This is a genomic window from Ruegeria faecimaris, from assembly GCF_900182615.1.
Lineage (GTDB): Bacteria > Pseudomonadota > Alphaproteobacteria > Rhodobacterales > Rhodobacteraceae > Ruegeria > Ruegeria faecimaris.
In genome coordinates this window covers 339,283-395,691 of sequence record NZ_FXTE01000002.1, presented here as the reverse complement: position 1 = coordinate 395,691, position 56,409 = coordinate 339,283, and the positions used below count along the sequence as shown (strand labels likewise).

56 protein-coding genes, 2 tRNA genes and 2 pseudogenes (2 of these 60 cut by a window edge) are annotated in these 56,409 nt (G+C 55.8%); 32 read left to right on the top strand and 28 right to left on the bottom strand.

The window, feature by feature from the left end; translation table 11 throughout:
* Together FN806_RS08205 and hemF are read left to right on the top strand one after the other, a co-directional pair.
* Positions 1–616, top strand: the 3' portion of a protein-coding gene (locus tag FN806_RS08205) for an SDR family NAD(P)-dependent oxidoreductase (protein WP_142635913.1). It extends 188 nt beyond the left edge of the window; 616 of the gene's 804 nt are visible here — the last part of the coding sequence; its start codon lies off the left edge, out of view; it ends in the stop codon at positions 614–616.
* A gap of 4 nt (positions 617–620) precedes the next feature.
* Positions 621–1,505: an oxygen-dependent coproporphyrinogen oxidase gene (gene hemF, locus FN806_RS08200; protein ID WP_142635911.1), complete on the top strand. Its 885-nt coding sequence runs from the start codon at positions 621–623 to the stop codon at positions 1,503–1,505.
* A gap of 40 nt (positions 1,506–1,545) precedes the next feature.
* Here hemF and FN806_RS08195 read toward each other — a convergent pair whose 3' ends face one another.
* The 4 genes from FN806_RS08195 to modA all read right to left on the bottom strand — a co-directional run bounded on the left by FN806_RS08195 (position 1,546) and on the right by modA (position 4,599).
* Positions 1,546–1,917 carry a hypothetical protein gene (locus tag FN806_RS08195; protein ID WP_246097195.1) on the bottom strand — a complete coding sequence of 124 codons (372 nt, stop codon included), beginning with the start codon at positions 1,915–1,917 and terminating at the stop codon, positions 1,546–1,548.
* 109 nt (positions 1,918–2,026) lie between these two features.
* The gene (gene modC, locus FN806_RS08190; protein WP_142635907.1) at positions 2,027–3,127 is read right to left on the bottom strand and encodes a molybdenum ABC transporter ATP-binding protein; all 1,101 of its coding nucleotides are present in this window, start codon (positions 3,125–3,127) and stop codon (positions 2,027–2,029) included.
* Positions 3,124–3,816 carry a molybdate ABC transporter permease subunit gene (gene modB, locus FN806_RS08185; RefSeq protein ID WP_142635905.1) on the bottom strand — a complete coding sequence of 231 codons (693 nt, stop codon included), beginning with the start codon at positions 3,814–3,816 and terminating at the stop codon, positions 3,124–3,126. Before modB ends, modC begins: the two co-directional genes overlap by 4 nt.
* Before the next feature lie 3 nt (positions 3,817–3,819).
* Positions 3,820–4,599: a molybdate ABC transporter substrate-binding protein gene (gene modA / locus FN806_RS08180; RefSeq protein WP_142635903.1), complete on the bottom strand. Its 780-nt coding sequence runs from the start codon at positions 4,597–4,599 to the stop codon at positions 3,820–3,822.
* Between the two features lie 318 nt (positions 4,600–4,917).
* On the opposite strand from modA, the gene FN806_RS08175 reads away from it, so the two are divergent.
* The 3 genes from FN806_RS08175 to FN806_RS08165 all read left to right on the top strand — a co-directional run bounded on the left by FN806_RS08175 (position 4,918) and on the right by FN806_RS08165 (position 6,342).
* Positions 4,918–4,993 (top strand) — tRNA-Val (locus tag FN806_RS08175).
* A gap of 66 nt (positions 4,994–5,059) precedes the next feature.
* Positions 5,060–5,782 (top strand): hypothetical protein, encoded by a 723-nt coding sequence (locus FN806_RS08170; RefSeq protein WP_142635902.1) that lies wholly within the window; start codon positions 5,060–5,062, stop codon positions 5,780–5,782.
* Between the two features lie 224 nt (positions 5,783–6,006).
* The gene (locus FN806_RS08165; RefSeq protein WP_142635900.1) at positions 6,007–6,342 is read left to right on the top strand and encodes a hypothetical protein; all 336 of its coding nucleotides are present in this window, start codon (positions 6,007–6,009) and stop codon (positions 6,340–6,342) included.
* A gap of 175 nt (positions 6,343–6,517) precedes the next feature.
* On the opposite strand, the gene FN806_RS08160 is transcribed toward FN806_RS08165, so the two are convergent.
* A complete protein-coding gene (locus tag FN806_RS08160; protein ID WP_185956654.1) occupies positions 6,518–8,257 on the bottom strand; it encodes an arylsulfatase in 1,740 nt (579 codons plus the stop codon).
* 143 nt (positions 8,258–8,400) lie between these two features.
* Between FN806_RS08160 and FN806_RS08155 the strand changes: the two genes are divergently transcribed.
* Entirely contained in the window at positions 8,401–9,309 is a 909-nt protein-coding gene (locus FN806_RS08155; protein WP_185956653.1) for a LysR family transcriptional regulator, read from the top strand.
* Between the two features lie 29 nt (positions 9,310–9,338).
* Here FN806_RS08155 and FN806_RS08150 read toward each other — a convergent pair whose 3' ends face one another.
* The 3 genes from FN806_RS08150 to FN806_RS08140 all read right to left on the bottom strand — a co-directional run bounded on the left by FN806_RS08150 (position 9,339) and on the right by FN806_RS08140 (position 12,388).
* On the bottom strand, positions 9,339–10,295 hold the full coding sequence (locus tag FN806_RS08150) for a formylglycine-generating enzyme family protein (protein ID WP_221929475.1): 957 nt from the start codon (positions 10,293–10,295) through the stop codon (positions 9,339–9,341).
* Positions 10,296–10,520: 225 nt separating this feature from the next.
* Positions 10,521–11,027 carry a hypothetical protein gene (locus FN806_RS08145; RefSeq protein ID WP_142635892.1) on the bottom strand — a complete coding sequence of 169 codons (507 nt, stop codon included), beginning with the start codon at positions 11,025–11,027 and terminating at the stop codon, positions 10,521–10,523.
* A 410-nt stretch (positions 11,028–11,437) separates the two neighbouring features.
* Entirely contained in the window at positions 11,438–12,388 is a 951-nt protein-coding gene (locus tag FN806_RS08140) for a GlxA family transcriptional regulator (RefSeq protein WP_142635891.1), read from the bottom strand.
* 154 nt (positions 12,389–12,542) lie between these two features.
* On the opposite strand from FN806_RS08140, the gene FN806_RS08135 reads away from it, so the two are divergent.
* From FN806_RS08135 to FN806_RS08120, 4 genes are read left to right on the top strand one after another with little or no spacing between them, the layout of a single operon-like run.
* Entirely contained in the window at positions 12,543–13,253 is a 711-nt protein-coding gene (locus FN806_RS08135; RefSeq protein ID WP_142635889.1) for a GntR family transcriptional regulator, read from the top strand.
* Between the two features lie 7 nt (positions 13,254–13,260).
* Positions 13,261–14,178, top strand: coding sequence for a dihydrodipicolinate synthase family protein (locus FN806_RS08130; protein WP_142635887.1), 918 nt, complete (start codon positions 13,261–13,263; stop codon positions 14,176–14,178).
* Positions 14,179–14,181: 3 nt separating this feature from the next.
* Positions 14,182–15,678, top strand: a complete 1,497-nt coding sequence (locus FN806_RS08125) for an aldehyde dehydrogenase (protein WP_142635885.1) — start codon at positions 14,182–14,184, stop codon at positions 15,676–15,678.
* Positions 15,675–17,015: an NAD(P)/FAD-dependent oxidoreductase gene (locus FN806_RS08120; protein ID WP_142635884.1), complete on the top strand. Its 1,341-nt coding sequence runs from the start codon at positions 15,675–15,677 to the stop codon at positions 17,013–17,015. The genes FN806_RS08125 and FN806_RS08120 overlap by 4 nt, the downstream gene beginning before the upstream one ends.
* Here FN806_RS08120 and FN806_RS08115 read toward each other — a convergent pair whose 3' ends face one another.
* The 4 genes and pseudogenes from FN806_RS08115 to FN806_RS08100 form a co-directional block, all read right to left on the bottom strand.
* On the bottom strand, positions 17,016–17,750 hold the full coding sequence (locus FN806_RS08115) for an SDR family NAD(P)-dependent oxidoreductase (protein WP_142635882.1): 735 nt from the start codon (positions 17,748–17,750) through the stop codon (positions 17,016–17,018).
* Positions 17,747–18,478, bottom strand: coding sequence for an SDR family NAD(P)-dependent oxidoreductase (locus FN806_RS08110; protein ID WP_142635880.1), 732 nt, complete (start codon positions 18,476–18,478; stop codon positions 17,747–17,749). Before FN806_RS08110 ends, FN806_RS08115 begins: the two co-directional genes overlap by 4 nt.
* Before the next feature lie 67 nt (positions 18,479–18,545).
* Positions 18,546–20,087 carry a trimethylamine methyltransferase family protein gene (locus FN806_RS08105; protein WP_142635980.1) on the bottom strand — a complete coding sequence of 514 codons (1,542 nt, stop codon included), beginning with the start codon at positions 20,085–20,087 and terminating at the stop codon, positions 18,546–18,548.
* 122 nt (positions 20,088–20,209) lie between these two features.
* A pseudogene (locus FN806_RS08100) lies at positions 20,210–20,359 on the bottom strand (BCCT family transporter); the annotation flags it as partial.
* A 143-nt stretch (positions 20,360–20,502) separates the two neighbouring features.
* Here FN806_RS08100 and FN806_RS08095 point away from each other — a divergent pair.
* From FN806_RS08095 to FN806_RS08070, 6 genes are all read left to right on the top strand, one after another.
* Positions 20,503–21,408 (top strand): LysR substrate-binding domain-containing protein, encoded by a 906-nt coding sequence (locus tag FN806_RS08095; protein ID WP_142635878.1) that lies wholly within the window; start codon positions 20,503–20,505, stop codon positions 21,406–21,408.
* A gap of 91 nt (positions 21,409–21,499) precedes the next feature.
* Positions 21,500–22,654: an aromatic ring-hydroxylating oxygenase subunit alpha gene (locus tag FN806_RS08090; RefSeq protein ID WP_142635876.1), complete on the top strand. Its 1,155-nt coding sequence runs from the start codon at positions 21,500–21,502 to the stop codon at positions 22,652–22,654.
* A gap of 47 nt (positions 22,655–22,701) precedes the next feature.
* Positions 22,702–22,926, top strand: a complete 225-nt coding sequence (locus FN806_RS08085) for a hypothetical protein (RefSeq protein ID WP_142635874.1) — start codon at positions 22,702–22,704, stop codon at positions 22,924–22,926.
* 125 nt (positions 22,927–23,051) lie between these two features.
* Positions 23,052–25,472, top strand: a complete 2,421-nt coding sequence (locus FN806_RS08080) for a GcvT family protein (RefSeq protein WP_142635872.1) — start codon at positions 23,052–23,054, stop codon at positions 25,470–25,472.
* 102 nt (positions 25,473–25,574) lie between these two features.
* Positions 25,575–26,549 (top strand): alpha/beta fold hydrolase, encoded by a 975-nt coding sequence (locus FN806_RS08075; protein WP_142635870.1) that lies wholly within the window; start codon positions 25,575–25,577, stop codon positions 26,547–26,549.
* An 82-nt stretch (positions 26,550–26,631) separates the two neighbouring features.
* A tRNA-Met gene (locus tag FN806_RS08070) sits at positions 26,632–26,708 on the top strand.
* A gap of 246 nt (positions 26,709–26,954) precedes the next feature.
* Here FN806_RS08070 and FN806_RS20635 read toward each other — a convergent pair.
* Positions 26,955–27,083 (bottom strand): annotated as a pseudogene (locus FN806_RS20635) (IS5/IS1182 family transposase); the annotation flags it as partial.
* Between the two features lie 293 nt (positions 27,084–27,376).
* Here FN806_RS20635 and FN806_RS08065 point away from each other — a divergent pair.
* Both FN806_RS08065 and FN806_RS08060 read left to right on the top strand, forming a co-directional pair.
* Entirely contained in the window at positions 27,377–28,129 is a 753-nt protein-coding gene (locus FN806_RS08065) for an MBL fold metallo-hydrolase (protein ID WP_246097194.1), read from the top strand.
* A complete protein-coding gene (locus FN806_RS08060) occupies positions 28,126–29,070 on the top strand; it encodes an MBL fold metallo-hydrolase (RefSeq protein WP_185956651.1) in 945 nt (314 codons plus the stop codon). The genes FN806_RS08065 and FN806_RS08060 overlap by 4 nt, the downstream gene beginning before the upstream one ends.
* A gap of 1 nt (position 29,071) precedes the next feature.
* On the opposite strand, the gene FN806_RS08055 is transcribed toward FN806_RS08060, so the two are convergent.
* The 14 genes from FN806_RS08055 to FN806_RS07990 all read right to left on the bottom strand — a co-directional run bounded on the left by FN806_RS08055 (position 29,072) and on the right by FN806_RS07990 (position 41,985).
* A complete protein-coding gene (locus FN806_RS08055) occupies positions 29,072–30,130 on the bottom strand; it encodes a YeeE/YedE family protein (RefSeq protein ID WP_246097193.1) in 1,059 nt (352 codons plus the stop codon).
* A 52-nt stretch (positions 30,131–30,182) separates the two neighbouring features.
* Positions 30,183–31,406, bottom strand: coding sequence for a 5-aminolevulinate synthase (gene hemA, locus FN806_RS08050; RefSeq protein ID WP_142635864.1), 1,224 nt, complete (start codon positions 31,404–31,406; stop codon positions 30,183–30,185).
* Position 31,407: 1 nt separating this feature from the next.
* The gene (locus FN806_RS08045) at positions 31,408–31,842 is read right to left on the bottom strand and encodes a DUF302 domain-containing protein (RefSeq protein ID WP_142635862.1); all 435 of its coding nucleotides are present in this window, start codon (positions 31,840–31,842) and stop codon (positions 31,408–31,410) included.
* 80 nt (positions 31,843–31,922) lie between these two features.
* On the bottom strand, positions 31,923–33,185 hold the full coding sequence (locus FN806_RS08040) for an NAD(P)/FAD-dependent oxidoreductase (protein WP_142635860.1): 1,263 nt from the start codon (positions 33,183–33,185) through the stop codon (positions 31,923–31,925).
* A 27-nt stretch (positions 33,186–33,212) separates the two neighbouring features.
* Complete coding sequence (locus FN806_RS08035) at positions 33,213–33,917, bottom strand: c-type cytochrome (protein ID WP_142635858.1); 705 nt, start codon at positions 33,915–33,917, stop codon at positions 33,213–33,215.
* 2 nt (positions 33,918–33,919) lie between these two features.
* A complete protein-coding gene (locus tag FN806_RS08030; protein WP_142635856.1) occupies positions 33,920–35,245 on the bottom strand; it encodes a c-type cytochrome in 1,326 nt (441 codons plus the stop codon).
* Positions 35,229–36,491 (bottom strand): sulfite dehydrogenase, encoded by a 1,263-nt coding sequence (gene soxC / locus FN806_RS08025; protein WP_142635854.1) that lies wholly within the window; start codon positions 36,489–36,491, stop codon positions 35,229–35,231. The genes FN806_RS08030 and soxC overlap by 17 nt, the downstream gene beginning before the upstream one ends.
* A gap of 24 nt (positions 36,492–36,515) precedes the next feature.
* Positions 36,516–38,213, bottom strand: coding sequence for a thiosulfohydrolase SoxB (gene soxB, locus FN806_RS08020; RefSeq protein ID WP_142635852.1), 1,698 nt, complete (start codon positions 38,211–38,213; stop codon positions 36,516–36,518).
* 87 nt (positions 38,214–38,300) lie between these two features.
* Positions 38,301–39,146, bottom strand: coding sequence for a sulfur oxidation c-type cytochrome SoxA (gene soxA, locus FN806_RS08015; RefSeq protein WP_142635850.1), 846 nt, complete (start codon positions 39,144–39,146; stop codon positions 38,301–38,303).
* 70 nt (positions 39,147–39,216) lie between these two features.
* The gene (soxZ, locus tag FN806_RS08010; protein ID WP_142635848.1) at positions 39,217–39,546 is read right to left on the bottom strand and encodes a thiosulfate oxidation carrier complex protein SoxZ; all 330 of its coding nucleotides are present in this window, start codon (positions 39,544–39,546) and stop codon (positions 39,217–39,219) included.
* Between the two features lie 34 nt (positions 39,547–39,580).
* Positions 39,581–39,997, bottom strand: coding sequence for a thiosulfate oxidation carrier protein SoxY (gene soxY / locus FN806_RS08005; protein WP_142635846.1), 417 nt, complete (start codon positions 39,995–39,997; stop codon positions 39,581–39,583).
* A gap of 46 nt (positions 39,998–40,043) precedes the next feature.
* A complete protein-coding gene (gene soxX, locus FN806_RS08000; RefSeq protein ID WP_142635844.1) occupies positions 40,044–40,520 on the bottom strand; it encodes a sulfur oxidation c-type cytochrome SoxX in 477 nt (158 codons plus the stop codon).
* A 131-nt stretch (positions 40,521–40,651) separates the two neighbouring features.
* Positions 40,652–41,230, bottom strand: coding sequence for a thioredoxin family protein (locus FN806_RS07995; protein WP_142635842.1), 579 nt, complete (start codon positions 41,228–41,230; stop codon positions 40,652–40,654).
* 14 nt (positions 41,231–41,244) lie between these two features.
* Positions 41,245–41,985, bottom strand: coding sequence for a cytochrome c biogenesis CcdA family protein (locus tag FN806_RS07990; protein ID WP_142635840.1), 741 nt, complete (start codon positions 41,983–41,985; stop codon positions 41,245–41,247).
* Between the two features lie 80 nt (positions 41,986–42,065).
* Here FN806_RS07990 and FN806_RS07985 point away from each other — a divergent pair, with 80 nt between their 5' ends.
* The 4 genes from FN806_RS07985 to FN806_RS20835 all read left to right on the top strand — a co-directional run bounded on the left by FN806_RS07985 (position 42,066) and on the right by FN806_RS20835 (position 44,774).
* Positions 42,066–42,440, top strand: a complete 375-nt coding sequence (locus FN806_RS07985) for a hypothetical protein (protein WP_142635838.1) — start codon at positions 42,066–42,068, stop codon at positions 42,438–42,440.
* Positions 42,441–42,540: 100 nt separating this feature from the next.
* A complete protein-coding gene (locus tag FN806_RS07980) occupies positions 42,541–42,849 on the top strand; it encodes an ArsR/SmtB family transcription factor (RefSeq protein WP_142635976.1) in 309 nt (102 codons plus the stop codon).
* A 41-nt stretch (positions 42,850–42,890) separates the two neighbouring features.
* The gene (locus FN806_RS07975) at positions 42,891–43,952 is read left to right on the top strand and encodes a YeeE/YedE family protein (RefSeq protein WP_142635836.1); all 1,062 of its coding nucleotides are present in this window, start codon (positions 42,891–42,893) and stop codon (positions 43,950–43,952) included.
* 249 nt (positions 43,953–44,201) lie between these two features.
* Entirely contained in the window at positions 44,202–44,774 is a 573-nt protein-coding gene (locus tag FN806_RS20835; protein ID WP_142635834.1) for a bacteriocin fulvocin C-related protein, read from the top strand.
* Positions 44,775–44,831: 57 nt separating this feature from the next.
* Here the strand turns inward: FN806_RS20835 and FN806_RS07965 are convergent, their stop codons facing one another.
* Positions 44,832–45,353, bottom strand: coding sequence for a ZrgA family zinc uptake protein (locus FN806_RS07965; RefSeq protein ID WP_185956649.1), 522 nt, complete (start codon positions 45,351–45,353; stop codon positions 44,832–44,834).
* A gap of 249 nt (positions 45,354–45,602) precedes the next feature.
* Here FN806_RS07965 and FN806_RS07960 point away from each other — a divergent pair, with 249 nt between their 5' ends.
* The 10 genes from FN806_RS07960 to speB all read left to right on the top strand — a co-directional run.
* The gene (locus FN806_RS07960; protein WP_142635830.1) at positions 45,603–46,874 is read left to right on the top strand and encodes an imelysin family protein; all 1,272 of its coding nucleotides are present in this window, start codon (positions 45,603–45,605) and stop codon (positions 46,872–46,874) included.
* 128 nt (positions 46,875–47,002) lie between these two features.
* The gene (locus FN806_RS07955) at positions 47,003–47,296 is read left to right on the top strand and encodes a (2Fe-2S)-binding protein (RefSeq protein WP_142635828.1); all 294 of its coding nucleotides are present in this window, start codon (positions 47,003–47,005) and stop codon (positions 47,294–47,296) included.
* Positions 47,244–47,729, top strand: coding sequence for a bacterioferritin (gene bfr, locus FN806_RS07950; protein ID WP_142635826.1), 486 nt, complete (start codon positions 47,244–47,246; stop codon positions 47,727–47,729). Before FN806_RS07955 ends, bfr begins: the two co-directional genes overlap by 53 nt.
* Positions 47,689–49,230, top strand: coding sequence for a di-heme oxidoreductase family protein (locus tag FN806_RS07945; protein WP_185956648.1), 1,542 nt, complete (start codon positions 47,689–47,691; stop codon positions 49,228–49,230). Before bfr ends, FN806_RS07945 begins: the two co-directional genes overlap by 41 nt.
* Positions 49,230–50,240, top strand: coding sequence for an imelysin family protein (locus tag FN806_RS07940; RefSeq protein WP_142635821.1), 1,011 nt, complete (start codon positions 49,230–49,232; stop codon positions 50,238–50,240). The genes FN806_RS07945 and FN806_RS07940 overlap by 1 nt, the downstream gene beginning before the upstream one ends.
* Positions 50,241–50,243: 3 nt before the next feature.
* The gene (locus FN806_RS07935; protein WP_142635819.1) at positions 50,244–51,326 is read left to right on the top strand and encodes a DUF1513 domain-containing protein; all 1,083 of its coding nucleotides are present in this window, start codon (positions 50,244–50,246) and stop codon (positions 51,324–51,326) included.
* Positions 51,327–51,425: 99 nt separating this feature from the next.
* Positions 51,426–53,315 (top strand): biosynthetic arginine decarboxylase, encoded by a 1,890-nt coding sequence (speA, locus tag FN806_RS07930; protein ID WP_142635817.1) that lies wholly within the window; start codon positions 51,426–51,428, stop codon positions 53,313–53,315.
* Between the two features lie 21 nt (positions 53,316–53,336).
* Positions 53,337–54,560, top strand: a complete 1,224-nt coding sequence (locus tag FN806_RS07925) for a saccharopine dehydrogenase family protein (protein WP_142635815.1) — start codon at positions 53,337–53,339, stop codon at positions 54,558–54,560.
* A 308-nt stretch (positions 54,561–54,868) separates the two neighbouring features.
* Positions 54,869–56,038, top strand: a complete 1,170-nt coding sequence (gene nspC, locus FN806_RS07920; RefSeq protein WP_142635812.1) for a carboxynorspermidine decarboxylase — start codon at positions 54,869–54,871, stop codon at positions 56,036–56,038.
* On the top strand, positions 56,035–56,409 hold the 5' portion of the coding sequence (speB, locus tag FN806_RS07915; RefSeq protein WP_142635810.1) for an agmatinase. 468 nt of this gene lie beyond the right edge of the window; only the first 375 of its 843 coding nucleotides appear in the window; the start codon lies at positions 56,035–56,037; its stop codon lies off the right edge, out of view. Before nspC ends, speB begins: the two co-directional genes overlap by 4 nt.

The following is a 56,409-nucleotide window of genomic DNA, read 5'->3' as shown; positions in this document are numbered from 1 at the left end:
TCTGCGTGAAAAGCTGACGATTGCGAACCTGCTTTCGGCCACGATTGACGCTTTCGAACAGGTCGACATCCTGATAAATGGCTCGCGCCAGGTAATTCCGTCTGATCCATTGGATATGGAAGACGACTCGGTCCGCACCTTGTTGAACCAGAACCTGATGCCTGCCTTGCGACTGAGCCAACTTGTTGCCAAACGGATGATCAAGCAATCCGGTGATGATGAAAACGAAAACCCTGCGGGATCCATCATCAATTTATCTTCGATTGCTGCCCGTCGCACTCATCCCGATCTGATGGCCTATTCGGTGTCTACAGCAGCGCTTGATCAGTTGACCCGATCCCTAGCCGTTGCCCTTGCCCCAAACCGCATCCGCGTGAACTCGATCGCGCTGGGATCGGTGATGAGCGCTTCGCTGCAATCCACGCTCAAGGAAAATCGCACATTTCGGGATGATATCGAAAAGCACACCCCCCTTTCCCGGATTGCCGCGCCAAACGAACTGGCCGAAACCGCACAGTACCTTGCCTCGGACGCCGCAGGTTTCATCACTGGACAAATCCTAACCATTGACGGTGGACGCACTTTGCTGGACCCCGTCGCAGCCCCGGCCCATTAAACAGATGTTCGATACTGAAAAAGCCACCGCCGCAGCCTGGTTTCGCGACTTGCGCAATGAAATCGTAAGCGTTTTTGAGCAGCTTGAGGATTCCCACGACACCGGACCTTTTTCCGATGCTCAACCCGGTCGCTTCGAAGTCAAAGAGACCAAACGGCATTCCGATGACGGGGCGGACGCCGGTGGCGGTTTGATGTCCGTGATGCGCGGCGGCCGCGTGTTCGAGAAAGTCGGCGTCAATGTCTCGACAGTATTCGGCCAGCTCGGGGAACGGGCGCAACAGGCAATGGCTACCCGAAAAGGCATTCCCGGAATGACCGAGGACCCGCGGTTCTGGGCCTCGGGTATCAGCCTGGTTGCCCATATGCAGAACCCGCACGCTCCCGCTGTTCACATGAATACGCGCATGTTCTGGACACCTCACGCCTGGTGGTTCGGCGGCGGATCAGACCTGAACCCCTGTATCGAATATGACGAAGACACTGCCCATTTCCACGCAACCCAGAAGGCCCATCTGGATCCCCACGGACCGGGCCACTATCCGCGTTTGAAAGAGTGGGCCGACGAGTATTTCTTTATCCCGCACCGCAAGCGCGCCCGCGGTGTCGGCGGTATCTTTCTGGATGACTATTGCACCGGAGACTGGTCATCGGACTTTGCCCTGACACAGGATATCGGGCGGGCCTTCTTGCCAGCCTTTCTGCCTTTGGTTGAAAAGCGCAGGCAACAGAGCTTTGACGCCGCCGATAAGGATACCCAACTGATTCATCGCGGGCTCTATGCCGAATACAACCTTGTCTATGACCGCGGAACCAAATTCGGGCTAGAGACCGGGCACGACCCGGACGCAGTGCTTATGAGCCTGCCGCCCTTGGCCAAATGGGTCTAACGCCTGACCTGCCTCTGCGGTGCTTTCTACTTCCGGGGTTTCAGAACCCGAAATCCATGAAATTGTCAGAGCAATAGCGCTGCGCCGATGCCGCTGACATGTTCTCGCCAACGCGTTTGACAGTAACCGAATAGCCCGGCGTCGTATCAACCCCTTCGGGCGCAGTCAGCGAGAATTGCACCGTCCGTGTCTGTTTGTCATAGGCCCGGGTTATGTAAATACGCTGGTTCGATTTGGTTCTAAGCGTGCGTATCGCAAAATCCCCGATCCCGCACCAATAGGCCACAGGCGCAGAGCTGCCGCTGGTTGCGACCTCGTAAACGCCATTGTCACGTGGTGTCACTGTCGTTCGGAATGCGGGGTTTATACCGACCCCGAACCCAACAGCCTGGGCCATGGCAGGCACCATCATCAGCGTTAGAGCACATGTTGATATTAAGTATTTCATGATGCTTGACCCCGGGCAAAAAAGATTTCCTTGGGAAATCATAGAACAGATACTCTTTCCGTAAAGCGCAGTTTCAATTCTCAAAGTGCAGCCGCCCACCGACATCCTGCGGCGCAAGCGCCACGGTTTTTATCACCGCAAAGCAAGGTTTACCCGCAGCAAGCCCAAGGGCTTCAACCGAACGTCGGGTGATCCGAGCCAGAATAGTCCCTGCAGGTGTAATGACAGAGACGATCGCACCGGGGCCTTCCCCGGCTCGGATCGTATCAACCCTGCCCTCCAGTACATTCAGCGCTGACAGGCCCTCGGGCCGCTTACTGGCAAGGATCACCTCTTGTGCGGGGATGCGAATACGCAGGCTTTCACCGACCTTATGGGGAATACGCGGCAGAAATAGGCGCGCCTCTTCGGCTGTCAACTCGGTCAACCCATCTGCATGGTGAGCTGATACCTGCACCTGAAGCACCGCACCAACGGCTCTGACACCGAGCGGGGCCACAGAAGGATCAGCCATCACTTCGGAAGCCGGGCCTTGCCGAACCACCTTGCCGTCCTGCAGGGCAACGACAGAAGTAGCCAGCCGGGCAACTTCGGCTGCCGAGTGGGTCACATAAAGGATCGGCACCGAAATCTCATCCCGAAGCCGTTCGAAATAGGGCAGTATCTCGGCCTTCCGTGCATCATCCAATGCGGCCAGAGGCTCATCCGCGAGGATCAGACGCGGGCTGGCCAATAAGGCGCGGCCTATGGCAACACGCTGCTTCTCGCCACCTGACAAGCTCAGTGGACGACGGTCCAGAAGATGCCCGATCCCCAACATCTCAATTACCTTATCGGGGTCTTCGCGCGGCACGCTTTTGGGCGCAAACCAGCGCCCATAGGACAGGTTCTGGCGCACTGTCAGATGCGGGAACAGCCGTCCTTCCTGAAAAATATACCCCAAGCGGCGTTTATGCGGAGGCAGCCAAAGGCGCTTTTCCGTATCGAACAACGTCCACCCGTCAACGGATACGCGACCAGCTTTGGGCTCCAGCAATCCCGCAACAGCGTTAACGATTGTCGTCTTACCGGCGCCGGACCTTCCATACAGAACCGTCACCCCGGCAGGCGCATCAAATTTGGCATCCAACTGAATACCTGGCAGATCATGTTGCAGATTGACGGAAAGGCTCATGTCCCCGACACTCTTGCCGCGGCGCGACGACCGACAAACTCTGACAACAGCAGCGCCCCCATCGCGATGATGACCGATATCACCACTAGCCGCATCGCCGCCGCCTCTCCACCCGGAACCTGCAGAAACGCATAAACGGCCGATGGCAACGTCTGTGTCTGTCCAGGTATGTTCGAAACAAAGGTGATCGTCGCGCCGAACTCACCCATGGCTTTTGCAAAGGCAAGGATGGTCCCGGCGATCACCCCCGGCAGAATCATCGGCAAGGTCACGGTGACAAAAACCCACAGACGCGAGGCACCCAGCGTGGCTCCGGCCTGTTCCAGCTTAGGGTCGACGGCTTCGATCGAAAGGCGAATAGCACGGACCATCAGCGGAAACGCCATGATCCCAGCGGCCAGCGCCGCGCCGGTCCAGCGAAACGCAAAGACAATTCCAAGCCCTGCCAAAGGGCCACCAATCGGGCCCTGAATACCAAAGGTCAATAGCAGCAGATATCCCGTAACAACCGGCGGCAGGATCAATGGCAAATGCACCAACCCATTCAGCACTTGTCGCCCGGGAAAGCGCCAGCGTGCCAGTGCATAGGCAACGAATACACCAAAGGGCAAAGTAACCAGCGTTGCCCAGAAAGAGACACGCAGCGACAATTTCAGCGCCTCAAGTTCTTCCGGTCCCAGCCAACCCATCGGCTAGTCGCCCGGCAGGGCAAATCCCTGCTCTGCAAAGACTGCCATCGCTGCGTCGGTCTGTAGGTAGCTTAGGAAAGCATTTGCCTCGGCTGAGGCTTGCGTTGTTACAGCGGCCGGGTAGACAATTTCCGGGTGAAGATTTGCAGGGAAAGAGGCCACCACCCGCACCCGATCCTCGGCCTGGGCATCCGATCGGTAGACAACACCCAAGGGGGCAGCCCCCGCGGCAACCAAAGCCAGAGCCGCGCGTACATTGTCGGTCTGTGCCACCTGCTGCTGAACACTATCCCAAAGACCTAGGTTTTGCAGCGCCGCTTTGCCGTAAATTCCCGCAGGCACGGCATCGACCAGGGCCATCGCAAGATGCCCACCTGACAAAGCGGCTGAGATGTCCGTCTGCGGGGAAAGCCCCTCAATTTCAACGGCCGTCGGCCCACCGATCAGGACAAGCCCATTTCCCAAAAGGTTAACCCGCGATCCAGCATCAATCAGCCCATTCTCCTGAAGGACATCCATCCAGTCACTGTTGGCTGAAATATACACATCCGCCGGGGCGCCCTGTTGAATTTGACGTGCCAGTATAGAAGACGCCGCATACGATATGACAACCTCCTGACCGCTTTGCCGTTCAAAACCCGGTACAAGTGAATCCAGAGCATTTTTCAGACTGGCAGCAGCAAAAACCAAAACATCGTCGGCCTCTGCACGCTGCGGAGTCGATATCAAACTACCCAAAACAATAGCAGCAGCCAGAAAACGGCTTGCGGATGACAGGGTCATATTGTTCCCGTCTCGTAGGTTAAGGTTCCATCAGGGGATATCTGAGGCGGCGGGGGGCGCGCAAGCATCGATAGGACGCATCGTGAATAAGAACCTTTGAAACGGGCAATTCATAGCCGCTAGAACACCCAAGATATTTTGGAGGTGCCTGGTCCGAAACGACCGGTTCAGATTTCGTGATCCCTCAAAAAGTCTGATAAATCAGAGCCCGGTTGGCGGAGATATCACCCCAGATGCCCGCCTTGTCTAAATTCAGTGAAAGAAATTGTGCCAGACCCTCTTGCGCCCGCGCGCCGGCTTGGCTAAATGCAGCCTCACGGGTGATTAGCTCAGTTGGTAGAGCGCTTCGTTTACACCGAAGATGTCGGGAGTTCGAGTCTCTCATCACCCACCATTCTTTCCCTACAATGTATCAAGGTCTTACGCGGCTAGCACCTTTTGCTGTGCTGCGCATGAAACTGTGTCCGCTGCGCCTCCGCTGCACATAAACGGAGATGATGTCTCCAACACAGGAGATAAGCCACATGGGTTTCGCACGTATTCAGAAGAGGTCAACCTTGAGCCTGGGACTTATGGCATCGAAGTCCGATATGTCGAGAACCACGGCCATGCGGGGCTGAAGCTGGAATGGGACGGTCCGGATACCGATGGCCGTGAGGTGATGCAGGCCGATCCCGGTTTGTCGGTTCCCAAGGACGACGCGATCCAAGTTGGCATCCAAGTGTCGCATGCGTCTGATCAGGCGAATGTTACACTGGAGGGGTTGCCGGCAAATACCCTGATAATCAGTGGTGAGCATTCAGTGATCACCAAAGGTGATCCGGTGGATTTGTCGGGTTGTAATCTGAACCACCTGGAGCTTTCCCCGCCAGTAGGTTTCGAGGGCGTAATTCATGGTCAGATCGTTGTGTCAGACATAGACAGCGCCGGCACTCTCATCACTTCGGAAAACCCATTTGCCCTGACCGTCGGTGACGACCCTGTCAGCGCAGGGAATTCTTTGGACGAAGGACTGGCTTACGAAGCGCTGTACTCGAGTACTCCTGGAACCCTGCCTTGGGATGCTATCCATTCGACCGACAATGCCCCAGAGGTGGATGTTCTGGACGAGCCGATCTCAACCCTCGGAGATGCAAATATTACTTGTATTGAAATAGATACTTATGAGAGATTTGATTGGTAGTGAATGCAATGCCAAGCGGAGCCGACCTGCATTCTGTTCTGGGATGCGATCTTTGCCACAGACTTCTTGCCGAGACGCTAGAATCTTGATTTTGCAGACGGTCCAACACCTATATTTTCTTTGGTTGTGCCCAAGGCACAGTCTGGCCAGAATTTCAGCAAATTTATGACAGAAATCACACCTAGCTGCGGCGTTCGAAACGAATCTGCTCTAGGTGAGATCAAATGAAAAAGTTGGCGATTCTTCTTATATTTATGCCCTTCACGGCGCTTGCAGAAGAGCGGGTGTTTGAATGTCAGTCACCAGACGAACAGCATCCCGAAATGGCTGCGAAACTGATCAAATATGAAGATCAAAACAAAGGTCGTATCAAGATCGGTGACATCGACAAAGAGGTCGATGTTTTCCCGGGGCTCGATACCTTGACCTACCTGTATATCGGCGAGGATCACACGCTGAGTTATAACGTCCACCCCCAGAAAGGCACGTTCGATTTCTCTGCCTCTGGTAGTAGAACCGGTTGGGGCAAAGGAACTTGCACGGAAATCACAGGGCAATAACCCGCATCTCCTCCCAACAATGCACCGGCCTGATCCATGGGCGTGTGCTTGCGGCAAACAGTAGCTACACCCGCAGTAGCGCCACATATCTATCGGCGGGCCAACCAGCACTGTGCCTTTTTCAAATATACGCATCGCGCCGCTTCCGTCCCGAAACGGCGCGATGACATTTCAGTTAATGCGCGCCACTGCGCTTGGCGTTGACGACTGTCTGCTCCAGAGGGTTATAGCCTTCGGGAACAGGCACAAGATTTACCCTTTTTGCATAGTCCTCAAAATAGGCCTGCATCGCTGCGACACGCTCGGGCATCTGGTCCGCCAGATTGTGTAATTCCGACGGATCAGCTTCGATATCAAACAGCTCCCATTCGCCTGTGCCTTTAGGGGCCAGATTCTGCATCAGTTTATATTTGCCCTGGAATACTGCCGAGGACCCTGCAAGCTCATATCCGACCGGGTTGTTATCGTCGCGCACGGTTTCCGTCTCACCCTTCAGGACCGGCATCATACTGATACCGTCTGGCGTATAAATTTCGCGACCGTCATAGACCGGTCCGGGAACGTCTACGCCGGCAACTTCAAGAAGTGTCGGAACGATATCGCGAACAAAGGCAAATTTATCGACTTGCGATCCAGGCTCGACAACACCCGGGAATTTCACGATCAAAGGGACACGCAAACCACCCTCGGTCGAGAATGTCTTAAAGTAGCTGCCCGGAACCGCTGCGGCTGCCGCCCAGCCAGGGCCGTAATCAGCATAGACACCCTGCTGCCCCATATCCGAATAATCGCCGTCAAAATCCTCGATATAGACCTTGTCGTAATGGGCTTTGTACCAATCACGATAGGCTTCAGACAGCGGCAACTGGTTCGGATCCGGGCCGTTATCCGCAAGGAAAATGACGATGGTGTTGTCCGCAATACCTTTTTCATCCAGATAGCTCAGGATCCTGCCGATATTGACATCCATATTGTCCAGCATTCCGGCATAGGTCTGCATCCGTCGCGCGTTGAATGCTTTTTCTTCGTCGTTAAGCTTTTCCCAATCCGGCATCTGCCACGGTTCATAAGAGGTTTTCGCAAACTCCGGGTCCAATTCCACATCCGGAGAGATCAGCCCAAGTTCCTTCTGCTTTTCCAGACGCGAAACCCGCAGGGCCTCGAACCCTTCGTCATAAACGCCTTCATATTTGTCGATGAATTCTTTTGGCGCCTGATGAGGGTAATGGACGGCCTGATACCCGACCCAGGCCAAAAATGGTTTACCGTCATCCAGGTTGCTGTCGATGTAATCGATCATCGTTTGGGTATAAAAATCGGATGAGAAGTAGTCGTCCGTTGGCAGGCTGACGAGCTTGTCGTCCTCGTAATAGTGCACCCGCGTATAGAACGGGGCATAGGGCTGCTCGACCCAGTTATCCGCACCGCTTTCGCCCAGCATAAAGGATTTCTCAAATCCGCGGTCATAAGCGATCGTGCCAGGCTCATGACCTAGGTGCCATTTGCCGGTCATATAGGTGTGGTATCCTGCGTCGCGCAACAGACGCGGCAACGCAACAACCTTGTCGTTCAAATGACCTTCATAGCCAGGCTTGCCGAATTGGTTATCGGCCTGAATCTCTAACATATTGCCGAGGCCTGCGAGATGGTTGTCGACACCGCTGATCAGCATAGTCCGAGTGGGCGAGCAAGACGCTCCGACGTGGAAATTGGTGAACAGCATACCGTCATCTGCCAGTTGGTCGATCGAGGGCGTTTCGATTTCACTGCCAAATGCGCCAACATCGGAAAACCCCATGTCATCTGCGATTAGAATAAGAACGTTTGGGCGTGTATCCTCAGAATCGGCAAGTGCTGCAGTCGTTGATAACGCCGAAGCGCCAAGCACAGCTAATATATTCCTTAAAGGAACCATTGAATCCTCCGTTATGTGGGAAGTCCGGGGCGTCGTGCCACGGTCGACAATAATGTCGCAGGAAACGACAATTCCGACTACAGAAAGAGACGACCATTCCATCATTTGGTATGAGCGTTCGGAATATTGGAACGAGGGTGCAAATGATTGATTCCAAAGCCATAGATGCGGTGCGCTCATTGGCCAGACACGGCAACTTTCGCGTGGCAGCGGATGCAATCGGAACCTCTCCGGCAAGTTTCTCACGCTATATCGGCCAGGCAGAAACTTATGCCGGTCAGGCGCTATTCGAACGGACAGGCCGCGGCGCAAACATCAGACCGGCGGGGAAACGCTTTTTGCAACTTCTGGACGCGCTGCACAATGCGACCAGCCAGTTTGAAGCAGGAGTCAAACGGTTGCGTTCGGTCGGCCCGGAGGTGCTGAATATCGGCTGCGGCCCCCTGACGACCCGGACGATCATCACGCCGCTTCTGGCAGAGCTGCTTGATAACTGGCCAGATCTTCGTGTCCGCGTTGATGTGCGGGCCACCATGGAACCCCTCGAAGCATTGCGGATAGGGCGCCTGGACGTGGCGGTTTGCGATCTGACGCACACGCCCAACCTAAGCGATCTGGACATTCAGGTCGTTCGAAAGGAACCCGTTTTCTTCTGCGCTCGCCCCGACCATCCCATTCATCAGGCTACTCCGGTCTCAATCGCTGAGGTGTTTCGGCATCCGTTTATAACCGCGCATATGCATCGCCACTGGCGCTCTGCCATTGCCGCCACTCTGGGGAATGACGAGAAAGCCTGGCATATTGTTGACCGATTGCCCCAGATCGAAAGTGACGATTTCTCTTTAGTTGCCGATATGGCCTGCAGAGCAGACCTGATTGCCGGAGGAATGAAGGAAGATTTTGATCAGCACCTGAAATTGGGGATGTTGAAAGAGATACGAACCACGCAACCTCTGACCTGGAACATATGCGCTGCCCGTCGCAAGGGCGTTAAATTTGCCGCGCTTGATATGCTCTGGAATCGATTGTGCCACCGGTACGGGGCGGAATAAGCCCGCCGCATGACCGGAATACCCGGCGGTTAGTCTACATCGCGGACAACGCGAAATCCGACATGATTGCTGCCCAACGACATCTCAACCGGCTGCCGCGCAGAAGGTCGGTAACGCAGACAGAAATTCGGCGCGCAAAGCCATGAGCCCCCTTTGACCAACCGCATTGCACCCATCGATGCGCTACCGAACTGGGCGGCAAAGGCTTTTTCCGGGCCGGTAGGATCAATTTGGTCGCCAGGAATGTGCCCCGGCACCCACCAGTCGGCCACGTGCTCCCAGACATTGCCCGCCATGTCATACAGGCCGTAGCCATTGGCCACATATGACGCTACGGGTGCGGTTCCGACATGGCCATCGTCAGCCAGGTTTTCGCTTGGGAACTGTCCTTGCCAGGTGTTTGCCTTCCACCCATTACTGGGATCATAGCTGTCACCCCAGGTGTAGTCGGCGCCTTCGATCCCGCCGCGAGCTGCAAATTCCCATTCGGCCTCGGTCGGCAGACGACCTCCGATCCACTCTGCAAATTCTGCGGCATCCTCGGGTGACACATGCACCACCGGATGGTCGCCCAGTTCCGCAATCGAACTGCCCGGTCCTGCCGGGTGTTGCCAGCTTGCACCTTTGACATAGCGCCACCATGCGTTGGGGTTATTCAGCGACACCGCTTCCTTAGGCTGGGCGAAGACCATCGACCCAGGCTCAAGCAAATCTGCAGGCAGACCCGGGAAATCCTCAGCCGACAAGCCACGCTCTGCCGTTGTCTGATACCCGGTTTCTTCGACAAAATTCGCAAATTGGTCGTTGGTAATTTCTGTCCGCGTAATGTCAAAGGACCCGACATTCACTGGATGGACCGGAGTCTCTTCCGCTTGAAAGTTTTGCGAGCCCATCAGGAATTCTCCACCATCCAGCCGGACAAACTCAGGACCTGGTTTGGAACCGATACTGGTATACCAAACCGCAAAGCATACAATCGTAACCACGGGAACCGAGCCATAGGCTAGCAATCTTCTTGAAAGGGGCATGTAGAATTAACCTGTTGGATCTATCAGGGGTGAATGTAGTGATTTGGTACGGTTTTCAATCCCCTACTGTGAATGGGCAGCATTTCCACCCTTCGACCTGTGCTTCAACGAAAGGCGCGCACCTGCCTGCTGCGAGGCAAATTCACCGACACTTGTAAATTCATGTCAAATTGGGACCACTGTTCAATTCAAACGATCCACAGCCGCCAAAGCACCTGACAGAGCGACTTTGATCTCTGAGGGCATGCCTCTGCCCTGTTTATATTGATTGGCCGCGATCCAACCTGCCTTGTGCCCCCGCGCACCGATCGCCTTCATCCGTGCATCAGCCGCAGAATCCGGCATTTTCTCAACCAGGTTTCTCGAATACTCGATCTCATCGCGGGACAAAATCATACCAACCGCACTGTATACATCCATGCCCACTTGCATCGTCAAATGATCCAGCCGATGTGTTGCCCCAGACAACATGCGCGTGCAAAAGGCCGCCAGAAAATACCAGCGAAAGATCGCAAGTATGCGCTTCTGAGTATCAGTGAATGTATCTACCTCAAATAACGCCGTGGCGGAGATCTTTTCAAATGCTGCACTGGCCGCCTGAGAGGCCTGAATAATCTGAACCTCGCGCACGTCTACGGGTATGACTGGCGGGACAGGTGTCACGACCGGCTGGTAAGTTTCGAAATTCATGCATGGCCTCCGGCTTTGGTTGCTGAAGGGAACATGGGGGTTCGAAAATGCATCCCGATGTGAATCTCTGCCATAGTTTGTAAGTATACCCGGTATTTTGGCTAAACTTAAAAGCCATTTTTCATATGTAACGCAAACTCAAGGACAAACTTGGCTATTTGAGCTATTAATTGTGTGGGATTTGGGCCGCATTTTTTTGCAGAAATCTGGGCCTTTATATCGCCCTAAACCCCCTTACATCTGACACGATCTTGCAGAATTTGTGCCCTTTTTACCAAATACAAACAGTCAATCCTGCTGATCAGTTTACGAGTTTGAATTTAACGAGGGGGTACAAGCGGGACTAGGGGGTGAGCGCCTGCCGGGCCGGGCTCGCCCTAGGGCAGAGCAGCTCCCCCCGCCGCCTTCCGTCAGTCGATTTTGCTTTTTTGCGAATGCGGTGTGACACCAAAACTGGATCGATAAACCCGCGAGAAATGGCCGGGATTTTCAAAGCCACAAGCCAACGCGACCTCAGTGACGGATGCTTCGGTCTGAAGCAAAAGCTTTTGCGCGCGTTCCAGGCGTAATTCCATAAAGTATTTTTTGGGCGAAGTGTTGAGATACTTACCAAATAACCGCTCTAACTGGCGCGTGGATATGCCAAGATCATCCGCGATCTTTGACGGAGAAACCGGTGCTTCAAGGCATTCGCGCATGGTATGGATAGCCCGAGCCAGATGTGCGTTACGCATCCCGTTGCGCGATTGCAATGATACCCTTTGTTTGGCCGTTGCGTTGCGGGCAGCATTATACACCATCTGATCTGCAACCGCGATCGCCAGCTCCTCACCGTGGTCGCGTCCGATCAGATGCAACATAAGATCGGCAGTTGCCGTCCCACCCGATGCCGTGATGTGTTTCGCGTCTGCCACGAAGACACTGCGCACAAGGTTCACCTCTGGGAACGCTTCCATAAACGCATCGTGATATTCCCAATGGATCGCAGCCTGAGAGCCATCCAGAAATCCGGCCTCTGCTAGAAGCCAAGCACCAGAACACAATGCCCCGATCGGCGTGCCCCGCGCACGTTCGCGTCGCAACGTCGCCAGAAGGTCGCGTGAGACATGGTTGCGCATGTGGATGCCCGATAAGACAAACAGCTGATCAGTCTTTGGAATATCGCCCAACCCGCCATGCACAAGTGTCACCACCTTATTGGAACACACTGCACGCTCTGCGTCCTCCGATATCAGCGTCCAATCATATAGCGTTTTCTCACTGACCAGATTGGCGATCCGCAGTGGTTCGACGGCACATGAAAAGGCGAGATGCGAGAACTCCTCGATCAGAACAATGGTGATGTGCCGCATCTGAGGCATAGGGTTTTCCACTTTGTTCGGCCGGATTGGCTGAGTCTTTGTCGTTGGATTATGCTGCACGAAATTTATATGTATACAATATGTATTTTATTCGGATACAAAAAGGAGGCAATCGAACCCAATCGATTCTTGCTGGCTGGGCTGGAGGATCCGGATGAAGGACGTCGCAAAAACCCGCAAAACGCAGCTGGCCGAGCACTTGAAGGTCTCGATCCTGACTTTGCGCCTGCAACCTGGCACCGATCTGGACGAGGTGCATCTGTCCGATGCGTTTGGCCTGTCGAGAACGCCTTTACGCGAAGTGTTCCGACAACTCGCCGGAGAAGGGTATCTGGACCTGCGAACAAACCGCAGCGCGCGCGTGTCCGAAATGTCGTATACCACCTTGCGCGATTTCTTTCTGGCCGCGCCGATGATCTATGGTGCAATCCTGCGACTGGCAGCGGCGAATGCAAAGCCTGTGCAGATTGAAGCCCTGAAAACCGCACAGCAGGCATTCAAGGCCGCGCTGCGGGATGGGGCAGCCGAAGAGCGCGCCCTGGCCAATAACCGCTTTCACGAAGTGACCGGCGAAATGTCGGGCAATGTCTATCTATTGCCCTCTTTCAACCGTTTGCTGATTGACCATGCCCGTATCGGCATGACCTTCTACCGGCCACAGTCGGGCAGGATGGTCGAAAACCTGTCCGAGGCAAGCCAGCAACACGACGCCATCATCGACGCCATAGAGACACGCGATGAAACGGCTGCTGCGCAGCTGGCCGAAGATCACTGGAACCTGTCACGCGATCAGATCGAACTGTTCGTGATGCCCGATGCGCTGGATGTCCCAATGGGCCTCCCACCGCTTTCGAAACCTGCATGAGGACGGAATGAATCCAATTTTCCGATTTGAGGGGGTCTATACCCCGGTGGTCACGCCCTATCAGGCCGATGACAGCGTCAACTGGGACGCGCTGGCGCAGGTGATCGAGCTTCTGATCAAGAATGGCGTGCATGGTCTGATCTCGGGCGGGTCGACCGGTGAGAATTATGCGCAGACCGTGGAGGAACGGCTGGAATTGGCGCGGTTCACCCATGTGCGTCTGAAAGGCCGTTTGCCTCTGGTTGTTGGCACGGGCGCGATGTTGACGTCGGACTCGGTTGCGCTGGCGTCGGGTGCAAAGGAAATCGGGGCAGATGCGATCCTGTTGGCCAGCCCGCCCTATTCGGTGCCCACCGACCGCGAAAATGCGCTGAATGCGCTGGCCATCGACAAGGCCGCCGACCTGCCGGTAATGCTGTACAATTATCCTCACCGCACAGGCACGATGATGGGCGAGGAATTCCTGGACCGCGTCGGACGCAGCAGGAATTTCTGCGGCATCAAGGAAAGTTCGGGCGATATCAACCGGGTTCATCTTCTGGCGCGGGACTATCCGCATATCCAACTGGGATGCGGTATGGACGATCAGGCGCTGGAGTTCTTTGCCTGGGGCGCGCCGTTCTGGGTCTGTGGCGGCTCGAACTTTCTGCCTGCCGAGCATGTGGCGCTATACCAGGCCTGTGTAATCGAGGGCAATTATGCCAAGGGCCGCCGGATCATGTCGGCGCTGATGCCCTTGATGCGGGTATTGGAACAGGGTGGAAAATTCATCCAGACCATCAAGCATGGTGTCACAATGAATGGGATTGACGCGGGCACCGTTCGACCGCCGCTGAAATCTTTGAACAAAGATGACAAACGCGCGCTAGAGCAAGTGACGCGCGTGCTGAAACAGAAAATCGCTGACATCATGGCAGAGGGGTAAGGTATGACATTGCTGACGCAGGACGAATACGACTCCATCGCCGCGGGTCTGACCTTGCCAACCGGCGCCTTTATTGATGGCGCGTACCGCCCGGCGATTTCAGGGCAGTCCTTCACAACGGTTAACCCGGCGACCAACAAGAAATTGGCCAACATTGCCGCCTGTGGTGTAGCGGACGTGGATTTTGCCGTCGAGAAGGCGCGCGAAGCGTTCGAAGATGGCCGCTGGTCGAGGCTGCACCCATCCGAGCGCAAAAATGTGCTGATCCGGTTGACCAAACTAATCACACGCAATGCACGTGAACTGGCGGTGATGGAAAGTATCGACAGTGGCAAGACCATCTTTGACTGCGAGACCGTCGACCTGCCCGAGACCATTCATTGCCTGAAATGGCACGCTGAGGCGATCGACAAGATCTATGATCAGGTCTCGCCCGCCAGTGACGACCACATCGCTTTGGTCGTGCGCGAGCCGATTGGCGTTGTCGGGTTAGTCCTGCCCTGGAATTTCCCATTGCTGATGCTGGCATGGAAAATCGGGCCCGCTCTGGCTGCGGGCTGCTCGGTGGTGGTGAAACCGGCCGAGGAAACTTCACTGACGGCATTGCGGCTGGCCGAACTGGCGATGGAGGCCGGTCTGCCACGCGGCGTCCTGAACATCGTCCCCGGCGCAGGTGCCGAGGTGGGCGAACCTATTGGACGGCACATGGATATAGATATGGTGTCCTTCACCGGCTCAACCGTGACTGGCAAACGGTTCCTGAGCTATTCGGCGGAAAGCAACGCCAAAGAGGTGGTGCTTGAAATGGGCGGCAAGAATCCGGCCATTGTGATGGAAGATGCAGAAAATCTGGACCGCGTGGCGGCACATATCGTCAACGGTGCGTTCTGGAATATGGGTGAGAACTGCTCGGCCACGTCCCGCCTGATTGTCCACAAGGACATAAAGGCCGAGTTGCTCGACCGCATCGCCCATCATGTAAAGCAATGGAATATCGGCGAGCCTCTGAACCCGGAAACACGATTGGGCGCAATGGTCAGCGAAGCTCATTTCGATAACGTCTGCGGATATCTGGATCAGGCCGAAAACGTAGTGATCGGAGGCAAAGCGGACAATGGCTTTGTCGAGGCCACCGTAGTCGAACTCCCTGGCAATGACGCCATCCTGGCACGTGACGAGATCTTTGGTCCCATTCTTTCGGTGATCACGGTTTCCAGCTTTGATGAGGCCATCAAGATCGCCAACGATACCGAGTATGGTTTGTGTGCGTCGATCTTCACAGCCAATGCGAAACGCGCCATTCGCGGGGCGCGGATGATCCGGGCGGGAACGGTGACTGTAAACAGTTTTGGAGAGGGCGATATCACCACGCCCTTTGGCGGTTATAAACAGTCTGGCTTTGGTGGGCGCGACAACTCGATCCATGCGCATGACCAGTATACCCAGCTAAAAACCATCTGGGTCGACCTGTCCGACGATGCGGATGAGGCCGTGGATTGAGCAGCTATGCCGCCCGAACCCTGCCAGTCCATCGCGGACCTGCGGCCTGGAGCGTCATATTAGGCGATCCACCCCCAGCCCAAGAACTGGATGGTGATCTGACGGCGGATGTCGTGATTGTTGGTGCCGGTTTCGCAGGCCTGTCAGCGGCACAGCGTTTGAGGCAGCTGCAAAGCGACGCAAAGATCATCGTGCTTGAGGCTGGCCGCGTGGCCGAAGGGGCTGCTGGGCGCAATACGGGTTTTATGATCGATCTGCCACATGACCTGGCCTCGGACAATTATTCCGGGCCGGGGGATGATCGCACCATGATCACACTAAACCGACTTGCAATTGATTTTGCCCGATCGGCGGTCGAGCAATATCAGATCGACCCGAATTTCTTTGATCCGGCTGGCAAGGTTAACGGAGCGGTGAGCGCGGCGGGACATGCACATAATATCAGCTATGCGCATCATCTCAGCACTTTGGGTGAGACCAGTGAAATGCTCGACCAACAGCAGATGCACGCCCTGACAGGGTCGTGCCACTATCGGTCGGGGCTATACACGCCCGGCACGGTTATGTTGCAACCAGCAGGCTATATTCGTGGTCTGGCTGCGGGACTGATCAAGGATGGCATTGCATTGTACGAGAGCTCTGGCGTGACCGGGTTTGAGAAGCAAGGCGGTGCGTGGCTGGTAAAAACCGCGCGCGGTACCGTCAGCACTGGTACAGTCATCCTCACGGTGAACGGGCATCTGGAAAGCTTTGGGATCGAGCGTGACCGCCTGATGCAGCTGTTCCTGTTTGCGGCAATGACCCCGGAGCTGGACACCGAAGTACTGTCGCGGCTGGGGGGGCAACCCCGCTGGAGTGTCACACCATCTGATCCGTTGGGTACAACGATGCGGCGCATTGATACGGCACAGGGCGGCAATCGGATCATAACTCGTACCTGCGCGGCCTTGCGCCCGGGCATGACCTCGACTGCTGGTGATCTGGCGCGCGCCTCGCGGGTGATGCAGCGCAAATTCGACCAGCGATTTCCGCAGTTGGCCGGGCTGGACATGCAATATCGCTGGGCCGGTCATCTCTGCCTCAGCCTGAACGGCGTCGCCGTCGCACGAGAGGTCGAACAGGGCGTAATTTCTGGCTGTGTCCAGAACGGGCTGGGCACGGCGCGCGGCACCCTGACCGGTATCGCGGCGGCAGAACGCGCCTGCGGCCACAGCTCGAATATCACCCGGTATTTCGACGCCCAGGGTCAACCCAAACGCCTACCCCCAAAGCCATTCCGCGAGATCGGTGCCAATGCGGTGCTGCGCTGGAAAGAATGGCGCGCGCGGGACGAGTGATCAGGGCAGGCTCAGCTTGGCCATGCGGCCTCCGTCTACTGTGTAGACCTGCCCGGTGATAAAGCTGGCATCACCCGACGCCAGGAAGGCGACGAGCGCCGCAACCTCTTGTGGGCTTCCGGTTCGGGCAACGGGGTGTATGCGCTTGATATCCTCGTGAAATGTCTCCGGGTCCGGCATTGAGGCGATGAAATCCACGTTCAACTCGGTGTCGATCCAGCCAGGGGCCACGGCGTTGCAACGAATGCCCTCTGCCCCATGATCCACGGCCACCGCTCGTGTCAGACCATGCAACCCGGCTTTGGATGCGCAATAGGCGGCATGGCCGGGATTGCTGCCCAGCCCCTCAATCGAGCCGATATTGACAATCGCCCCGCCGGCCCGTCGTAAATGGGGCAGCGCCGCCTTGATCAGCAGGAACGGGGCCGTGAGGTTGACTGTCAGCGTGCGCTGCCAGTCCGCAATGCTCATCTGCTCGACGCCGGCTTCCTGCATCATGCCTGCATTATTGACCAGAATGTCCAATCGCCCGGCCTGATCAACGACCTGATTGACCACCGTTTGCGGGCTGAGGGGATCTCTGAAATCGGCCTCGAACCCTTCGAATTCCGGATCGCTCCCACGTTGCGCGGTAAAGACCCGTCCACCTTCGTGTTGCAAACGTTCCGCGATGGCGCGTCCGATACCGCTGCGCCCGCCCGTGACCAGCGCGGTTTTGCCGGTAAATCGCGTCATGAAACCGGTTTTCCTCCGTTCACTTCCAGCAATGCCCCGCACACATAGCGCGCGGCGTCCGAGGCAAGAAACATCACCACATCAGCAATATCCTCGGGCTCGGCGATACGCCCCAAGGGCACCGTCCGGCCCAGCTCGGCCACGGCAGTATCCGGATCAAAGCCGCGTTTTTCAAACCCCGACCGCAGCATCGGCGTGTTTACTTCATTCGGGCATACGGCGTTAATGCGGATGCCCTGATGCGCGTGGTCCATACCCATGCATTGTGTCAACGACGCAATGGCTGCCTTGGTCATGCAATAGACCGCGTGGTTCGGCCCAGGGCGCAGGCCCCAGCATGACGCGGTGTTCACGATGGCGCCACCACCACGCGCCGCCATGATCGGGATTGCGGCGCGACAGATGCGAAAGGGCGCCTCGACATTCACGCCCAGCGACAATGCCCAGTCGGTATCCGAGGTCTCGGTCACCGCTCCGCGGGTGATGACCCCCGCATTGTTAACAACGATATTCAGCCCGCCCAGCGCATCCGCCGCATGTTGCGGCAATGCATCTGCATAAGCGCTCTCGCGCAAATCGCCGGGCAAATGGGCGTCGGCCTCGATACCCTCAACCGAAACGTCCGCAACCGCAACTCGTGCCCCTGCCTGCCGCATCCGCTGTGCAATAGCAGATCCGATGCCGCCCGCAGCCCCTGTGATGAGCGCTGTTTTGCCCGTCAGCTCCATTTTCCCTCCGAGTGCTAAATGGAAACCCACCCGACAATGCAGTCGGGATAGGTCCAAGGCGAAATCTTTAATAGGTTTGGTTCAGCTCGTCAGCGGCGGGAATTTCCCGTTCTCGCCGGGCAATATAGTCCAGCAGGGCCTCGTTTTTGGCCACGTCCAGTGTCGGTTCCTGGTATTCGGCCAGCAGCTTGCGCGCGTGCTTCAACGCGCGCTCAGTGATCTCAACCCCGCCTTCTGCCACCCATTGCTCAATCGAGTTATTGTCGAACATCTCGGGCATGAAAAACGCCGTTTGAAAATTGTCCTGCGTGTGCGGATGACCCAGATAGTGCCCGCCTGGACCGACCTCTGGAATGGCGGCAAGAGCTTGGTCGAAATCATCCCATTGCGGGCCTTCTGCCATGCGATAAGCCATCGCACATTGTTCAGCATCGACAATGAACTTGGCGGTGGAACAATGCATCCCAGCCTCATTCCAGCCAGCCGAATGCCAAATATAGTTCGCACCGGAATGAAGAACCGCCTGCAGCGTCGTGGCGGATTCGTAGCCGGCCTGCGCATCAAATGTCTTGGCCCCACCCAGCGTATTCGAAGTGCGCCATGGAACGTCGTAGAACCGGGCCATCTGCCCGATCATAAAGTTCATCAGGCTGATCTCGGGCGTGCCGGCCATCGGGGCACCTGATTTCATCGACACCGTCGACAGGTAGTGCCCGTAAATCGCCGGAGCACCTTTGCGAATGACTTGGGTATAGGCCAGCGCGCTCAGTGCTTCGGCGTTCAACTGCGCCACTGTGGCGGGAACCGATGCGGGCGTATTGGCCCCGCCCAGCACAAAGGGCGAGCACAAGACAGGCTGATTGCGGCGAGAAAAGGCCCGCATCGCGCCCAGCATCGTTTCGTCCCAGACCAGCGGAGAGTTTCCGTTGCAGTTGCCCGTGGTGACCGGATGATCTTCAATGAAATCTTCCCCGAACAGGATCGCACACATCTCAATGACGTCTTCGGCGTTTCTGGGCGAGGTGGTCATACCCATGAACGTCTTGTCCGAATGTTTCATCGACGAATAGGTAATCCGCAGATGTCGCTGACTGATCGGGTGGTCGTAAGGTTCGACAATGTGATGCGCCGAGGAATGCATCGCCGGCAGCATGTGGCTTAGTTTGTGGAACATTGCCAGATCATCGAGCGTCGGATTGCGCCTCACGTCATCGAGATCGCGCAGAAAGGGCGCGCCGGTCATCGGCACAAAGATCGAGTGCCGTCCGCCCAGTCGCACGTTCTTGTTCGGATCGCGAGCATGATAAGTGAAGGTGCTGGGAATGGTGGCGATCAGCTCTCGGACCAGGCCCCGGTCCAGATAGACCAGTTCGCCCTCGACCTTTGCGCCAGCTTTTTTCCAATCCTCCAGTGCGATTGCATCGCGAAACTGAACACCGACATTCTCGAGAATATCCATTGAGGCGCTGTCGATCCTGTCGATCTGGCTGCCGTCCATCACCTCGCAAAGGGGGATGCCTCGGGTCAGGCCGGGCAACATCTCGAAATTCGGAGCAGAGCGCAGCGCGCGCCGGGCCGCACGGCCACCGGTTCGGGTCATGGTACGCATATTCACAGGGCGATCCTCCAATCCTCCCCAAAAGATTGCGGTATTTGGTCAAAGCAAGCCTCACTAATTGCGATACATGTTTGCAGGAAGCGACCCGCACCCGAAACCGCCGAAATGATCTACAGACCCATGATGACGACCAGACCTGCTATCAGTTCTGCCATGCTTAGCGCGGGATCATCTCCGCCCATATCCATGATCCACTCCATGTCGGTGATGGCATAAGAACCGTCAATGAACTGGCTGACACCAAACCCGGTCGTCACAGAAACATTGCCTGATCTTTACCGCACGTATCGGAAACACGGCACTCAACATCATCGTTTTGGAAAATTTCTTCTGGCGCACAATCTTAAAAAGTCCAATATTTGAGTGAGAAGAATTAACCTGAAGACCACCAACGGCTACACCTGTCATGTCCAGACGCCACTATAATCTGCCGCCACTCACCACGCTGTCGGCCTTCGAAGCCGCTGCGCGCCATCTAAGCTTTAAGAATGCGGCTGAAGAACTGTCGGTAACGCCGGGCGCGGTCAGTCATCAGATCAAAGCGTTGGAAGGTGATCTTGGCACCGCCTTGTTCCAGCGCAAACACCGAGGGGTCGAACTGACGGAAGACGGCAAAGCGCTGTATGACGCGCTGGCTTCTTCGTTTACCCGCATCTCAAAAACACTGGCAACAATCCGCGACCGTGCCACCGTCGAAAAGGTAACCGTAGGATCAACCACTGCAGTGGCTGCTCTTTGGTTGTCGCCATCGGTAATCCGGTTCTGGCGCGAAATGCCTGAAGTAAATGTTGACCAGCTTTCACAGGATCGACCATTTCGGGATCGGCCGGATATCGATTTCTTTATTCGCTACGGCCGGGACGGCAACGGTGACCTTTCGCACACTCCTTTGTTTCGGGATTGTCTGGTCCCCGTCGCCTGCCCAGAGGTGGCGGATCGGTTGGCCGGTGCAAGCCTTGAAGATCTCGCCGCTGAACGACTGATACATCTGGACTCTGAAGACCGCAGCTGGACCACTTGGCCCGAATGGTTTCAACAACTCGGGTACACGGGAACCATTCCGATCGATTCTCGTGTGAACAGCTATTCGGTAGCCCTCCAGCGGGCGCGTAAGGGGGCCGGTCTGGTTCTTGGATGGCAACGCTTGATCCAACCCATGCTGCAATCGGGAAAGCTGGTGGCAATCGGGCCCCACCTCCAGATCGCTCCAAACAAGTTTTATCTGGTTGGCCGCTCGGATGAAGACTTGTCCGAAAGTGCCCGGGCGCTGAAAGATTGGATCATTCAAGAGGTTCAGGACGGTTCGGTTTAGGTGAAATCACCCTGTGATGAGGTTTTCTGATATTGAGTGGATGCCAGCGTATCCGCCAATAGAGACCAAACAACACCTGCAGGAGAGCCCGATGAACAAGCATACTGCGCTGTCTTCCGTTCTGGTCGATGTGAATGTCGCAAACGGCCTGCCAAACGAACACTATATCGACCCGGCACTTTTCGCCGAAGAGCGTAGATCGGTTTTGTACGCCAACTGGTCCGGGATCGGCTTTGGCAAAGACGTGCCCGAGGAAGGCGATGCCATGCCGGTCGATTTCCTAGGCATGCCTTTACTAATCGTGCGGGATCGGGATGGTGAGGTTGGCGTATTTCAAAATACCTGCCGTCACCGCGGGATGATCCTTGTCGATACCCCTCGCAAGATAAGTGGCGCGATCCGTTGCCCCTATCACAGCTGGTGCTACAGCCTGAAGGGAGAGCTGCGTGCGACGCCACATGTTGGCGGCGCCGGTCACAACACCCATGAGGACGTGGATCGCAAATCTCTGGGCCTGATCCGTATTCGCTCTTATGTCTGGCGGGACGTGGTCTTTGTGAATGTGGACGGCAATGCACCCGAATTCGAAGAGGCGCACGCCGCCCTATTGGAACGCTGGAAAGAGTTTGATCAACCAGTACATCACGGCGGTGAGGCCTCTTCGTTCAAGTTGGAGGTCAAGACCAACTGGAAGCTGGCGGTTGAGAACTATTGCGAAAGCTATCACCTGCCCTGGGTGCATCCCGGCCTGAACAGCTATTCGCGACTTGAGGATCACTATAACATCGAAGTGCGCGGGCACTATTCCGGTCAAGGCACGCTTGTCTATCGACAACTCACTGACCATGACGGCACCACATTCGCCGATTTCGACGGGCTCAGCGATCGATGGAATGAGGGTGCAGAGTATGTGGCCGTGTATCCGAATGTTCTTTTGGGTGTGCAGCGTGACCATGCCTTTGCCATTGTCCTGGAACCGGTTGATCACGAAAATACCGTTGAACATATCGAGCTTTATTATGCCAAAAGCATCGAAGACACACCTGAACATGATGGCCTGAGGGCGGCAAACGCCCAGCAATGGAAAACTGTGTTTGAAGAGGATGTGTTCGTTGTTGAAGGGATGCAAAAGGGTCGGCACGGAATGTTGTTCGACGGCGGTCGATTCTCTCCGGTGATGGATGGTCCGACCCATAATTTCCATCACTGGGTTGCGACACAGATTGAAAGCGGTCGCGCCGACTGAACCAGCTGTCTGGCCACGCACGACTGGCCAGACGCGACGGAGACCCGATGGACAGAACAGAACTGGATCGCTTGCTACTTGAGGCGCATGATCATGATGATCCTGCCGCGTTGGTCCGCTATTACACTATTGCAGCAGATGAATGCGAAGCGGTGCAAGATATCGACGCGGCCTGTTTTTACCTGACCCACGCCTTTATATTCGCCCTGGAAGCCGGGGCCTCTGAAACAGATGAATTGAACCACAGACTGGTCGAGTATGGACGTGCATAGTGGTGGGCATCGGAGACTAACCTTGGTTTATATCTGTTCAATCCCACGTGAAATTTAAACCCGTTGTCTTGGGTTCAGTACTGGTAACACATGACGACAAGACCAAAATTTTGGATGACAGACTCATGAAGACAAATGCACAGGCAGTGGTAATCGGCGGTGGTGTGATTGGGTGCTCGATCCTGTATCACCTGACCAAATCGGGGTGGTCAGACGTGGTGCTGTTGGAACGGGATGAACTGACATCCGGCTCGACCTGGCACGCGGCGGCGAACATCCACGGACTGCATGACAGCACCAATATCAGCCGCATCCAACACTATACGATGAAGCTGTACAAAGAGCTTGAGGCTGAAACCGGCCAAAGCTGCGGCGTGTTCCAGCCCGGCTCGTTATATCTGGCCCAAACCGAAGAGCGCGAGCACCAGCTGAGGCTGCAGGCCGCCAAGGCCAAGCTGTACGGGATGAATTTCTATGAGATCAGCATCGAAGAGGCGCAGCGTCTGAACCCGCTGGTCAATTACGATGGCATCCGATGTGTCATGTACGAACCTGATGGCGGTAATGTTGATCCCTCGGGGGTCACCAACGCCTACGCTGTCGGCGCGCGCCAGCGTGGGGCCGAAATCCACCGCTTTACGCCGGTCACTGCGACAGATCAGCAAGAAGACGGCACCTGGATCGTACGCACCCCTAAGGGGGACATCCAAACGCCGTGGGTTGTGAATGCCGCCGGTCTTTGGGGCCGCGAAGTTGCCATGTTGGCCGGGATCGAGCTACCCCTGCAACCGACCGAGCATCAGTATTTCGTCACCGAAACCATGGCTGACGTCGCGGCGCATGATACCCGCCTGCCCTCGGTCAGTGACCGCGATGGCGAGTACTATTTGCGGCAGGAAGGTCAGGGCCTTTTGGTGGGGGCTTATGAAAAGGATATGAAATTCTGGGCCGAGGACGGCACACCCCTGGATTTTGCCCATGATCTGTTTCCCGACGATCTGGAGCGGATCGAAGAGAATATGATGAACGCCATCGAACGCGTACCTGCCGTGGGCGACGCCGGGATCAAACGGGTCATCAACGGACCGATGATCTGGTCACCGGATGCCAACGTTCTGATGGGACCAGTGCCCGAGGTCGACGGCTATTTCTGCTGCAACGGCATCATCCCGGGATTCTCGCAATCGGGTGGCATGGGCCTGATGGCGGCGCAGTGGATCATCGAAGGCGAAACCCAATACGACATGTTCGCCTGGGACGTGGCGCGGTTCGACACATGGGCTACCAAAGATTTCACCAAGGCCCGCGTGCAGGATCAGTACGCACACCGCTTTGCCATCCACTTCCCAAATGAAGAACGCAGCGCAGGACGCCCTGCCCGGACCCGCCCGATTTATGACAGGCAAAAGGACATGGGTGCCGTCTTTGGCCTGAATGTCGGATGGGAACACCCGCTGTGGTTCGCAGAGGCGCCCGGCGCCACGGACACCAACGGATTCATACGCCAGAACTGGTGGGAACCGGTGGGCGCGGAATGCCGGATGCTGCGCGATCGGGCCGGGATCATCGACATCTCAAACTTTGCCAAATATGTTTGCAAAGGTCCGGGAGCCGAGGGTTGGCTTAATGCCGTATTCGCAAATTCCATGCCGAGATCGGTTGGTCGATCCTGCCTGACCCCGCTGATCTCAAAACGGGGAGGTATTGCCGGCGATTTCACCGTGACCCGCGTGGCCGACGACGAATTCTGGATCATCGGCTCGGGCATGGCCGAGCGCTATCACAAACGGTTCTTCAAACAGGTTCCTCTGCCCGATGGCACCCGTTTCGAAAGCCGCACCGAAGAGACTTGCGGCTTTAACGTGGCTGGCCCGAAATCGCGGGAAATCCTGCAACGGCTTACGAATACCTCGCTCAGCCCCGAGGATTTCCCCTTCATGCGCTCGCAACAGATCGAAATCGCCGGAATTGCGGTCCTGGCGCTGCGTGTCTCCTTCACCGGCGATCTGGGCTGGGAGGTGCATTGCGCCGCGAAAGATCAGCTCCGCCTGTATGAGGCGCTGATCGAGACCGGAAAAGAGTTCGGCGCAGGCCCAGTTGGCAGCCGCGCACTGATGTCGCTGAGGATCGAAAAGGGCTATGGGTCTTGGGGGCGCGAATACAGCCCCGAATACTGGCCACACGAGGTCGGTTTGGACCGGTTGTGCAAATTCGACAAATCGTTCCTAAACAAAGATGCCGCCAATTCTGCCATGACCTCTCCGGCCAGAGAGCAGCTTGTCCTGCTGCATCTGGACGAAGCCGACACCGCAGCTTCGAACGCTGACGCGACCGGAGGCGAACCCATTTTCATGGACGGGCGCGGAATCGGTCGGGTGACATCGGGCGCTTATGGCTATTCCGTGGGTATGTCGCTGGCCTTGGGCTATGTTTCGGGTGCCGAGGCCGGCGATAGGGTCGAGGTCATGGTATTAGGGCGCCCGCATAGGGCAACGATCCTGAAAGAACCGCCCTTTGATCCAACTGGGACGATCTTGCGCGGCTAACCCAGTCCGCATTAGATCCTTTAAGCGAGCTGTGGACATTGCCTTCGGGTTGTGGCGCTATCCGGTCAGTAATCTGATCTGCTCCATCCAGAGGATAGGCTGATGACAATCTTCCTGACTATTGCGCTGTTCATTGCGCTGTTTCTTGTTGCGATGAATCTTTGGACACGCAAGCTGACCCGTGACGGCCGGATGCGTGTCCCACAACCGGGGGTTATCATTCCCGTGCGCGGCGGCAATATCCACTATGTGGAAAAGGGCGACCCTTCCAATCAGACGGTTGTGCTCATTCATGGGCTGGCCGGGCAGTTGCAACATTTCACCTACGCCTTGATGGATAAACTGGCCGAGGATTTTCACGTCATTGCCGTGGATCGCCCCGGTTGCGGATACTCAACTCGTGAGACGGCAGAGCTTGGGCGGTTGCCCGAACAGGGCCGCATGATACATGAATTTCTAGAGGCAAAGGGGGTTAGCAACCCAATTCTGGTCGGCCATTCGCTGGGTGGCGCGGTTTCTCTGGCGATGGCGCTGGATTACCCGGACAAGATCAAAGCGCTGGCCCTGCTAGCTCCGCTTACTCAGGCGATGCCCGGGCCGCCCGCCGTGTTCAAACCGCTTGAAATCCGGACAGAATGGCTGCGCAGTCTGATCGGCAACACGATTGCCGTCCCGCTGGCCGCAAAAACCGCACCGCACACCCTTAGCGCGGCTTTTGCGCCAGAACCCGCGCCCCAAGACTTTCTGGACCGCGCCGGCGGCGCTTTGGGGATGCGTCCATCCGCGTTTATCAGCGCCTCACAGGATGTGATCGGGATTGAACAGAGCATGCCGGCGCAAGTCGCCCGTTATGGCGACCTGAAAGTGCCTGGCTCCATATTGTTTGGAGCACAGGATGCGCTCTTGTCAGCCACGCAACACGGTGAATCAATGCAGGCGTTTGGTCTGAGTTTTGAACAGATCGAAGGGCTGGGCCATATGATCCCCCTGACAGTCCCGGACATCTGCAACAACTTCATTCGCGGCGTGGTACAAAATACAGAACCCAGGGCGACGGTTGTGCCGAATTCGGATTAGTCCCAGCTAAAATATTCCCAACAAAGGCGCCATTTCCCTCTTGACCCTCCCCAACCCCTCCCTTAAATCGCCATTCACTCATGGCGGAGTAGCTCAGTTGGTTAGAGCAGCGGAATCATAATCCGCGTGTCGGGGGTTCAAGTCCCTCCTCCGCTACCAAATTCCCATAACATATCAGTTAGAAACGTGAACTCAGCGTTGCTCTCACGTACCGCAAAGATGGTTTGGGTGGCATTTTAGGTAACAGCAGACGAATTTTGTGGTCGAAAAGAACTGGGAATCGTCACGAAAAAGCGGGAAGCCGCCACACACCACAGCCAGTCCTATTTCGCTCCATGAGTTGAGATGCAGGCTCTCAGGGGCTCCTCCTCCGTCGCTCCGCTGATTTCCGGAATGCAAACATTTACAGGCGCGCATCCCCATGCCTTTTAACGCGTCTCGGAACCAATCAGAATCATAGCCGCGATCACCAAGTAGCCAGCCCACATTCGGTATGCTTTTGAGCAGAGCCCAGGCACCGGTGTAATCGCTGACTTACCCGCCGGTACCGAAGAAGTTGAGTAGACTTCTTAGTATCAGGACGAAAGCAGCCTTGCACACACAGCCTTTCTTTCTCCATTTACAAATAATAACATTCATTTTATTGATTGTGTATGGATGGAAATACATTTTCTCGCCGCACTTTCTTGTACAGCGCCGCTTGCCTTGGGATGCTTGGTACTCAATCCAGGATCGTAAGGGCCGAGTTGCAACTCGGCTCTTCAGCTCGGATTTCAACCGTATCAGACGGGTACCTGTCATTGCCACCGGAAATGGTCTTTGGGTCCATGCCGAAAGAAGAACTCGAGCAGCTTCTGAATCGCAATCGAGTGGACGCGACCAAGTACGAGCCAGAGTGCAACGTGGCGCTCTATCGTGATGGTAAAAACACGGTGCTATTCGATGTCGGAGCTGGGCCGGATTTCATGCCCACGTCTGGCAAACTTTTGGAAACTGTTGAAACAATCGGCCTGTCGCCCGAAGACGTTTCACACGTGGTTTTCACCCATGCGCACCCGGATCACATCTGGGGCATTTTGGATGACTTCGACGACCTGCTTTTCCCCAACGCGACGCATCACTTTGGCCGTAAAGAGTGGGATTATTGGTGGAACCCTTCAACGGTGGATTCGATAGGAGAAGATCGCGCTGCGTTCGCTGTAGGCGCGAAGCGCCGGATGGCAGAAATTGAGGATCAGGTGGCGTTCTTTGACGACGGACAAGAGATCCTTCCAGACATTGCCGCCCGTGCAAGCTTTGGGCACACACCCGGCCACATGGCGTTTGAAATCCGCAGCGGCAGTGAATCCGTGATGATTGTCGGCGACGCGTTGGGAAATCCACACGTGGCTTTTGAACGGCCTGATTGGCACAGTGGTACGGATCAGGATCCACAGACAGCTGCAGCAACTCGTAGTTTGCTGCTAGATCAGATTTCTCGCGAGCAAATGAAGATAATTGGCTTCCACCTGCCGAATGGTGGAATCGGCCGGGTCGAAAAAACTGGCTCTGCGTATAAGTTCATTGGAGAACCAACATGATACGAACGCTTGCGATTGCCTTGGCCTTGGCCGCACCAGCTTGGGCAAGCGAGGAAATTGCAGACCAATATCCGCAAAGCGTGCTGTATTCCAAACCGGTCGAGTATTTCCCTGGCGTCTATTCCGCCATTGGCGCAACCGCCCCACCGACCTATGAAAACTCTGGTCACAACAACAATCTCAGTTTCATTGTAACCGGTGAAGGTGTGGTCGTCATAAACGGCGGTGCAGCCTATGTCCTTGCCGAAGCGCTTCACAAGGAAATTCAGGCCATCACGGATCAGCCGGTCAAACTTGTCTTCAACGAGAATGGCCAGGGGCACGCGATGCTCGGCAACGCTTACTGGTCAGAACTCGGCATTCCGATCATCGCACATTCAGAAGCAGCGGCTGAATTCGAGGAATATGGCCCGCAAATTCTGCAGGGAATGCAGCGATACAATCAGGACAAGGCAGACGGAACATTCCTGGCCGGCCCAACCGAGACATTCGATGATGAATACGTGGTTGAGATGGGTGAATTCCGGATTGAGGCAAAGTACCTCGGCCCCGCCCATAGTCCCGGCGATATCTCGATCTGGTTGCCGAACCAAAGCCTTGTCATTGCGGGAGACATGGCGTTTCACGAACGCATGCTGCCAATCTTTCAAGACACCTATACAGCGGATTGGCTTGAAACTTGGGACACCGAATTCGAGGCTTTAGATGCTACTTATGTGATACCGGGACACGGCCATCCTACGAACATGGATCAGGTGCGCCGCTATACACGCGACTACCTGATATATCTGCGCGGCAAGATTCAAGAGCATATGGATGCAGGAGGTGATCTGGCTGAGGCTTACTACGTCGATCAGTCACCTTACGCCAACCTGGACACGTTTGAAGAACTGGCCACGAAAAATGCAGGGCGCGTTTTCGAACAGATGGAGTTCGAGTAGCTCAGGAATGTTGCGGAACAGGGATTAGCATCAATAGTCTATGCGTGCTGATCGCCCCAACCCACATGAAAAATACGGCAACCCATGCGGTCAATGACAGGGCGGACCCTCCTGAAAGCCCGGCACCCACCGCGCAACCTCCCGCCAGCATCGCCCCAAACCCCATGAGAACAGCCCCTACGAGGTAGCGTTCCATCGGAGTATCCGAGCCAAATCGTTCGATCCTCCACTCCCCTGCAGTCAAGGCTGAGCCTGCCGCGCCAATTACTACGCCTGGGACAAGGCCGATACCGAAGGACAACACAACGTTTCGACTTGCAACCAACGCCATTAGTGTGTCCGTGGCCGGTCCGGTAAACGTGACTGAAGACACAGGCACGACTTCAAAAGATGCTTGCGCGATGGCAAATGTTATCAACCAGCCGAGCGCCACAGCCAGGCCAACTCCTGCGGCCGCTATGATCCTTATAGGCGCGACTTTCCGGTGGGACGCAAAGACAATGGCCGACACCAGTCCCAACGCTGCAACTGCTGTATAAACCGTTGGCGAGAGCCCAAGTATTTCTGAAAGATCACGCGGCGCGCCTCCTGGGACAGCCCAGATACCAGACAGCAACTCGCGGGCGGGACTAAGAACACCGGTATAGGCGGCTTGAGCCACTAAGGTCAAAACCAATCCCGTAACCAGGGCGCGCAGATTACCGCAGGAGGCTAATACCAAAAGGCGAGATGCACATCCACGCGCCAGAACCATGCCTGCGCCGAACATCGCTCCACCAATTACCGCGCCGCTCAGGCTACCTGTCGACGCGATTGCACGTGTCTCGGAAAGGTCTAGCCACTCAAACGCGATGAGCACCTGCACCAAGGCTAGCGCAGTGGTGAAGGCGATCAGCCAAACCGCCAAGCGGGGACCTAACTCGCCTTCGGCGACTTCGACTGCCGACGCTCTTAAACAAAAGTGAGACTTCTGAGCCGTCACGCCGAACAAGATACCGACGAGCACTCCGGCAAATGCCAAGGCACCAGAATCTCCCAACAGATCGATGAGTCTCTCCATCAACAGAAACTCTCACTTCGTAACGTGTGCATCCTTGTCTTCGGTCAAGTTGTCATTGCGCGGCCATTGGCCTGCGCGCCAACTGGCATTGCGTCCACAACTCACCCAATGCAGATACCAGTCGATCCACGTCTTCAGTAGAATGCACCGGCGACGGTGTAATCCGTAGACGCTCCGTTCCCTTGGGAACGGTTGGATAGTTGATCGGCTGGATGTAAATTCCATAGTCACGCATCAGTACATCAGAGATGAAGCGACACTTAACCGGATCGCCGACCATGACCGGAATGATGTGACTTGGGTTCGGAGTATGGGGAATACTCAGTTCGTCCAGCCTGTCTCGAACTTCGCGCACTCGCTGCTGGTGCAGATATCGTTCCGTATTGCTTTGCTTCAGGTGCCGAACCGAGGCTGCCGCACCTGCGGCTACGGCCGGAGGCAATGCAGTGGTAAAGATAAACCCGCTGGCAAAGGACCGGACGAAGTCCACAAGCTCTTTCGACGCCGCGATGTATCCACCGACGACACCGAAGGCTTTGCCTAATGTCCCCTCGATAACGGTCAGGCGATCCATCAGGCCTTCACGTTCGGCGATGCCACCGCCGCGCGGTCCATAAAGCCCTACGGCGTGAACCTCATCCAAATAGGTCATCGCGCCATAGCGATCCGCCAGATCACAGATCTCGGCAACTGGCGCTATATCACCATCCATGGAATAGACGCTTTCGAACGCAATGAGCTTTGGTACGTTGGCTGGAATGTCAGCAAGCTGCCTTTCAAGGTCTGCAATATCATTGTGCTTCCAGATCCGCTTTTGACAACGGCTGTGGCGAATTCCCTCAATCATCGAGGCATGGTTCAACTCGTCTGACAGTACAATGATACCAGGAATGCGGGAGGCCAAAGTTCCGAGAGCCGCCCAGTTTGAAACGTAGCCGGACGTAAATAGCAATGCCGCCTCTTTGCAGTGCAAGTCGGCAAGTTCCTGTTCCAGCAAAACGTGCTCATGAGTGGTTCCAGAGATATTCCGCGTACCACCCGCCCCGGCACCACACTCATCAATCGCTTGGTGCATTGCTGCAAGAATGCAGGGGTGTTGACCCATGCCAAGATAATCATTTGAGCACCAGACAGTGACTTTTTCGGGACCGTCTTCTGCGTAATTGCGCGCGGTCGGGAATGCACCGCACTGCCTTCCGAGATCCGCAAAGACCCTATAGTTCCCTTCCTCTTGAAGCTGGTCCAGTTGATCACGAAAAAACTGCTGATAGTTCATTTCAATTCCCTACGGCCTCTTCGACGATCTCGGATAACAGGGTCTGAACCTTTTGCATTGGCCCGTCAGGGTAGCCTCGATATCCCACCATCACGCCACTGTCGTCCTCGGCTACAAAAATCCCGTAGGGGCAGAAGCCGATATTCATAGGGTCGGCTTCCATCACCTCGCGCGAGATTTTTGCCGAGCAGAAAATGAAGATGTCTGCGGCCGCAAATATCTGCTTGTCACTGCCGACATCAGCGCCCGTGCGATTCAACATGTCGCCTACGTGGCTTACATGGTCGATGACCAGTCCCTGTCCGACAATCGCGGACTCGACGGCGAAGGTTGCATCATCAAAACTGCCGTCAAATGGGGCGGTGATGATCTCTTCCGCAAACGCATGGCTCACCAGAACAGTGGAAAACGCGGCTACAGCGATAAAGTGTTTCATGATTTTAATCCTCCTCTTGAGCCGCATCTTCTCAGATTGCTCATCAGGGTCTTTGACACCAGTCAAAGCCCCTGAATACCTTAACCGAACATGTCTGAAGTGATACCAGCGTACCAACCCAGCGACTCTTCATAAGTTGCTTTTCTCAAGTCCGCATCTTCGCCGGTCTGGCTGATAAAGCCGTCCACTTTGGCAATCTTTTCGGGAGTCGCTTCGTAAGTTGCGCCAACCTTGACACCATCATCGGTGTCGATGAGCGACCAGCACGTGTTGGAGAACTTGGCCGGAAAAACTTTGGACCCGGTCAACGCACCTCGCACGGCATTCGCACAGACTTTCGCCTGACTGTTGGCCGAGAAGCCGGATTTGGGCATGTCACCCTGTTGGCTGGCGTCACCAAGAACGTAGATATCTAGGTCGGCTTTGGAGGACATATCCGCGGCGTTCACGGGTGCCCAGTTGCCATCGGTCACCCCTGCCATTTCCGCAATGCGTCCGGCTTTCATCGCTGGGATCACGTTGCAGACATCGACCTTGGTTTCTTCGCCGTCGATAGTAACGGTCATTGCATCCGGGTTTACGGCGACATTGCCGCCGCCGAAATCTTCGCCGATCCAGTCAACCATTCCTTCGTAGTGGTTGGCCCAACCCTCTTGGAACAATGACATCTTGGAAAACTTCGGTTTCGGGTCGGCAACGATGATCTTTGCAGTCGGGTTGTTCGCCTTCAGAACATGCGCAACCATTGAAACCCGCTCATACGGTCCGGGTGGGCAACGGTACGGATTCGGTGGCGCGACCATTGCAAATGTACCGCCTTCGGGCATTGCCATGATCTGCGCCTTGAGAAGCTCGGTCTGAGATCCAGCCTTGTACGCATGCGGCATTTTATTTTGCGCCGAGACGTCCCAGCCCTCGACCGCACCATCAACAAAGTCGATACCCGGGCTCAGGATCAGCTTGTCATATGGAACGGACCCGCCACCTGCCAAGGACACCGTCTTGGCATCGCGATCCACCCCTGTGGCCCAATCATGCACCACGTTGATGCCGTAGTTCGCGGCAAGCGTGCCATAGCTGTGGGCAATGTCCGAAAGCTCCTGAAACCCTCCCAGATACAGGTTTGAGAAGAAACAGGTGTAATAGGTCCGCGACGGCTCGATCAACGTTAAGTCGATCTCACCCCTACTGCCTTTTGCGATGTAGCGCGCAGCAGTTGCACCGCCCGCACCGCCGCCGACAATTACCACGCGTGGTTTGCCTTGCGCCAACACCATCGGTGCCGATAACCCGGCTGCTACCACCCCGGCGGCTCCAAGAAATACTCGTCTATTTAGCGTCATCGCGTTTCCTCCTCTTGGACACAGTCACTATGGATTATTGAAGTAGGCAGCCAATGCCGCGATCTCGTCATTGCTCAGCCGTCCGGCAATCATTCGCATGACCGGGTGTGGCCGCTGTTTATCTTTATATGCGTGCATGGCGACCACGAAGTCTTCGTCAGGCCAATACACGATCGAGGGAATGCCCTCATCGCCTCCGTCGATCTGATGGCACGTTGTACATTCGCTGCTGAGATATGCGCCGTACTCCGGATCTCCTTGAATCGCCAAGATCGCGGGGTCGATAGAATGATCCGTGCCCTTCGCCGTCGGGTCCGCTTCTGGGATGTCCTGAGGATTGTCGGAAAAATCCCGCAAATAGGCGATCACGTTGGCGCGGTCTTCCGGGTCTTTCAGGCCACCAAAACTCATCCTGGTGCCTGACGCGAATGCACGTGGGTTTTCGATGTACGCAGACAGTGTGTCAGCGTGCCACTCCAGACCCGAGCTACCCGCGCGCGCAAGGCTTTTGGAATAGCTAAAGCCATCCAGACCAGCTGCCCTGCGCCCAAAAATCCCATTCAGATGCGGACCGATTTTGTTTTCGGCCCCCTTTCCAACCTGATGACAGCCTTTGCATTTGGCAAACACGGCTTTCCCTGCCTCAGCATCGCCAAGGTCTTCTGCAGCGTAGGTCGATGAAGCAGTAGCCCCAAAGAACGCGGCACAGACAAGCGCGTTCGACCAACGCATCGTCAACTTCCAAACGTCTTTAGATAGATGATCAAAGCTTTGATATCGTCCTGTTTTCTGAGACCTGCAAAAGACATCCTTGTGCCTTTCATGTATTCCTTGGGCTTCGCAAGAAAGGCAGCCATTTCTTCATCGGTCCAGACTAGCCCTGCCTCCGCAGACGCCTGCATCGCTTTGGAGTATTTGAAGCCCTCGACCGATCCAGCATTAGCTCCGATTACCCCGTTCAGAGCAGGCCCAGTGCTGTGCTTTGCACCTTCACCAATTTGATGGCAGGATTTACACTTCTTAAAGACTTTCTCTCCGGCAGCAGCCAGTTCTGTAACCTCGTCTGTCACTTTGGTTTCTTGAGCGGCCGGTATGGCTGCGGCCTCTTCATCAGGCTTTGGCGCTGCAGTTGGAATGAACGAGGGGCCTTCTGCCGAAAACGTCGGCAACTCATCCGGGCTGGCATTATTCATGACCGAGTTCGAACCACCCTCCGCGGGAGTCTCAACCAGAAAAACAGAACGCATCGTGACGGCGGCCTCTGCCTTGCAGTTCTCCATGCAAGGCTCTTTGCGCCATTCAGTGTATTCGGTCTCGGGTCGTACATCGACAACGAAACCGTCCATATTGTACATTTTAAACTCGGCGAAGTTTTCGTTGTTCAGCTCGAAATCGTCATCCACCAAATCATTGGAGTAGAGGATGTATGCGACAATTGCGTAGGTCTCATCCGCTGTCAGCGTGCCCGCTTCACCAAAGGGCATTGAGCGGGAAATGTAATCCCAGGCAGTCGACAAATGTGGCCAATATGACCCAACGGTTTTTACAGGATCTTCGTCTGCAAGCGTGTCAAACCCACCGGCCAGAACAGGCCAGTTATCGGCACCTTCGGCAAATTCACCGTGGCACGACGCACAGCGGGCCACAAACACCTCTTCTCCGGTCCAGACGTCGCCTGAACCTACGGGTAGGCCACGCCCATCAGGCAAGACGTCAACGTCCCAGGCCGCGATCTCTTCCTTCAGTGCCGACCGCCCAAGCCCAAGGCTACTCTCGCGGATGGGCGCGGATGCGGTCAAGTTCGCACCATTGGCGACCCGTTCTGCCGCCGCTGCCTGGATTTCTTCGACTTTGATCTCCAGTTCGGCTGCTCGTTTGGATTCTGCTTCCGCATTCTCCTGGGCAACTGCTGCATGCGCCTCAACCTGCCCTATCCGGGTTTCCAATGTCTCTATCTTCGAGTGGCCGTAGTTCCGGTTCGCGAAAGACACAGCTACCGCAAGCACCAACGCCGTACCGCCAAATACGGGCAGGAAAACATGACTAAGAGACTTCAACATTCTCGGCGATCCCTTCTGCGCTCACGTACCAAGTCTGGATACAGTTGTTGTGGTAGACCGAGTTTTCTCCGCGTTTTTCACGCAACTGGTCTTTGGTTGGTTGCACATAACCGGTCTCGTCTATTGCCCGGGCCTGCAAGAGCATTGGCACCCCGTCCCAGTTCGTATCGAGATAGAAACGTGTAAGAGCCTTGGTGTCGCCCTGCTTACCAAGACGCGCTGTCTCCCATGTGATCCCACCGTCCTTTGACACATCGACCCGTGTAATTTGTCCGTGGCCTGACCAGGCAAGCCCGGAAATGACCAGCGGACCCGGTCCGTGTTTGATCGGCATTTGCGGGCTGGGTGAGGTGATGACAGACTTAGCATCCATCACCCAAGTCCATTTCTGGGCCGTGCCATCGACGTAAACATCGGTGTATTTTGATGTTTCTTCGCGGCTTTCGACCGCCATATCGACAACCTCGATCCGGCGCAGCCACTTGACCCACATGTTGCCTTCCCAACCCGGCACCACGAGACGCACAGGGTACCCATGCTCCATGCGCAGCGCTTCGCCATTCGCCTTGAATGCAACCAACACGTCATCCAGCGCTTTTTCCATCGGGATAGAGCGGCCATTGGACGACGCATCTGCGCCCTCAACATAGACCCATTTGTCAGGTGAGATGTCGGCACCTGCTTCCTGCAACAGCGCGCGCAGCGGAACACCGGTGTATTCCATGTTGTGAATCATGCCATGAGTAAATTGGACGCCGTTGAGTTGCGCACCAGCCCACTCCATACCTGTGTTCGCCGCACATTCGCAGAAATACACGTGGTTTTCGCGCGGGAACCGCTCAATGTCTTCGTATGTAAAGACAAGCGGGCGATCAACCAGCCCGTTGATCATCAGGCGGTAGTCCTCCTTGCGCAGCTCGATCGCGCCTGAATGGTGACGCTCAAAGGCGCATCCCTGCGGAGTGATCGTGCCATCGAGCGCGTGGATCGGCGTGAAGTTGATCGACGAAATCGGAGAGGCGGTCAGCCATTCCACATTGCGGCGCACGACATGGGATTCAAAGCTGATCGGCATGCCATAAGGCGTCTCATCAACACCTGCCCCCGTATAAGATGCCCAATCCTGCAGCTCTGTTATCAGTGGGTCGGGTGTTTCTGCCGCTGCCGCACCTGCAACGGATCCTGCGGCGACCGCGGCACTGCCTTTCAGGAAGGCCCGGCGGGACGGTTTGAACGCGTCATCCATATCTCTTAGGTCTCCATCGGTTTCTTAAGCGCCGATTACTTCGACACTGGTGTTCTCTTGCACCGTTACGGTGCCAAGGTTGCGAACATGGTTTTCGACGACATCCCAAATCGGCGGGCCCTCGGTGCCTTCGTTGACGCTGGCCCAACCGGCCACGACATAGGACTTGGCCGGGTCGATCGCCTCACCGGTTTTCAACAGCGTCATGTCGCTGATCCTCTGCCCCTGCGGCTTGGTTACGTCGATCCGATAACCCAACCCGCCAACGCGGACCATGTCGCCACCCTGCTGGTAATAGGGGTCGGGATTGAACAGATTGTCGCCGACATCTTCCAGGATGACATGGATGAACTCCCCGGTCATTTCTGTGCGATAGGCGTTCGGATAGGACATCGAGGTGACGTTCCAAATATCCTCGCGCGTTATTTCCTGCCCCGGCAGGATTGACGGCCCCCAACGGACGCCGGGCGACATTGCGATATCTGCCTCACGCTCATTGATCAGAGCATCGCAGATCAGGTCATCCCAAGTGCCGTTGAAGTTGCCGCGGCGGTACAGCAACGAGTCCGTTTTGCCGATCACCTCACTCAGCGCCGCCTCATAAGGCGCGCGCTGATCATTTATCAGAGCAGTGATCGCAGGATCTGGTGCAATAACATCAGAGAAAATCGGGATAAGCTTGTGCTTTAGCCCCATCATCTGCCCATCGCGCACGTCGAGATCCACACGGCTGACGAATTTGCCGTTCGATCCAGATGCGATGATATGCGTTTTACCCACCAGAACCGGCTCGGGCAGCGCGTCATGGGTGTGGCCACTGAGGATAACGTCTATCCCCTGAACACGACCCGCCATCTTCTTATCCACATCAAAGCCGTTATGGCTTAGGACGACAACGACATCGGCGCCGGCATCGCGAACTTCGTCCACCATTGCCTGCATGTTCTCATCCCGGATCCCAAACGAGTATTCGGGGAACATCCATCCCGGATTTGCAATCGGCATGTAAGGGAAGGCCTGTCCGATCACCGCAATCTTGGAACCGCCCCGATCAAAGAACTTGTAGGGTTTGAACATCTCTGCGGGCTCATCCCATTCCGCGTCAAAAATGTTCTGCCCCAAGGCGGCAAAAGGCAAACCTTCGACAATCTCATTGACACGATCACTGCCCAACGTGAACTCCCAATGGAAAGTCATCGCATCGGGTTTCAGCGCATTCATGACGTTGACCATGTCCTGACCGGCCGTCTGATAGCAGGTGTAAGAACCGTGCCAAGTATCACCCCCGTCAAGAAGCAACGCATCAGGACGGTCCGCTCGAATGGCGTTAATGACAGTTGAGACCCGATCCAAGCCACCCACCCGACCGTAGGTCTTGGCCAGTGACTCAAAATCGGTGTAGGTCAGCGCATAGGCCGACCGGCTTCCATCTTCTATCCCGTATGCCTTGCGGAACGCGGCGCCAGTAACATGCGGCATCTGTCCTCTTGCATCGCCAATACCAAGATTGACTTCGGGTTCACGGAAATAAATTGGTTTGAGTTGCGCGTGAATGTCGGTGACATGAATCAGGCTGATATTGCCAAAGGTCTCGAACTCTAGCAGTTGATCCTGCGTTAGACTTTGCTGCGCAGCAAGCTTGGCCCAGTTGCCAAACCCGGACGCTCCGAACAGAGCCGAGGCCGCCATTGAAACCTGCAAGAAGTCACGTCGAGAAATCATCTATCAGCTTTCCTATTACACATATAAATGTGTGAATGTTATATAAGTGAAAAACCCGCTCCGGGCATTGCCCAAGCGGGTCATTCGTTATTGACGTACAGCTGGGGTTTCGACTGAAAGCCCGTTGCCACGCGAGGCGACATAGAGCTCCAGTGCCCGGAACTCGTCCGACCCTTCGGCAAAGGTTTCCGCACGTGTATCGCGAATACAACCGCGGAACCGATTGTGGCGCGAGATCAGTTTGGCCTGCTTCAAACGATAGGTAGGGAATCCATTTATCATACCCTGGCTCAGGTGATCCGCTCGGATCATATTGCCCCAGTTTTCTTCATGACAGTTGGCACAGCTCAGTTCCAACTGACCGTAGCGGGTATAATAGATTTCCTTTCCCTGTTCCCAGAATGGCGCGGCATCACCATCAATAGCAACGTTCATGGGCATCCCGCGTGACTGCAGACCGATCAATGCGACCATACCCTGCATGTCACCACCAGACCATTTCCAGGCATCGGCCTCCATGCGATCGGTACGGCACTTGTTGATCAGATCTTCCATAACCACCAGCTCGCCGCTTTCAGCATCGACCTTGGGCATGGACGCCTGCAGTCCTTTGAAGCTTTCCACTCCATCATGGCACGAGGCACAACTTTCACCTGCAGCACCATCAACTGCCTCATAGAGGTCGGCTGCCTGATCGACGAAGATCATTGCCGGATTGTCAAAATCATCAATCTGCAGTGCCTGAGTTTCATCTGTGCGGAAATGCCAACCCGAATAGATCGTGTCCAAATTCTCCAGATGCGCCGAGGCCTCGGTGACCGAGGTCATATTCAGCTCGTCATTGATCACAAGATTATCTTCGTCCGGTCCAGCCATTGCTGCCACTGGGAAAGCCAGAACAGCCGCGATCGCCGTAAGTGCCTTGGTATTCATTACGTTCCTCCCTTGGTGGGCCAGCGCCAGAAATCACAACCAGCGCTAGCCTTCCTTAGTGGTCGAGCCGTCAGGCGATCTCGATCGTTTTCTTCTCGTCGTAAACTGAGCCATCATCATCGTACCAGGTGAAGACAAACTCACCGGCCTCGGGCACGGTTGCTTCGAACTGGAAGTACGGATTTGTCGAAATCGCAGGCTCCATAGTCACATCAATCACCATTTCTCCGTTAAACTCGCAGGTGAAACGGTTGATGATCGAACGCGGGATGACGTTGCCTTCTTTATCCTTGCGCTGGCCGCTTTCCATCTTGTGGCTGATCAGTGTCTTGATCGTAACAGCTTCGCCAGCAGCGGCTGTCTTTGGAACCTTGACGCGGGGTTTTACACCGGATGCCATTGGTTAATCTCCTGTTCTTCAGGGCGCGTGGCGATTAACCGCCGCACCCTCCGATTGTCACTTTTACGGTCGCGGACGCTTTGGCAAAACTGCCATCTGCCATCTTCGCCACGGCAATGACATCCTGCGTTCCGGCAAGACGGATGCGGGTTGAAGCGGCTTGTTCAGCAGCCAGCGGGCCGAAATTGAACGTTGCCACGCCCGGTTCGGGGTTGCCTGCGGCCACGATCAGAATTGCAGCTGCGCCCGGAGCACTGACTTCGATTGGTACGGTGTTTCCGTTTTCCGCGATTTCCGGTGCCGTCAGTGTAACACCGCCATCAGCCACATCTGCCCCGCCTGAAAATGCGGAGATCGCATCTTCAGCAGCTGCATTCGCTCGTAGCGGCATAATTGTCAGGAACGCGGCGCCCAGCCCAAGGGCCAGAGTCTCGCGGCGAGAGAGTTCCATTTTCAATCTCCTTTGAATCTTCGAAAAGTCACGCCAGAAGGCGAGATTATTCCTCTTTCAGTGTCGCTAGAAACGCGACCACGTCCTCGATTTCCTGTGCAGTCAGGATCGTCGTTAAAGGCGCCGTTGGCGCTTTGCCCGTATAGGCATCGCCTGGACGGATATATCCGTCATCCTTGTAGAACGCCGGCATTACCGTGCCTTCGAACGTCATTTTCGCGTTTGCGACTAAACCGCGAAGCTCTGCTTCGGTCCAACGATCACCGGCGCCATCCAGCATCGGGCCAACCTCACCATGGAACGGAATGTCCGCCAAAGCTGAGACCGCGTGGCAGGCCACGCAATTACCTTTGGACTTGTCGCCAACGATGAGTGCGCCATTTGCCGCGTCCCCATTAACATCGGTCAGAGAGACCTCGATTGCACCATAGTCGTCATAGGGTACGTCTTTCGGACTTGTCTCTTCGGCAAATGCGGCAACGCCCATCATAGCGGATGCCAGTGTTAAGAGTCTCAGCTTCATGATCCCTCCCATTTGCTACCGCGCCTGTGGCGCTTTGCGACCCAAAGACTTTGTGCACCGTAGTCGACGAACATGGTTTATCGCAACATCAAATTCATCATAATGAATTTTTTTATCTGTAACGCCCAATCTCACTCCTGCGAAATATTGTTTCGCTCCTGAATGCGCCGCGCGTGATACCTTTGGAAATCTTCGCCATTATCAAGTTCATATCGCTTCTGATCGACCCAGGTGAAAAGGTCTAAGGTTGTTCCCTTGGAGAATGCTCCCGGCATTACAGCAACGGCAGCATCGATGGCTGAGGCAGCCTCGGGCACCTCTTCCGGCAGAAAAACAAGCGTTGGGGTAAACAGAATCCCCCATTTGCGCATCAGCGCTCTCTGCTCATTCTCTTCTCCGTCAAAATCAGTGGCCGTGGTGCTTCCATGCAAATCCAGCTGGACGACAAAAAAGTTCTCTTCGATAAACGCCGCCATGTCGGGCTGTGGGAAAACCTCTTCGTGCATCTTTTTACAGTAGATGCAGCCCCGTTGTTCAATGAACAAAACCAACCGCTTACCTTCACCTGACGCTTCTTCAAGATCCTCGCGAAGATCTTTGAACGTGTCACGCATCCACGGTGTTTTATGCAATCCATCGTCGCCCAGATCAGCAGCAGAGACTGCAGCCCCTATCATGCATGCGATCAAAACTGACAAAGTGCGTTTCATGTCTTCCTCCCGGATTAACCTATGGCCGCAAGCCAGGGCATATAGTCCAGCATCCATTGTGCGATGTGATTGATCGAGTTGGTTGCGATCAGGACCCCGAACAGGATCAACAGCCCCCCCATTGCCATTTCGATCTGCGGCAAGTGCTTCCTGAACCGCACCATCCATTGCATGAAGGGGCGAACCAAAAAGGCCGCCAGAACAAACGGTGCAGTCATTCCAACCCCGTAAACGAACAGAAGCCCCGCGCCCCGCCAAGCCGTTTCGGTTCCGGCCGCTGTAAACAGGATTGCAGCGAGCACCGGCCCAACACAGGGCGTCCAGCCAAAAGCAAATGCCAATCCAAGTACATATGCCCCAGTGAGGCTCACGTTTGATGTCTCGCCAATATCTGCACGTAACTGCCGATACAGGAACCCGATGCGAATTAACCCCAGGAAATGCAGGCCCATCGCTATGATGATGGCTGCAGCAATCCAACGCAGAATATCGAAGTATTCTCGTACCAGCTGACCAAATATCGAAGCCGTGGCCCCGAGAGCCATAAAGATGGTTATAATTCCAGCCGCAAATGCGATTGCAGCAAGCGTTGCCCGGCGGCGAACCTCGCTGGAAATGGCGGATGTCGCTGTAATCTGCTCCATCCCGACACCCGCCAGATAACTGAGGTAAAACGGCACAATTGGCAGGATGCAGGGCGACAGAAAGGACAAAAGTCCGGCGACCAAAGCTCCTGCAAATGTAATGTCGAGCATGGTCAAACCTGTCCTGGCGCGCTATCATTCACACATTCAAAATTATAAAGATATGTCACTGCGGTCAATCGGAGCTTTGGATGCGCCACCTAATCCTACGTTTGCTTGCGATCACGTTGCTTGTTTTTCCCATGGCTTTACGGGCAGAAATGACACTTCTGATGGCAGAAGAAGATGGGTGCATGTGGTGCGCCCGCTGGGACTCCGAAATTTCAGAAATCTACCCTAAGACACCTGAAGGAAATGCCGCACCGCTTCGGCGTGTCGATATCCACGCAGCCATGCCTGACGACATCGCATTGGAACGGCCTCTCTACTACACACCAACCTTTGTTCTGTTGGACAATGGCCGAGAGGTCGGACGAATCGAAGGCTATCCCGGTGAAGACTTTTTCTGGGGTGTGTTGGGCGTTTTACTGCGTGACGCTGGGATACTAATTGAGACCTCTGGATAAACTGCGGTATATTACATAAACTGTTTTGAATGCGTGAAGCCATGAAAGCGAGGCGATCTTGTTGGACAAATCTTCGAACCTGCCTGTGTTCTCCAAGGACATGTGCGCCGAAGACATGGACAGAATGATGGAGAATGCTCAGACCGCGTCAAATTTCCTCAAGGCAATCAGCCATGAGGGGCGCCTGATGATTTTGTGTTATCTGTCGTCAGGGGAAAAATCGGTCACGCAGATGGAGGAAATGCTCTCAGCGCGTCAAGCCGCGGTATCTCAACAACTCTCCCGCTTGCGCTTCGAGGGCTTGGTGAAGACACGACGCGAGGGGAAAACGATCTACTACAGATTGGCTGATGATCGTTCGACCCAAATCCTGGAAGTCGTTTACGACCTTTTCTGCAGGGAGAAGTAGAAGCCGGTCAGAAAGCCGCCAGCTTTGGGAGGAGACTGGCAATGCTTGAAGCATTGGGAGACACAAATACCGTTGCTCTGATCGGTTTGATTGGTGGCATCGTATTGGGATTGGCCGCACGCATCGGCCGTTTTTGCACGTTGGGTGCAATCGAAGACTACCTTTACGCAGATGATGACCGGCGGCTGCGCATGTGGGCAATGGCAATCGGTGTTGCGATTGTCGGCAGCCACACCGCTATGGCGTTGGGGGGACTTGACCCTGTCGGAACAAGGTATCTTGCGCAGACCTGGAACCCCCTCGGTTCGATCGTGGGCGGCCTCATGTTCGGGTACGGAATGGCCATCTGCGGTAACTGCGGCTATGGTGCGCTGGCAAGGCTGGGAGGTGGTGACCTTCGATCATTCGTTATTGTTTTGATCATGGGTCTTTCCGCTTATGTCGTAATGTCTGGACCCCTCGCCTATCTGCGGGTATGGATATTTCCAGAGGAAATGGATCTCAATGGCCCCCAGAGCATTAGCTTTCTTGCCGAACGGTTGACCTCTATTCCAGCTTGGCTCATTGGCTCTGTTATCGGTGTGGCTTTGGTGTTTTTTGCTTTGGCAAGCCATCGCTTCCGCCGCACTCCGGCACAGGTGTTTTGGGGGTCTGTAGTTGGACTGGCAATCGTTTCGGGCTGGCTTGGCACGAATTGGGTTGCAACACATGGTTTCGATGGTGAGCCGGTGCAAACCCATACCTTCGCGGCACCCCTGGGTGACACAATATTCTACCTTATGACTGCGTCCGGAAACACTTTGTCCTTTGCGGTCGGATCAGTCTCCGGCGTTCTCATTGGCGCGTTTCTGGGGTCGTGGTCAAAGGGCCATTTCCGATGGGAAGCATGCGAAGATCCACGTGAACTCAAGCGACAAATGCTGGGCGCTGCGATTATGGGTCCAGGTGCGATCATCGCGGTTGGTTGCAGCGTCGGTCAAGGCATATCTGCATTCTCACTTCTGGCCTACAGCGCGCCCGTAACATTCGCTGCAATCTTTGCAGGCGCAGCACTTGGATTGAGACAGCTCGTGTCTGGATTGTCCTTCATAACTGAGCGTTGAGTTCACAGTTCAAATCAGCGGGAATCCGGGTTTGCACCGGTGCAGCTGATGCGCTGCACCAAGACCTAAAGAAACCCGGTTAATTTGTGATGGTGCTGGCGACTCTGCCATCACAAAAGCAAGCCAAAACGCTCTCTTTCCGACTTTGTCCTCGATCTCGCTTCTAAGGACATACCAAGGCTTATCGAGCCCTTGCTTCAGCCTGTTCTCTGCGCCCTCAGAAGGTCGTGACAAACGCGCAAACGAAAAATGTGTTATGATGGCCCCTTAGAAAAGGGGGCTACTATGTACAATCCCGTATCATCTATCTCAAAATTTCGGATCGGCTTGTCGGCTTTGAACATCGCCGAACAGAAGTCAATTTTTGACTGCCTTCCCGCCACTGTTCAGGCGGCAGTGTGGCAAGACCGGCTTAGTGAAGGCATTGCGGCACTGTCTGACAGGTCTCAGTGCCGGTTACTTTCCGAGCTACAGGATTTACTCAATCCTGACTGCTACTCCGAAGACAAAGCGAACCATACGGCCACTTCTCGTCTTGAGGAGTTGTCGCCCGTGATCGAGAAGGTTTTTCCAGATCACTCGGTGTTTCATAAATATACGCAGCAACTCGGCGACAATGCTTGCGAAAGCCCGATTATCGAAATTGCCAAAGGCGCGCCGCCTACCTGCACATGTTCGTCTTCGAGATCCTGTATGTGGTGGCACAATGATTGTGGGGCAATGCAGGAATGTCTTGCCGGTGGGTGCAAGAAGACTAACGTTGGATGCGGGGTCCTGTGGCTTCAGACATGCGATGGCCTTTGCACTGGGAACTGGTGCTGAAGAACGCAGGAAAGCTCTACCTATTCTGACAGCAAAGCTATTGCTTTCTTTGCCGAATTACAGGCCTGTGTTGAGGTCTAAATCAGGCGCGTCGCGCGTCACGGTGTGACGATCAACCTTCCCGGATTTGTTGATCTGAACAATCAGAGACTCAGCACGTTGAAAGCGGTCAAAATAAGGAAAGTTGACGTGGTCCAGATGCGTCATGTCCTGGCACTGCATCTGATAGTCTGCCCTGAATTCGGTATGCACATTTGATCCGTTGTCTACGACCGGTCCCAACCCTTCACCAGACAGCGTGACATTGGCCGAGACAGTGAAACACCCCGCCTCTTCAGGCAAACTGAACAGATCAAGGGGGTTGGACAATTCGGAAATGGCTCCGGCGACCGAGGCCTGATCGCCTTCGGTTTCCGCTGGGCCTTCGAACCCCAGGACGTCAAGACCAGGAACCACAAGGGAAATTGAAATCCCGGCTTCCGAAAAGGAAACCGCCAATCGTCCCTGCCCATGCTCGTGCTGATTTGCAACCTGGGACTGAGGCAACGCGTTTACCGGGAAAAGCGTTAATACAAACACTAAGAACTTCATGACCATGGAACCATCTGAAAAGAATCAACTAAGCGACTCTAAACTGAAAAAACATTCGAGCAATCGCGTCACGATACACCAAAGCCCACTAGAATTGGGTAGGAATGAGCTATTTTCGCTCACAATTTACCTGACTATAAAACTCAGGTTGACTTAGTTGACTATTTCTATCAGTTATTTGGTCGAGTGTCGCATCGCGCGAACCCATTGTTATCTGACAAGAAAGACTACCCCCCAATGAATACCCCCCTGATCCTGACAAGCGCCGTGGCTCTGATGACCGCCACATCTGCTTTTGCAACCGAGACCCCCTCGAAAGCAGATGTTCTGAATACCTACGCCAATATCGCCGAGGCGAAGTACGATGACAGCCTGATTGCAGCCAAATCGCTGCAGCGCGCCGTGACCGAGCTGATTTCCGAACCAAACGACGCAACACTGAATGCCGCCCGTTCCGCTTGGATTGCGGCCCGCGTCCCTTATCAGCAGACCGAGGTTTATCGGTTCGGAAATGCGATCGTTGATGATTGGGAAGGTAAAGTGAACGCATGGCCCCTGGATGAGGGCTTGATCGACTATGTAGACACCACCTACGGCGGCCCGAGCGACGAGAATGAGTTCGCCGCATTGAACGTCATCGCCAACCCAAGCTTTGAACTTTCAGGCGAACCAATCGATGCCAACGACATCACCCCGGAACTGCTGTCGGGCACCTTGCACGAAGCAGACGGGATCGAGGCCAACGTCGCCACTGGTTACCACGCGATTGAGTTCCTGTTGTGGGGCCAGGACCTGAACGGCCACGGTGAAGGCGCGGGTAGCCGTCCATGGACGGACTATGCCCAAGGTGATGCCTGCACCGGCGGCAACTGTGACCGTCGCGCCCAGTACCTTGAGGCCGTGACTGAACTGCTGGTCACCGATTTGGAATGGATGGCGACCCAGTGGCAGGACGGAGGCGCGGCCCGAACCTCCCTGACCGAAAATGAGAGCGCAGGAATAAGCGCGATCCTCACCGGAATGGGCTCGCTGTCCTATGGTGAGCAGGCCGGTGAGCGGATGCGTCTTGGCTTGATGTTGAACGATCCCGAGGAAGAGCATGACTGCTTCTCGGACAACACACATAACAGCCACTACTATGATGGTCTTGGCATTCAGAACGTCTATTTGGGCAGCTATACCCGCATCGACGGAACTCCTGTCAGCGGCGCATCGCTTTCGGACTTGGTGATTGCCTCCGACCCATCGCTGGACGCCGAGATGAAGCTGAAGCTGGCCAACACGATGCAGGCGCTGGGTCGGATCAAATCCACAGCCGAGGCCGGGTTCGCCTATGACCAGATGCTGGAACGCGGCAACGAAGGTGGCGAAGTTTTGATCATGGGAGGTGTGAACGGGCTGGTGGACCAGACCAAGACAATCGAGCGGATCGTCACCATTCTGGACGTCGATCAGATTGAGTTCGAAGGTTCTGAAAGCCTGGACAACCCGACGGCTGTTTTCCAGTAAACCTAGCGGTTCGGGGGCGGAGGACTATCCCGCCCCCAACTTATTTTCGGCGAACTGACAGTATGCCGCAGGACACGCACTTAATAACTGACTAATATAGTCAGAATACAATCCAGAGCGCCACCTCCATGATCGTCTGCCATTGCACTAAGATCACAGACACCGAGATTCATGCCGCCATCGACTGGATGCGCGTTTCCGACCCTAGGGCAGTCATAACCCCTGGCAAGATCTATCATGCCCTTGGAAAATCAGCGGATTGTGGCGGATGCATGCCGCTTTTCCTAGACACCATGCGCGCCAGCGATAATCTGGAAGTCCCCATGCAGCTTTGTGCATTACGCACCAAGGCATCACAGGAGAGTGTAGATGAAGGGCGATCCCAAAGTCATAGAATACCTCAACAAATCTCTGCGGCATGAATTGACGGCAGTCAGCCAGTATTGGCTGCATTACCGTCTGCAAGAGGATTGGGGCCTGACCCACATGGCAAAGAAAAGCCGTGAGGAAAGCATCGAAGAGATGGGTCATGCCGACAAGCTGATCGAGCGCATAATCTTTCTGGAAGGCCACCCCAACCTGCAGAAACTGGACCCGCTTCGGATTGGACAGACCCCGAAGGAAACTCTGGAATGTGATTTGGCTGCCGAGAATGATGCGCGTGCCCTGTACGTTGAGGCCCGTGAATATTGTCGAGAGGCGGGCGACTACGTGACTATGTCTCTGTTCGAGAACCTGATCAGTGACGAAGAAGGCCATATCGACTTCCTCGAAACACAGCTTGATTTGTACGAAAGGATTGGCGAAGCCAATTATGCGCAACTTAACGCATCGAAAATGGACGAAGGCGAGTAAGCTCTCGCTTGTAGCGGTGGCTGCGATTGCAGCCACCCCGATCCTGTCCGCTGAACTGCAGGATCTGCATCTCAACTTCCAACCCAGAACCGAAGATGAAAAGGCCCGGATCGCGGATGTGATCGCCGCGCCCACGGATTTCGACGCCGCGCAACGGTTCGAGGACCTGCCCGCCGGTGCCGCAACCGTAAGGGCACGTCAGGACGCAGATGCATTTTCGCAACCTTCGGGCAATCTGAAATTCGAACAGGAACTGGATTTCAAGGTCGGCAACGGGCTGTTCAAGAAAATCTGGGTGTCTTCGCCTTCCTCGACCCTGGCCTCGGACGGTTTGGGGCCATTGTACAACGCGCGCTCTTGCCAACGATGTCACATCAAGGACGGGCGCGGCCACACACCAAATGGGCCCGATGACGGGGCTGTTTCGATGTTCCTTCGGGTCTCAATCCCCGGTGGCGGCGCAATCGATGAAATCGCGGACTACATCGCCACTCAGCCCGAACCCAATTACGGCGGGCAGATGCAGGATCTGGCCCTTGCGGGCCACCCCGCCGAGTACCGGCTGGACATCACCTATGAAGACCTTCCTGTCGCGCTATCAGACGGCGAAACGGTCATTCTCCGCAGCCCGACCTATACCGCGGCGGATCTTGGATATGGCCCGCTGCACCCCGAGGCGATGATGAGCCCGCGCGTGGCTCCGCAGATGATCGGTCTGGGATTGCTTGAGGCAATTCCCGTGCAGGACCTGCTGGCCCAGGCCGACCCGGATGACGCGGATGGCGATGGTATTTCCGGCCGCCCCAACATCGTTTGGTCAACCGAATACGGTGAACCGATGATGGGCCGGTTCGGACACAAAGCCGGGATGCCCACGATAATGGAGCAGTCTGCTGCAGCTTTTGCAGGGGATATCGGCATCTCAAGCCCGCTTTACCCAGCTGGCTATGGGGAGTGTACGAAATTGCAGGTGGATTGCGTTGGCGCTCCCCATGGGGACAACGATGACCGCGTGTTTGAAATCGACCAACTGGGCATGGACCTCGTTGCGTTTTACAGCCGCAATCTGGGCGTACCCGCGCGGCGCGATATCGGTGACCCGCAGGTCCTGCACGGCAAGCAGGTGTTCTTCGATACCGGCTGCGCCTCGTGCCACACGCCATCCTATGTCACCCATCGGATGGACGACCGGCCCGAGCACAGTTTTCAGCTGATCTGGCCCTATACGGATCTTCTGCTGCATGACATGGGCGATGGTCTGGCCGACAACCGACCCGAAGCACGCGCAACAGGCCGGGAATGGCGCACACCCCCGCTTTGGGGGGTCGGCCTGACGGGGCAGGTCTCTGGCCACACACAATTTCTGCATGACGGGCGGGCGCAGTCGCTGTTGGAAGCTATTTTGTGGCACGGTGGAGAGGCACAATCGGCGCGCGACACCGTTGTGTCTATGCCAAAACCCGACCGCGACGCTTTGATCCGCTTTCTGGAGAGCCTCTGATGCGTGCCCTCGGCCTGGCCATTGCCCTTATTCTGCCCCTGTCAGCCTTGGCGCAAAATCCCAGCCAGATCCTGACAGATGTTGTTGAAGGGCACATTCTTCCCGGATACGCACAGCTATCTGACGCAACAGCTGCGCTGGATGCGGCAGCGCAGGCGGATTGCACAGCCGTTTCACCGAACCTTCGTGCAGCCTATCACCTGGCATTCGACCGCTGGGTCAAGGTAAGCCACTTGCGCTTTGGCCCCTCCGAGGTCGATGACCGCGCATTTGCGATGGCATTCTGGCCAGACACAAAAGGGTTTACACCCAAAACCCTATCCGGCCTGATTGCCACCCAAGACGCGGTGGTTGACACCCCCGAGGCTTATGCCGAGGCTTCGATCGCGGGACGCGGGTTTCTTGCACTTGAATTGATGCTATTCGACCCAGCCCTCGCGGATCAGGGTGACAGGGCCTATCGATGCGCTTTGATCCGGGCGATTGCTGCAGATATAAACCGCAATGCGAAGGCGATGGACCACGACTGGCAACCTTTCTCTGCCAACCTGACCATGCCCGGCGGAGATAGTCCTTACCGGTCTGCTGATGAGGCCATGCAGGAACTTTACAAAGCTCTGATCACCGGATTGGAATTCACTGCCGAAACACGCCTTGGACGCCCCATGGGCACCCTAGAGCGCCCCCGTCCCAATCGGGCCGAAGCGCGCAGGTCTGAACGGTCACTACGCCAGGTCGAACTGTCATTGATCACGCTGCGCGATCTGGCCACCGGGCTGTCCGCAGATCATCCGCAGATTGCCGCTGATTTGGATAATGCGTTCGACAAGGCTATCATCCGCACGCGTGAGTTAGACGGCCCTACACTGGCCGGTGTCTCGACACCTTCGGGTCGGATACGGGTCGAAGCCTTGCAGCAGATGATCAACGACATCCTCACGATTGCAGCAACCGAGCTGGGCCCGACCTTGGGTATCAGTGCCGGATTCAATTCGCTGGACGGGGACTAAGCCATGACAAGCCGCCGTCAATTCCTTGCGGGCCTGGCTGCAGCTAGCCTTGCCCCAACACAAGGTTGGTCGACTGTCGGCGCGCCAGATTTCCTGGCGGCGGCGCTGTTTCCGGACGGCACCTATCGGCTGGCGGGCCTGAGTTCTGAAGGCGGTATCTTATTCTCTCTCCCCCTGCCGGCGCGCGGCCATGCCGCTGCGGCGCATCCCTTGCGCGCGCAAGCCGTGGCTTTCGCCCGCCGCCCTGGCACCTTTGGCGTGGTGATCGATTGCAAGAGCGGAACCCAAACCGCACGGATGGATGCTCCCAAAGGCCGCCATTTCTATGGCCATGGCGTGTTTTCCCGGGATGGAACCCATCTGTTCACCACCGAAAACGACTATGAGGCCGGTGAGGGTGTGATTGGCGTTTGGGACTCGGAGGACTACACGCGGTTGGGCGAGTTTTCTTCGGGCGGGGTCGGGCCGCATGATATGCGGATCATGCCGGATGGAGAAACTCTGATCATCGCAAATGGCGGCATTGAAACACATCCTGAAATGGGCCGAACCAAGCTGAATCTGCCCATCATGCAACCGCGCCTAAGTTATCTGAGTCTGTCAGGCTCGGTCCTGGAACAGATAGAGCTGCCCCGGACACTGCATAAAAATTCGATCCGGCACCTTGCCGTTCGATCCGACGGTCTGGTTGGGTTTGCAATGCAATGGCAGGGCAACAGGTTAACCCACCCGCCTTTGCTGGGACTGCACAAAAGAGGCGAGGCTCCGCGCCTGCTTGCAGCCCCGGAATCGGTGCAAAGTGCCTTGCAGGGTTACGCTGGCAGCATTGCTTTTGCCGGGGACGGCAAAACCATCGCCATCACCTGCCCTCGCGGCAACAATTTGCTCCGGTTCGACAGCTTGACCGGTCGACTTAACGACACGACCCCGCTTGAGGATGTCTGCGGCCTGGGTGCCGGGCCTTCCGGTTTTGTCTTCACCACAGGCACCGGGCTGGTCGGAGCGCTTACTGCCAAGGCCCGCATTTCCGCCCGACCGGATTGTCAGTGGGATAACCATCTGGTTCCCGTTGGTCTGCCTGTATAAATTCGGAAATACCCGTCACATAGATTACACTTGGACGAATCGAATTGCTGCCGTATTGGCGGGCGCGAAGCAGGCACCCTAGGTTAAGGACAGACTTGATTGAAACAGACGCCCGACGCACCGCATTCCATCTACGGGGTTGAGAAATGGGGCAAAGACCTCATCGAGGTGACGGAAGACGGCGAAATCGGTCTGCGCAATCCCCTTGCGCCCGAGGCCGAGGCGATCAGCCTGCCCGGCATCCTGCGTGATCTGGACGATCGCGGCATCAAGGCCCCGATGATCCTGCGCGTCAGCTCCTATCTGGAGCACGAGATTGTCCATATTAACGAAAGCTTTGCAGAGGCGATTGCCCGGGTTGGGTACAAAAGCAGCTATCGCGGTGTCTTTCCGATCAAGGTCAACCAACAGGCTCAGGTGGTCGACCGGATCGTCGAGTTTGGGAAGAAGTACAATTATGGCCTTGAGGCTGGCTCAAAACCGGAACTTGTGGTCGCGCTTGCCCATCGTCTGGCCAATGAGGCGCTGATCGTCTGCAACGGCGTCAAGGATGCCGAGTTTATCCAGCTGGCCATCCTCAGCCGTAAAATCGGGTTCAATACGGTGATCGTGCTGGAAAGCCCGAAAGAGGCCGACACGGTGATCGAAGTCTATAACCAACTCGGCATCGAACCGCTGATCGGCGTACGGGTTAAACTGACCAACCAGATCAGCGGAAAATGGGAAGAAAGCTCGGGCGACCGTTCCGCCTTTGGCATGAACACCGATCAACTGGTCGCCACGGTGGACAAGCTGAAGGCCGCCGGATTGCTGCACTGCCTGAAGCTGCAGCACTCGCATCTTGGATCGCAGGTGCAGGACGTCAATGACGTGCGCCGCGCCGTGGGTGAGGCCTGCCGATACTATACCGAACTGACCCGCGAAGGCGTACCGCTGACCCATCTGGACTTGGGTGGCGGCATGGGCGTCGACTACACGGGCGAAAAGAAAGCCGCCGAAAACTCGATCAACTACACGGTCGAAGAATACTGCGCCAACGTGGTCGAAACCGTGGCCTATGCCATGGATGAAGCCGAGGTCGAGCACCCCACATTGGTCACCGAAAGCGGGCGCGCAATCGTTGCGACCTCATCCATGCTGGTGTTCAACGTGCTGGAAAGCACGCTTTATGACGCGCCGGATGGGCCGGAAGTCGAGGCGGATGACCATCATCTGGTGTCAGACCTTGCAGCTGTGCACGGATACCTCTCCAGCGACCGTCTTCAGGAATGCTGGAACGACGCCACTTTTTATCGCAACGAGCTGCGCGCACTGTTCCGCCGCGGATATATCGACCTGCGCCAGATGGCGCGCGCCGAACGCATTTATCTGTCATTGATGGCCCGCCTCAAGGCGTTGGCTGCCAGTGATGAGCTCGACACGGATGTCGACGAACAGTTGGAAAAAGTGGCTGATATCTATCACTGCAATTTCTCGCTGTTCCAATCGCTGCCCGACGTCTGGGCCATTGACCAGCTACACCCGATCGTGCCGCTGCAGGGTCTGAACGAAACACCCGACCGCCGCGCGGTGCTGTCCGATATCACTTGCGACAGCGACGGCAAGATCGACCGGTTTATTCTGGCCGACGGTGTCTCGCCCAGCCTGCCAGTGCATTCCCTGCCCGAGAATGACGAATACTTCATGGGCGTCTTCTTTGTTGGTGCTTATCAGGAAACGCTAGGCGATCTGCACAACCTGTTCGGCGACACCAACGTGGTTACCATCGACCTGCGCTCCGATGGCGGTTTCGATCTGCTGCACGAGCAAGAGGGCGACACCATTGGTCAGGTCCTGTCCTATGTCGAGTTTGATCCAGCCGACTGTGTCGCCGCCTTCCGCAAAATGGTGGACGAGGCGATCTCGACCGGTACTCTGCTGGCCAAAGACCGCAAGACCCTGATGAGCGCATATCGCGACTCGATCAATGGCTACACCTATTACGAATAACCCCCGAGAGGAGATGACCCCATGGGAACTTTGAGTGGCAAAACGCTGGTTGTCGGCGCGGGCGGCGTCTCTCACGCTGCGGTGCACAAGATGGCGATGAATTCGGACATCTTCACTGAAATCACGCTGGCCAGCCGCACCAAATCGAAATGCGACGCCATTGCCAAGGCCGTGAAAGAGCGTGTGGGCGTTGATATCGCTACTGCGGAGCTGGACGCTTATAAGGTCGCGGACACGGTCAAACTGATCAAGGACACCGGTGCCGAGGTCCTCGTGAACCTGGCCCTGCCCTATCAGGACCTCGTGCTGATGGACGCGTGCCTTGAGGCGGGCATCCACTACATCGACACCGCGAATTACGAGCCCGAGGACGAAGCCAAGTTCGAGTATCACTGGCAATGGGCCTATCAGGATCGGTTCAAACAGGCAGGACTGACCGCCATCCTCGGTTCGGGCTTTGATCCGGGCGTGACGTCTGTCTTTGCGACGTGGTTAAAGAAACACAAGTTGGATACGATCCGCCAGATCGACGTGCTGGACGCCAATGGTGGCAGCAACGATCAGGAATTCGCCACCAACTTCAACCCCGAGATCAACCTGCGCGAAGTGTTGGCCGAAGTGCGCCATTGGGAAGCTGGCGAATGGAAACACTCCCCCGCCATGACCCATAAGGTCGAGTTCGACTTTCCCGCCATCGGCCCCAAAAACATGTACCTGATGTATCACGAGGAGCTGGAGAGCCTCTCCACCCACTTCCCCGAGATTGAGCGTGCCCGCTTCTGGATGACCTTCGGCGACGCCTATATCACCCATGCCAAAGTGCTGGAAAATGTCGGCATGACCCGCATCGACCCAGTGATGCATGACGGCAAGGAAATCATCCCGATCCAGTTCCTGAAAACATTGCTGCCCGACCCTGGCGATCTGGGCGCAGAAACCAAAGGCAAAGCTTGCATCGGCGACATCGCCACGGGTCAGGCCAAAGACGGCTCGGGTGAGAAGACCTATTACATCTATAACATCTGCGACCACGAGGAATGCTATGCCGAGGTCGGCAGCCAAGCGGTCAGCTATACCACCGGCGTCCCCGCCATGATCGGTGCGGCGCAGGTGCTGAAAGGCAACTGGTCCGAGCCGGGCGTGTGGAACATGGAACAGCTGGATCCGGACAACTTCATGGACATGCTGAACGAACATGGCTTGCCGTGGCAGGTCCACGAACTGGATGGTCCGGTCGAATTCTAAAGCTTAACCGTCACCATATTAAAGAGGGAGCGAATAGAAGCAATGTCGTCAGATCAGCAAATGGCAATTCTGATCGGGTCGATGTTCGGAACCTATGCGCTCCTTCTTATTTTATCGAAGCGGTACAGGACAGACACGGTCAAAATGTTCCGCTTGGAAAAGTCCAGCATTCTTGTGGCAGTAGAAAATCCTGTCGCTACCACTGCTCATATCCTGTCATTCATTATACCACTTTGGATGATGGGCCTCATCTGAAACTGCGTCGAACTTTAAGGGGCCGCAGTTAGAATGAAAGGGACTGGATTATCATGGCAGAAATGATGACCACACAAGCCGGGGATGCTGGAGCTTTCCGCAATTTCGACCTCAACCGCGTGCCAACGCCTTGCTTTGTGGTCGACGAAAAAGCAGTTGAGCAAAATCTGGCTATCTTGTCCGACGTCGGCAGTCAGTCAGGTGCGCAAGTGCTGAGTGCGCTCAAAGCGTTTTCGATGTTCTCGCTTGCGCCGCTGGTCCGCCAACATCTTGACGGCACCTGCGCCAGCGGTATCTATGAGGCGCGTTTAGGCCGCGAAGAATATGGCGGCGAAGTCGCCACCTTCTGCGCGGGCTACAAGGAAGCGGACATGGATGAAATCCTGTCGCTGTCCGACCATGTCATCTTTAATTCTATAGCTCAAAAGGATCGGTTCCTGGCCAAAGCCCAAGCAGCAGGTGTGCAGGTCGGTTTGCGCATCAACCCGGAACATTCCGAAGGCGAGATTGCAAAATACGACCCCTGCGCGCCCTGTTCGCGTCTGGGCACACCGGTCAGCCAACTAAGCCATGAAATCATGGTTGGTGTGGACGGCCTTCATATGCATACACTTTGCGAACAAGGGTTCGAGCCCTTGATGCGCACATGGGAAGCCATTGCACCAAAACTCGCCCCGTTCCTGGGTCATCTCAAATGGCTGAACTTCGGCGGTGGCCACCATATCACCCGCGACGACTATGATCGTGATGGGTTGATCTCGTTCATCAAGGCGATCCGCGAAACCCATGACGTCGACGTCTATCTTGAACCCGGCGAGGCTGTGGCACTGGATGCGGGCATTCTGGTGGGCGAAATTCTCGACCTGCCGACCAATGGCATGGCCCTTGCGATCACCGACATCTCGGCCACATGCCACATGCCCGACGTGATCGAAGCCCCCTATCGCCCTGCCCTGATGGCCGAGGCCGAGGCAGGCCATACCTACCGTCTGGGCGGCCCGTCCTGTCTGGCGGGGGATGTGATCGGCGACTATACGTGGGACAAACCGCTTGAGATCGGCCAACGCTTTGCCTTCCTAGATCAGGCGCATTATTCGATGGTCAAGACCAACACCTTCAACGGTGTCCCCCTGCCCACAATCGCCCTGTGGAACAGCGAAACCGACGCGTTGAAAATTATCAAACAGTTCGGCTATGACGACTTTAAAGAGAGGCTCTCATGAGCGTTTTCCTCGACAGTGAATTGACCACATCGGAACGGACCGAAAACGCCCGGTTTCGTGTAATCCCAGTACCGCTGGAGCGCACGGTATCCTACGGCTCGGGTACAGCCGGTGGCCCGGCGGCGATCATCGAGGCCAGCAACGAGCTGGAGCGCATCACCGGCCTTGCCGAGCCTTGCATAGCGGGTATTTTCACTGAGGAACCTTTGAACTGTGACGGCCCTATGCCTGCAGTGATGGAACGCCTTGCCCTGCGCACCGAAGCCGCCATTCGCGCTGGTAAAGTGCCAGTCACTCTGGGCGGTGAGCATTCGCTTAGCTACGGTGCGGTGATGGGCGTGGCCCGCGCGTTGAACCAACCGATCGGGATC

What these genes read in the sequence shown, in the direction of transcription:
- hemF (WP_142635911.1), top strand. Translation starts at nt 621, where the DNA reads ATGTTCGATACTGAAAAAGCCACCGCCGCAGCCTGGTTTCGCGACTTG.
- FN806_RS08195 (WP_246097195.1), bottom strand. Translation starts at nt 1,917, where the DNA reads ATGATGGTGCCTGCCATGGCCCAGGCTGTTGGGTTCGGGGTCGGTATA.
- modC (WP_142635907.1), bottom strand. Translation starts at nt 3,127, where the DNA reads ATGAGCCTTTCCGTCAATCTGCAACATGATCTGCCAGGTATTCAGTTG.
- modB (WP_142635905.1), bottom strand. Translation starts at nt 3,816, where the DNA reads ATGGGTTGGCTGGGACCGGAAGAACTTGAGGCGCTGAAATTGTCGCTG.
- modA (WP_142635903.1), bottom strand. Translation starts at nt 4,599, where the DNA reads ATGACCCTGTCATCCGCAAGCCGTTTTCTGGCTGCTGCTATTGTTTTG.
- FN806_RS08165 (WP_142635900.1), top strand. Translation starts at nt 6,007, where the DNA reads ATGAAAAAGTTGGCGATTCTTCTTATATTTATGCCCTTCACGGCGCTT.
- FN806_RS08160 (WP_185956654.1), bottom strand. Translation starts at nt 8,257, where the DNA reads ATGGTTCCTTTAAGGAATATATTAGCTGTGCTTGGCGCTTCGGCGTTA.
- FN806_RS08155 (WP_185956653.1), top strand. Translation starts at nt 8,401, where the DNA reads ATGATTGATTCCAAAGCCATAGATGCGGTGCGCTCATTGGCCAGACAC.
- FN806_RS08145 (WP_142635892.1), bottom strand. Translation starts at nt 11,027, where the DNA reads ATGAATTTCGAAACTTACCAGCCGGTCGTGACACCTGTCCCGCCAGTC.
- FN806_RS08140 (WP_142635891.1), bottom strand. Translation starts at nt 12,388, where the DNA reads ATGCCTCAGATGCGGCACATCACCATTGTTCTGATCGAGGAGTTCTCG.
- FN806_RS08135 (WP_142635889.1), top strand. Translation starts at nt 12,543, where the DNA reads ATGAAGGACGTCGCAAAAACCCGCAAAACGCAGCTGGCCGAGCACTTG.
- FN806_RS08130 (WP_142635887.1), top strand. Translation starts at nt 13,261, where the DNA reads ATGAATCCAATTTTCCGATTTGAGGGGGTCTATACCCCGGTGGTCACG.
- FN806_RS08125 (WP_142635885.1), top strand. Translation starts at nt 14,182, where the DNA reads ATGACATTGCTGACGCAGGACGAATACGACTCCATCGCCGCGGGTCTG.
- FN806_RS08115 (WP_142635882.1), bottom strand. Translation starts at nt 17,750, where the DNA reads ATGACGCGATTTACCGGCAAAACCGCGCTGGTCACGGGCGGGCGCAGC.
- FN806_RS08110 (WP_142635880.1), bottom strand. Translation starts at nt 18,478, where the DNA reads ATGGAGCTGACGGGCAAAACAGCGCTCATCACAGGGGCTGCGGGCGGC.
- FN806_RS08105 (WP_142635980.1), bottom strand. Translation starts at nt 20,087, where the DNA reads ATGCGTACCATGACCCGAACCGGTGGCCGTGCGGCCCGGCGCGCGCTG.
- FN806_RS08095 (WP_142635878.1), top strand. Translation starts at nt 20,503, where the DNA reads ATGTCCAGACGCCACTATAATCTGCCGCCACTCACCACGCTGTCGGCC.
- FN806_RS08090 (WP_142635876.1), top strand. Translation starts at nt 21,500, where the DNA reads ATGAACAAGCATACTGCGCTGTCTTCCGTTCTGGTCGATGTGAATGTC.
- FN806_RS08085 (WP_142635874.1), top strand. Translation starts at nt 22,702, where the DNA reads ATGGACAGAACAGAACTGGATCGCTTGCTACTTGAGGCGCATGATCAT.
- FN806_RS08080 (WP_142635872.1), top strand. Translation starts at nt 23,052, where the DNA reads ATGAAGACAAATGCACAGGCAGTGGTAATCGGCGGTGGTGTGATTGGG.
- FN806_RS08075 (WP_142635870.1), top strand. Translation starts at nt 25,575, where the DNA reads ATGACAATCTTCCTGACTATTGCGCTGTTCATTGCGCTGTTTCTTGTT.
- FN806_RS08065 (WP_246097194.1), top strand. Translation starts at nt 27,377, where the DNA reads ATGCCGAAAGAAGAACTCGAGCAGCTTCTGAATCGCAATCGAGTGGAC.
- FN806_RS08060 (WP_185956651.1), top strand. Translation starts at nt 28,126, where the DNA reads ATGATACGAACGCTTGCGATTGCCTTGGCCTTGGCCGCACCAGCTTGG.
- FN806_RS08055 (WP_246097193.1), bottom strand. Translation starts at nt 30,130, where the DNA reads ATGGAGAGACTCATCGATCTGTTGGGAGATTCTGGTGCCTTGGCATTT.
- hemA (WP_142635864.1), bottom strand. Translation starts at nt 31,406, where the DNA reads ATGAACTATCAGCAGTTTTTTCGTGATCAACTGGACCAGCTTCAAGAG.
- FN806_RS08045 (WP_142635862.1), bottom strand. Translation starts at nt 31,842, where the DNA reads ATGAAACACTTTATCGCTGTAGCCGCGTTTTCCACTGTTCTGGTGAGC.
- FN806_RS08040 (WP_142635860.1), bottom strand. Translation starts at nt 33,185, where the DNA reads ATGACGCTAAATAGACGAGTATTTCTTGGAGCCGCCGGGGTGGTAGCA.
- FN806_RS08035 (WP_142635858.1), bottom strand. Translation starts at nt 33,917, where the DNA reads ATGCGTTGGTCGAACGCGCTTGTCTGTGCCGCGTTCTTTGGGGCTACT.
- FN806_RS08030 (WP_142635856.1), bottom strand. Translation starts at nt 35,245, where the DNA reads ATGTTGAAGTCTCTTAGTCATGTTTTCCTGCCCGTATTTGGCGGTACG.
- soxC (WP_142635854.1), bottom strand. Translation starts at nt 36,491, where the DNA reads ATGGATGACGCGTTCAAACCGTCCCGCCGGGCCTTCCTGAAAGGCAGT.
- soxB (WP_142635852.1), bottom strand. Translation starts at nt 38,213, where the DNA reads ATGATTTCTCGACGTGACTTCTTGCAGGTTTCAATGGCGGCCTCGGCT.
- soxA (WP_142635850.1), bottom strand. Translation starts at nt 39,146, where the DNA reads ATGAATACCAAGGCACTTACGGCGATCGCGGCTGTTCTGGCTTTCCCA.
- soxZ (WP_142635848.1), bottom strand. Translation starts at nt 39,546, where the DNA reads ATGGCATCCGGTGTAAAACCCCGCGTCAAGGTTCCAAAGACAGCCGCT.
- soxY (WP_142635846.1), bottom strand. Translation starts at nt 39,997, where the DNA reads ATGGAACTCTCTCGCCGCGAGACTCTGGCCCTTGGGCTGGGCGCCGCG.
- soxX (WP_142635844.1), bottom strand. Translation starts at nt 40,520, where the DNA reads ATGAAGCTGAGACTCTTAACACTGGCATCCGCTATGATGGGCGTTGCC.
- FN806_RS07995 (WP_142635842.1), bottom strand. Translation starts at nt 41,230, where the DNA reads ATGAAACGCACTTTGTCAGTTTTGATCGCATGCATGATAGGGGCTGCA.
- FN806_RS07990 (WP_142635840.1), bottom strand. Translation starts at nt 41,985, where the DNA reads ATGCTCGACATTACATTTGCAGGAGCTTTGGTCGCCGGACTTTTGTCC.
- FN806_RS07985 (WP_142635838.1), top strand. Translation starts at nt 42,066, where the DNA reads ATGCGCCACCTAATCCTACGTTTGCTTGCGATCACGTTGCTTGTTTTT.
- FN806_RS07980 (WP_142635976.1), top strand. Translation starts at nt 42,541, where the DNA reads ATGTGCGCCGAAGACATGGACAGAATGATGGAGAATGCTCAGACCGCG.
- FN806_RS07975 (WP_142635836.1), top strand. Translation starts at nt 42,891, where the DNA reads ATGCTTGAAGCATTGGGAGACACAAATACCGTTGCTCTGATCGGTTTG.
- FN806_RS20835 (WP_142635834.1), top strand. Translation starts at nt 44,202, where the DNA reads ATGTGTTATGATGGCCCCTTAGAAAAGGGGGCTACTATGTACAATCCC.
- FN806_RS07960 (WP_142635830.1), top strand. Translation starts at nt 45,603, where the DNA reads ATGAATACCCCCCTGATCCTGACAAGCGCCGTGGCTCTGATGACCGCC.
- FN806_RS07955 (WP_142635828.1), top strand. Translation starts at nt 47,003, where the DNA reads ATGATCGTCTGCCATTGCACTAAGATCACAGACACCGAGATTCATGCC.
- bfr (WP_142635826.1), top strand. Translation starts at nt 47,244, where the DNA reads ATGAAGGGCGATCCCAAAGTCATAGAATACCTCAACAAATCTCTGCGG.
- FN806_RS07945 (WP_185956648.1), top strand. Translation starts at nt 47,689, where the DNA reads ATGCGCAACTTAACGCATCGAAAATGGACGAAGGCGAGTAAGCTCTCG.
- FN806_RS07940 (WP_142635821.1), top strand. Translation starts at nt 49,230, where the DNA reads ATGCGTGCCCTCGGCCTGGCCATTGCCCTTATTCTGCCCCTGTCAGCC.
- FN806_RS07935 (WP_142635819.1), top strand. Translation starts at nt 50,244, where the DNA reads ATGACAAGCCGCCGTCAATTCCTTGCGGGCCTGGCTGCAGCTAGCCTT.
- FN806_RS07925 (WP_142635815.1), top strand. Translation starts at nt 53,337, where the DNA reads ATGGGAACTTTGAGTGGCAAAACGCTGGTTGTCGGCGCGGGCGGCGTC.
- nspC (WP_142635812.1), top strand. Translation starts at nt 54,869, where the DNA reads ATGGCAGAAATGATGACCACACAAGCCGGGGATGCTGGAGCTTTCCGC.